At 66.6% G+C, this 57,344-nt stretch carries 51 protein-coding genes; 22 read left to right on the top strand and 29 right to left on the bottom strand.

The window, feature by feature from the left end:
• Positions 1 to 362 precede the first annotated feature (362 nt).
• Both BST12_RS16835 and lpqS read right to left on the bottom strand, forming a co-directional pair.
• Positions 363 to 1,391, bottom strand: a complete 1,029-nt coding sequence (locus BST12_RS16835) for a PPE family protein (protein ID WP_083114273.1) — start codon at positions 1,389 to 1,391, stop codon at positions 363 to 365.
• Positions 1,392 to 1,482: 91 nt separating this feature from the next.
• A complete protein-coding gene (lpqS, locus tag BST12_RS16840) occupies positions 1,483 to 1,857 on the bottom strand; it encodes a putative copper homeostasis (lipo)protein LpqS (protein ID WP_139801726.1) in 375 nt (124 codons plus the stop codon).
• Between the two features lie 113 nt (positions 1,858 to 1,970).
• Between lpqS and BST12_RS16845 the strand changes: the two genes are divergently transcribed.
• Positions 1,971 to 3,374, top strand: a complete 1,404-nt coding sequence (locus BST12_RS16845) for an NAD(P)/FAD-dependent oxidoreductase (protein WP_083114275.1) — start codon at positions 1,971 to 1,973, stop codon at positions 3,372 to 3,374.
• Here BST12_RS16845 and BST12_RS16850 read toward each other — a convergent pair.
• From BST12_RS16850 to purT, 3 genes are read right to left on the bottom strand one after another with little or no spacing between them, the layout of a single operon-like run.
• Entirely contained in the window at positions 3,371 to 4,591 is a 1,221-nt protein-coding gene (locus tag BST12_RS16850; protein ID WP_083114276.1) for an O-succinylhomoserine sulfhydrylase, read from the bottom strand. The genes BST12_RS16845 and BST12_RS16850 overlap by 4 nt on opposite strands.
• Positions 4,588 to 5,004 (bottom strand): rhodanese-like domain-containing protein, encoded by a 417-nt coding sequence (locus tag BST12_RS16855; protein WP_083114277.1) that lies wholly within the window; start codon positions 5,002 to 5,004, stop codon positions 4,588 to 4,590. The genes BST12_RS16850 and BST12_RS16855 overlap by 4 nt, the downstream gene beginning before the upstream one ends.
• Positions 5,001 to 6,212, bottom strand: coding sequence for a formate-dependent phosphoribosylglycinamide formyltransferase (gene purT, locus BST12_RS16860; RefSeq protein ID WP_276029846.1), 1,212 nt, complete (start codon positions 6,210 to 6,212; stop codon positions 5,001 to 5,003). The genes BST12_RS16855 and purT overlap by 4 nt, the downstream gene beginning before the upstream one ends.
• A gap of 123 nt (positions 6,213 to 6,335) precedes the next feature.
• Between purT and BST12_RS16865 the strand changes: the two genes are divergently transcribed.
• Complete coding sequence (locus BST12_RS16865) at positions 6,336 to 7,637, top strand: PPE family protein (protein ID WP_083114278.1); 1,302 nt, start codon at positions 6,336 to 6,338, stop codon at positions 7,635 to 7,637.
• Between the two features lie 4 nt (positions 7,638 to 7,641).
• Here the strand turns inward: BST12_RS16865 and BST12_RS16870 are convergent, their stop codons facing one another.
• Together BST12_RS16870 and BST12_RS16875 are read right to left on the bottom strand one after the other, a co-directional pair.
• Entirely contained in the window at positions 7,642 to 8,289 is a 648-nt protein-coding gene (locus BST12_RS16870) for a PaaI family thioesterase (protein WP_083114279.1), read from the bottom strand.
• Entirely contained in the window at positions 8,286 to 9,584 is a 1,299-nt protein-coding gene (locus BST12_RS16875; protein WP_083114280.1) for an adenylosuccinate synthase, read from the bottom strand. Before BST12_RS16875 ends, BST12_RS16870 begins: the two co-directional genes overlap by 4 nt.
• A 147-nt stretch (positions 9,585 to 9,731) precedes the next feature.
• Here BST12_RS16875 and BST12_RS16880 point away from each other — a divergent pair, with 147 nt between their 5' ends.
• Genes BST12_RS16880 through BST12_RS16890 form a run of 3 tightly spaced genes read left to right on the top strand, consistent with a single transcriptional unit; the run spans position 9,732 to position 12,071 of the window.
• On the top strand, positions 9,732 to 10,370 hold the full coding sequence (locus BST12_RS16880; protein ID WP_083114281.1) for a peptidase M50: 639 nt from the start codon (positions 9,732 to 9,734) through the stop codon (positions 10,368 to 10,370).
• A complete protein-coding gene (locus tag BST12_RS16885) occupies positions 10,352 to 11,122 on the top strand; it encodes a site-2 protease family protein (RefSeq protein WP_083114282.1) in 771 nt (256 codons plus the stop codon). Before BST12_RS16880 ends, BST12_RS16885 begins: the two co-directional genes overlap by 19 nt.
• Before the next feature lie 43 nt (positions 11,123 to 11,165).
• Positions 11,166 to 12,071, top strand: coding sequence for a cation diffusion facilitator family transporter (locus BST12_RS16890; protein WP_083114283.1), 906 nt, complete (start codon positions 11,166 to 11,168; stop codon positions 12,069 to 12,071).
• An 8-nt stretch (positions 12,072 to 12,079) separates the two neighbouring features.
• Here the strand turns inward: BST12_RS16890 and BST12_RS16895 are convergent, their stop codons facing one another.
• On the bottom strand, positions 12,080 to 12,493 hold the full coding sequence (locus BST12_RS16895; protein ID WP_083114284.1) for a DUF3151 domain-containing protein: 414 nt from the start codon (positions 12,491 to 12,493) through the stop codon (positions 12,080 to 12,082).
• Positions 12,494 to 12,560: 67 nt separating this feature from the next.
• Between BST12_RS16895 and BST12_RS16900 the strand changes: the two genes are divergently transcribed.
• Positions 12,561 to 13,352 carry an Rv0361 family membrane protein gene (locus BST12_RS16900; protein WP_083114285.1) on the top strand — a complete coding sequence of 264 codons (792 nt, stop codon included), beginning with the start codon at positions 12,561 to 12,563 and terminating at the stop codon, positions 13,350 to 13,352.
• 84 nt (positions 13,353 to 13,436) lie between these two features.
• Here BST12_RS16900 and fbaA read toward each other — a convergent pair whose 3' ends face one another.
• Positions 13,437 to 14,474 carry a class II fructose-bisphosphate aldolase gene (fbaA, locus tag BST12_RS16905; protein WP_083114286.1) on the bottom strand — a complete coding sequence of 346 codons (1,038 nt, stop codon included), beginning with the start codon at positions 14,472 to 14,474 and terminating at the stop codon, positions 13,437 to 13,439.
• A gap of 61 nt (positions 14,475 to 14,535) precedes the next feature.
• Here fbaA and BST12_RS16910 point away from each other — a divergent pair, with 61 nt between their 5' ends.
• Positions 14,536 to 15,216 carry a VTT domain-containing protein gene (locus tag BST12_RS16910; RefSeq protein ID WP_083114287.1) on the top strand — a complete coding sequence of 227 codons (681 nt, stop codon included), beginning with the start codon at positions 14,536 to 14,538 and terminating at the stop codon, positions 15,214 to 15,216.
• On the opposite strand, the gene BST12_RS16915 is transcribed toward BST12_RS16910, so the two are convergent.
• Positions 15,205 to 16,317, bottom strand: coding sequence for a glycoside hydrolase family 76 protein (locus BST12_RS16915; RefSeq protein ID WP_083114288.1), 1,113 nt, complete (start codon positions 16,315 to 16,317; stop codon positions 15,205 to 15,207). The genes BST12_RS16910 and BST12_RS16915 overlap by 12 nt on opposite strands.
• Positions 16,318 to 16,463: 146 nt before the next feature.
• On the opposite strand from BST12_RS16915, the gene BST12_RS33470 reads away from it, so the two are divergent.
• A complete protein-coding gene (locus tag BST12_RS33470; RefSeq protein ID WP_245850368.1) occupies positions 16,464 to 20,609 on the top strand; it encodes a PE family protein in 4,146 nt (1,381 codons plus the stop codon).
• Here the strand turns inward: BST12_RS33470 and BST12_RS16935 are convergent.
• From BST12_RS16935 to BST12_RS16945, 3 genes are read right to left on the bottom strand one after another with little or no spacing between them, the layout of a single operon-like run.
• Positions 20,606 to 21,445 (bottom strand): transglutaminase family protein, encoded by an 840-nt coding sequence (locus BST12_RS16935; protein ID WP_083114321.1) that lies wholly within the window; start codon positions 21,443 to 21,445, stop codon positions 20,606 to 20,608. The genes BST12_RS33470 and BST12_RS16935 overlap by 4 nt on opposite strands.
• On the bottom strand, positions 21,445 to 22,422 hold the full coding sequence (locus BST12_RS16940) for an alpha-E domain-containing protein (RefSeq protein ID WP_083114289.1): 978 nt from the start codon (positions 22,420 to 22,422) through the stop codon (positions 21,445 to 21,447). The genes BST12_RS16935 and BST12_RS16940 overlap by 1 nt, the downstream gene beginning before the upstream one ends.
• A complete protein-coding gene (locus BST12_RS16945; RefSeq protein WP_083114290.1) occupies positions 22,422 to 24,083 on the bottom strand; it encodes a circularly permuted type 2 ATP-grasp protein in 1,662 nt (553 codons plus the stop codon). The genes BST12_RS16940 and BST12_RS16945 overlap by 1 nt, the downstream gene beginning before the upstream one ends.
• Positions 24,084 to 24,208: 125 nt before the next feature.
• Between BST12_RS16945 and rpsT the strand changes: the two genes are divergently transcribed.
• The gene (gene rpsT, locus BST12_RS16950; protein WP_083114291.1) at positions 24,209 to 24,472 is read left to right on the top strand and encodes a 30S ribosomal protein S20; all 264 of its coding nucleotides are present in this window, start codon (positions 24,209 to 24,211) and stop codon (positions 24,470 to 24,472) included.
• Positions 24,473 to 24,479: 7 nt separating this feature from the next.
• Here the strand turns inward: rpsT and holA are convergent, their stop codons facing one another.
• From holA to BST12_RS16965, 3 genes are read right to left on the bottom strand one after another with little or no spacing between them, the layout of a single operon-like run.
• Positions 24,480 to 25,421 (bottom strand): DNA polymerase III subunit delta, encoded by a 942-nt coding sequence (gene holA / locus BST12_RS16955; RefSeq protein WP_139801732.1) that lies wholly within the window; start codon positions 25,419 to 25,421, stop codon positions 24,480 to 24,482.
• A 31-nt stretch (positions 25,422 to 25,452) separates the two neighbouring features.
• Positions 25,453 to 26,973: a ComEC/Rec2 family competence protein gene (locus tag BST12_RS16960; RefSeq protein ID WP_372511089.1), complete on the bottom strand. Its 1,521-nt coding sequence runs from the start codon at positions 26,971 to 26,973 to the stop codon at positions 25,453 to 25,455.
• Positions 26,974 to 27,002: 29 nt separating this feature from the next.
• Positions 27,003 to 27,842 carry a ComEA family DNA-binding protein gene (locus BST12_RS16965; protein ID WP_083114292.1) on the bottom strand — a complete coding sequence of 280 codons (840 nt, stop codon included), beginning with the start codon at positions 27,840 to 27,842 and terminating at the stop codon, positions 27,003 to 27,005.
• A gap of 260 nt (positions 27,843 to 28,102) precedes the next feature.
• On the opposite strand from BST12_RS16965, the gene BST12_RS16970 reads away from it, so the two are divergent.
• From BST12_RS16970 to BST12_RS16990, 5 genes are all read left to right on the top strand, one after another.
• Positions 28,103 to 28,513, top strand: a complete 411-nt coding sequence (locus tag BST12_RS16970) for a phage holin family protein (RefSeq protein ID WP_083114293.1) — start codon at positions 28,103 to 28,105, stop codon at positions 28,511 to 28,513.
• Positions 28,500 to 28,769 (top strand): DUF3618 domain-containing protein, encoded by a 270-nt coding sequence (locus tag BST12_RS16975; protein WP_083114294.1) that lies wholly within the window; start codon positions 28,500 to 28,502, stop codon positions 28,767 to 28,769. Before BST12_RS16970 ends, BST12_RS16975 begins: the two co-directional genes overlap by 14 nt.
• Positions 28,770 to 28,831: 62 nt before the next feature.
• On the top strand, positions 28,832 to 29,989 hold the full coding sequence (locus BST12_RS16980; protein WP_083114295.1) for an acyl-CoA dehydrogenase family protein: 1,158 nt from the start codon (positions 28,832 to 28,834) through the stop codon (positions 29,987 to 29,989).
• A 7-nt stretch (positions 29,990 to 29,996) separates the two neighbouring features.
• Entirely contained in the window at positions 29,997 to 31,115 is a 1,119-nt protein-coding gene (locus tag BST12_RS16985) for an acyl-CoA dehydrogenase family protein (protein ID WP_083114296.1), read from the top strand.
• Between the two features lie 5 nt (positions 31,116 to 31,120).
• Entirely contained in the window at positions 31,121 to 31,543 is a 423-nt protein-coding gene (locus BST12_RS16990; protein ID WP_083114297.1) for a PPOX class F420-dependent oxidoreductase, read from the top strand.
• 2 nt (positions 31,544 to 31,545) lie between these two features.
• Here BST12_RS16990 and BST12_RS16995 read toward each other — a convergent pair whose 3' ends face one another.
• Complete coding sequence (locus BST12_RS16995) at positions 31,546 to 32,712, bottom strand: GNAT family N-acetyltransferase (protein WP_139801727.1); 1,167 nt, start codon at positions 32,710 to 32,712, stop codon at positions 31,546 to 31,548.
• 86 nt (positions 32,713 to 32,798) lie between these two features.
• Here BST12_RS16995 and BST12_RS17000 point away from each other — a divergent pair, with 86 nt between their 5' ends.
• From BST12_RS17000 to BST12_RS34285, 4 genes are all read left to right on the top strand, one after another.
• Positions 32,799 to 33,857 carry an NAD(P)H-dependent amine dehydrogenase family protein gene (locus BST12_RS17000; RefSeq protein WP_083114325.1) on the top strand — a complete coding sequence of 353 codons (1,059 nt, stop codon included), beginning with the start codon at positions 32,799 to 32,801 and terminating at the stop codon, positions 33,855 to 33,857.
• 268 nt (positions 33,858 to 34,125) lie between these two features.
• Positions 34,126 to 34,566 (top strand): MmpS family transport accessory protein, encoded by a 441-nt coding sequence (locus BST12_RS17005; RefSeq protein ID WP_083114326.1) that lies wholly within the window; start codon positions 34,126 to 34,128, stop codon positions 34,564 to 34,566.
• A complete protein-coding gene (locus BST12_RS17010) occupies positions 34,563 to 37,484 on the top strand; it encodes an MMPL/RND family transporter (RefSeq protein ID WP_083114299.1) in 2,922 nt (973 codons plus the stop codon). Before BST12_RS17005 ends, BST12_RS17010 begins: the two co-directional genes overlap by 4 nt.
• Positions 37,485 to 37,574: 90 nt before the next feature.
• Entirely contained in the window at positions 37,575 to 39,104 is a 1,530-nt protein-coding gene (locus BST12_RS34285; RefSeq protein WP_083114300.1) for a PecA family PE domain-processing aspartic protease, read from the top strand.
• On the opposite strand, the gene BST12_RS17020 is transcribed toward BST12_RS34285, so the two are convergent.
• From BST12_RS17020 to nadD, 5 genes are read right to left on the bottom strand one after another with little or no spacing between them, the layout of a single operon-like run.
• Positions 39,101 to 39,952 carry a DegV family protein gene (locus BST12_RS17020; protein WP_083114301.1) on the bottom strand — a complete coding sequence of 284 codons (852 nt, stop codon included), beginning with the start codon at positions 39,950 to 39,952 and terminating at the stop codon, positions 39,101 to 39,103. The genes BST12_RS34285 and BST12_RS17020 overlap by 4 nt on opposite strands.
• Positions 39,949 to 40,698, bottom strand: a complete 750-nt coding sequence (gene octT, locus BST12_RS17025) for a diglucosylglycerate octanoyltransferase (protein WP_083114302.1) — start codon at positions 40,696 to 40,698, stop codon at positions 39,949 to 39,951. Before octT ends, BST12_RS17020 begins: the two co-directional genes overlap by 4 nt.
• The gene (gene gpgP / locus BST12_RS17030) at positions 40,688 to 41,359 is read right to left on the bottom strand and encodes a glucosyl-3-phosphoglycerate phosphatase (protein ID WP_083114303.1); all 672 of its coding nucleotides are present in this window, start codon (positions 41,357 to 41,359) and stop codon (positions 40,688 to 40,690) included. Before gpgP ends, octT begins: the two co-directional genes overlap by 11 nt.
• Positions 41,356 to 41,727: a ribosome silencing factor gene (gene rsfS / locus BST12_RS17035; RefSeq protein WP_083114304.1), complete on the bottom strand. Its 372-nt coding sequence runs from the start codon at positions 41,725 to 41,727 to the stop codon at positions 41,356 to 41,358. The genes gpgP and rsfS overlap by 4 nt, the downstream gene beginning before the upstream one ends.
• Complete coding sequence (gene nadD / locus BST12_RS17040; protein ID WP_264062897.1) at positions 41,724 to 42,377, bottom strand: nicotinate-nucleotide adenylyltransferase; 654 nt, start codon at positions 42,375 to 42,377, stop codon at positions 41,724 to 41,726. Before nadD ends, rsfS begins: the two co-directional genes overlap by 4 nt.
• A gap of 121 nt (positions 42,378 to 42,498) precedes the next feature.
• Between nadD and BST12_RS17045 the strand changes: the two genes are divergently transcribed.
• Positions 42,499 to 43,545 (top strand): class I SAM-dependent methyltransferase, encoded by a 1,047-nt coding sequence (locus BST12_RS17045; protein ID WP_083114306.1) that lies wholly within the window; start codon positions 42,499 to 42,501, stop codon positions 43,543 to 43,545.
• Here BST12_RS17045 and BST12_RS17050 read toward each other — a convergent pair.
• Genes BST12_RS17050 through BST12_RS17060 form a run of 3 tightly spaced genes read right to left on the bottom strand, consistent with a single transcriptional unit; the run spans position 43,542 to position 47,135 of the window.
• A complete protein-coding gene (locus BST12_RS17050; RefSeq protein WP_083114307.1) occupies positions 43,542 to 44,984 on the bottom strand; it encodes a vWA domain-containing protein in 1,443 nt (480 codons plus the stop codon). The genes BST12_RS17045 and BST12_RS17050 overlap by 4 nt on opposite strands.
• A 1-nt stretch (position 44,985) precedes the next feature.
• A complete protein-coding gene (locus BST12_RS17055; RefSeq protein ID WP_083114308.1) occupies positions 44,986 to 45,861 on the bottom strand; it encodes an AAA family ATPase in 876 nt (291 codons plus the stop codon).
• 26 nt (positions 45,862 to 45,887) lie between these two features.
• Positions 45,888 to 47,135, bottom strand: coding sequence for a glutamate-5-semialdehyde dehydrogenase (locus BST12_RS17060; RefSeq protein WP_083114309.1), 1,248 nt, complete (start codon positions 47,133 to 47,135; stop codon positions 45,888 to 45,890).
• A gap of 515 nt (positions 47,136 to 47,650) precedes the next feature.
• On the opposite strand from BST12_RS17060, the gene BST12_RS30955 reads away from it, so the two are divergent.
• The 3 genes from BST12_RS30955 to BST12_RS33490 all read left to right on the top strand — a co-directional run bounded on the left by BST12_RS30955 (position 47,651) and on the right by BST12_RS33490 (position 49,871).
• A complete protein-coding gene (locus BST12_RS30955) occupies positions 47,651 to 48,670 on the top strand; it encodes a hypothetical protein (protein WP_139801729.1) in 1,020 nt (339 codons plus the stop codon).
• Between the two features lie 97 nt (positions 48,671 to 48,767).
• On the top strand, positions 48,768 to 49,187 hold the full coding sequence (locus tag BST12_RS33485; protein ID WP_245850372.1) for a hypothetical protein: 420 nt from the start codon (positions 48,768 to 48,770) through the stop codon (positions 49,185 to 49,187).
• 15 nt (positions 49,188 to 49,202) lie between these two features.
• Positions 49,203 to 49,871, top strand: coding sequence for a hypothetical protein (locus tag BST12_RS33490; RefSeq protein WP_245850374.1), 669 nt, complete (start codon positions 49,203 to 49,205; stop codon positions 49,869 to 49,871).
• A gap of 31 nt (positions 49,872 to 49,902) precedes the next feature.
• Here the strand turns inward: BST12_RS33490 and BST12_RS17075 are convergent, their stop codons facing one another.
• The 4 genes from BST12_RS17075 to BST12_RS17090 form a co-directional block, all read right to left on the bottom strand.
• Positions 49,903 to 51,297 (bottom strand): mechanosensitive ion channel family protein, encoded by a 1,395-nt coding sequence (locus tag BST12_RS17075; RefSeq protein WP_083114310.1) that lies wholly within the window; start codon positions 51,295 to 51,297, stop codon positions 49,903 to 49,905.
• Positions 51,298 to 51,304: 7 nt separating this feature from the next.
• The gene (locus tag BST12_RS17080; protein ID WP_372511083.1) at positions 51,305 to 53,488 is read right to left on the bottom strand and encodes an adenylate/guanylate cyclase domain-containing protein; all 2,184 of its coding nucleotides are present in this window, start codon (positions 53,486 to 53,488) and stop codon (positions 51,305 to 51,307) included.
• A gap of 132 nt (positions 53,489 to 53,620) precedes the next feature.
• A complete protein-coding gene (locus tag BST12_RS17085) occupies positions 53,621 to 55,024 on the bottom strand; it encodes a mechanosensitive ion channel family protein (RefSeq protein WP_083114312.1) in 1,404 nt (467 codons plus the stop codon).
• The gene (locus BST12_RS17090) at positions 55,024 to 57,093 is read right to left on the bottom strand and encodes an adenylate/guanylate cyclase domain-containing protein (protein WP_139801730.1); all 2,070 of its coding nucleotides are present in this window, start codon (positions 57,091 to 57,093) and stop codon (positions 55,024 to 55,026) included. The genes BST12_RS17085 and BST12_RS17090 overlap by 1 nt, the downstream gene beginning before the upstream one ends.
• Between the last annotated feature and the right edge of the window lie 251 nt (positions 57,094 to 57,344).

Genomic DNA, 57,344 nt, shown 5'->3' on the forward strand with positions numbered 1-57,344 from the left:
CGGGGCAATCGCGAATCGACCGCCAAGGCCACACACTCGAAGCGGGCGTGGGCGTTCCGCGGCGGGGGCCAGCGCGGCGCGATACGAGTCGCCGATTCGACTGTGCACGTGTGGCTTTGAGTGTGCACACGCGGCGGGGCAATCGCGAATCGACCGCCAAGGCCACACACTCGAAGCGGGCGTGGGCGTTCCGCGGCGGAGGCCAGCGCGGCGCGATACGAGTCGCCGATTCGACTGTGCACGTGTGGCTTTGAGTGTGCACACACGGCGGCCGAATCGCGAAAAGACCGCCAAGGCCACACACTCGAAGCGGGCGTCGCCCGCCGGCCAGGCCCGCCGGCCAGGCCCGTCGGCCGACTCGATTAAAGCGACCGCGGCAGCACCGTGGGACGAAACCCAGCCCGAAAAGTCGCCGCAGTACCCGAACCTTCGCCGCGGGCGGTCATGCTGATCGGCAGACCGCCGAGCATGCTGCCGGCCCCAGCGACCGGCTGAACCGCGGAAACGCTGCCGACGCCCGGTAACCGGGCGGCCGCAGAACTCGGCGCGCCAACCGCGCCAACCGCCCCGGTGAGCGTCGCCCAACTCCGCGGCACCGACAACGGCCCGAGCGACATCGCCCCGCCCACTTCTGCCGACACCTCCGCCGCAGGCAGCGCCAACCCGGTGAGCTGGTTGGTCACCGTCGTACCCAGCGCGGTCGCTTCCCGACCTAACGACTCCACCGCAGTGGCCGACGAGCCGAATGCCTTGGCCACCGAGCTCATCGAGGACATCGCCGACATCGACGAACTCATCGTCGATGCAACCGAACTCAACGGTGACACAAGGGAACTCAACATGCTGATGTCCTCCAAGAAGTGGGAACCATCCCCATTGACCGGTGACGTGAACGCCGTCAAGACCGACGCGGCCGCCGAGGCGCCGGCATACCCATACATGGCCGCGGCATCCTGGGCCCACATTTCGCCGTAGTGCGCCTCTACCGTCGCGATCGCGGGCGTGTTAATACCCAGCACGTTGGTCGCCGTCAAAGCCAGCAACAGCGTCCGGTTGGCGGCAATCACCGGCGGGGGCACCGTGGCCGCAAACGCCGCCTCGAATGCGCCCGCAGCAGCCCGCATTTGAGCCGCGGTGTGCTGCGCCTGTGCGGCGCTGGCAGTCAGCCACCCCAGGTACGGGGTGGCCGCAGTGACCATCGCCACTGACGCCTCGCCCAGCCACGGCTCGTCGGTCAGCGCCGTAATGACCGCCCCGGCAGAGCTCGCCGTCGAGTACAGCTCGTCGGCAACCGATTCCCAGGCCGACGCGGCAATCAGCATCGACCCGGCGCCGGGGCCGGCGTACATCTTCCCGGAGTTGATCTCCGGCGGTAACGCACCAAAGTCCATTTCCTTTGCTCCCAAGCCATTTCGTCGCACCAGAAAAAGTCAGCGAAACTCCGGTCGTGGGCAATGGAGCACACGACCTGGCGCTGACCGCTCAGCGACGGACTTGGCAGATCCGGGTCAATAGGCTGCGACCGGACACGGCGACGACGACGCCGGCCGGCGGGCTGCGGCCACCTGGGGCACCGACACACGCAACCAGAAAAGCCGCCACACCCGCAACGGCCACCAAACCGAGCGCAACCCACGCCGTTACCGGCGGCGGCAAGGGCAAGGTGGCGAACCGCGGCGGGCATGGCTTAGCAGGACCAAGCAGATGCCCCTGGTCGCCGGCGACCGCGGACAGCGACGAATCAGCGTGCTGAATGTGCCCGAGGTCCAGGCGCGGGATTCCGCAATGCACGCCGGCGATGCCGAACACCAGCCACGCCACCACTACAGCGGCAATGGCGCGTCGCGACCGGATCACCGAACCTAGGGTATACCCCCTACCCGTATCTGTAAACCCGCGGTTGCTGTCGAACGCGGGCCGGCTAGTCGTACGGTGTACATGCGCTGCAGTGACCAGACTGAAGGAGAACCATGACGCCCCCATCCAGCGACAGCGGCAGGCGCCACCGCGTCGTCATCATCGGAAGCGGCTTCGGCGGCCTGAACGCGGCCAAGTCGCTCAAGCGGGCCGATGTCGAGGTCACCTTGATTTCGAAGACCACCACCCACTTGTTCCAGCCACTGCTGTACCAAGTCGCGACCGGCATCCTGTCCGAAGGCGACATCGCCCCGACCACGCGGCTGATCCTGCGCAAACAGAAGAACGTCAGGGTGTTGCTGGGCGAAGTCGAAGCGATCGATCTGACGGCCAAGACCGTCAGGTCGAAACTGATGGGCATGGAGACGGTCACCCCGTACGACAGTCTCATCGTCGCCGCCGGCGCGCAGCAGTCCTACTTCGGCAACGACCACTTCGCCACCTACGCGCCGGGCATGAAAACGATCGACGACGCACTGGAATTGCGCGGCCGCATCCTCGGCGCGTTCGAAGCCGCCGAGGTCGCCACCGACCATGACGAACGCGAACGTCGGCTGACGTTCGTCGTCGTCGGCGCCGGACCCACCGGCGTCGAGTTGGCCGGCGAGATCGTCCAACTCGCCGAGCGCACCCTGGCCGGCGCCTTCCGCACCATTACACCCAGCGAATGCCGGGTGATCCTGCTCGATGCCGCACCCGCGGTGTTGCCGCCGATGGGCACCAAGTTGGGCCTCAAGGCCCAACACCGGCTGGAAAAGATGGACGTCGAGGTCCAACTCAACGCGATGGTGAGCGCCGTGGACTACAAGGGCATCACGATCAAGGAAAAGGACGGCACCGAGCGCCGCATCGAATGCGCGTGCAAAGTGTGGGCGGCCGGCGTCCAGGCCAGCCCGCTGGGCAAGATGGTGACCGAGCAGTCCGACGGAACCGAAACCGACCGCGCCGGACGGGTTGTCGTGGAACCCGACCTCACCGTGAAGGGACACCCGCACGTCTTCGTCGTCGGCGATTTGATGTCCGTGCCCGACGTGCCCGGGATGGCGCAGGGCGCAATCCAGGGCGCGCACTACGCCACGAAGATCATCAAGAACACCGTCAAAGGCAAGGACGACCCGGCCACTCGCGAGCCGTTCAAATACTTCAACAAGGGCAGCATGGCCCTGGTCTCGCGGTACACCGCCGTCGCCCAGGTCGGCAAGCTGGAGTTCGCCGGTTTCATCGCTTGGCTGGCGTGGCTGGTGCTGCACCTGTATTACCTGGTGGGCCACCGGAACCGGATCGCGGCGATGTTCTCCTGGGGGATCTCATTCCTGGGCCGCACCCGTGGGCAGATGGCCATCACCAGCCAGATGGTCTATGCCCGCGTGGTGACGCAGTGGATGGAGGCACAGACCCAGGGAGCGCTGGCGGCGGCCGAACGCGCCGAACAAGCAGAACAGCAGGCGACCGGCTAACTCAACGCCTGGTCGATATCGGCGATCAGGTCGTCGGTGCCTTCCAGCCCGACGGAGATGCGGACCACGCCGTCACCGAGCCCGATCGCGGCGCGGCCCTCCGGACCCATCGCCCGGTGCGTGGTCGTCGCGGGATGCGTGACAAGCGATTTGGCGTCGCCGAGGTTGTTGGAGATGTCGATCAGCCGCAACTTGTCCAGGACTTCGAAGACCCGTTGCTTGGCGGCACTTGCGGGGACGTCGAGTTCGAAGGTGACAACCGTTCCGCCGCCGGACATTTGACGCTTCGCCAGGTCGTACTGCGGGTGCGACGGCAGGTAGGGGTAACGCACCCATCGCACCGCGGGATGGCCTTCCAGGAACTCCGCGATACGCTGCGCCGAGGAATTGCTGTACTCGACCCGAACCGCAAGTGTCTCAAGGCCTTTCAACAGCACCCACGCGTTGAACGCGCTCAGCGCCGGGCCGGTGTGCCGCATCAGCTTCTGCACCGGACCGTCGATGTACTCCTGGTCGCCGAGGATGGCACCGCCGAGCACCCGGCCCTGGCCGTCGATGTGTTTGGTGCCCGAGTACACCACCACGTCCACTCCGAGCGGAAAACCCTGCTGCAGCAACGGCGTGGCAAACACGTTGTCCAGCACCACTTTTGCGCCCGCCGCGTGGGCCATCTCGGTCACCGCGGCGATATCCACCAGGGATTGCATCGGATTCGACGGCGTCTCGAAGAACACCGCCTGGGTGGGTACCGATAATGCCTGCTCCCATTGCGAAAGGTCGTCGCCGTCGACGAAAACGGTCTCCACACCCCAGCGCGGCAGGATCTCGTTGCACACCACGAAACACGAGCCGAATAGGCTGCGCGCGGCCACCAACCGATCGCCGGCGCCCAGCAGTGCACCCAGCGAGGTGAACACCGCGGCCATGCCACTGGCGGTGGCGAACGCCGCCGGGGCGCCTTCGATCAGGCGCAGCCGTTCCTGGAACATGCTGATCGTCGGGTTGCCGTAACGCGAGTACACAAAGTGGTCCGACTCGCCGGTGAACGACTGCTCGGCCACCTCGGCCGACGGGTAGACATAGCCGGACGTCATGAACATCGCCTCGGCGGTCTCTTCGAACCCGGAGCGCAACAGACCGCCGCGCACGCCGACGGTCGCCTGGCTCACGCCGTCGGGCAGCGCCTTGGGCGTGCGGACCGAGGGCTCCTCGGTCACCCCTGTCTCCAGGGCAACCCCAGCGCTCGCCAGCCGCTTTCGCCGCGATGTGCATGGGTATCGAGGTGTCCTTCGAAGCCGTCCAGCACGTTGTAGGACGGTCCGATGCCCGCCTCGGTCGCGACTTCGGCCGCACCGATGGAGCGGTTACCCGAGCGGCACAAGAAGATCACCGGCCGATCTTCCTGACCGGCGGGAACCTGTTCCTGCAGTTGGGTCAGGAAGCCGTCGTTGTGCTGGCCGTTGCTCTTGTTCCACTCGATGAAAACCACTTCACGGCCCAGGCTGGACAGATCGGGCACACCCACGAAACTCCATTCGGCATCGGTGCGCACGTCGACCAGTACTGCCTGGGGGTTGTCGCTGAGCATCTTCCATGCCTCAAGCGGCGTTATATCTCCTGCGTAGCTCACTCGCGTGAGTCTCGCACATCAAGGTGGGTAGCGACGTCGCGGGCGCGGTCGCGAGCGGCCGCCACCTCGGGCGCGGTGGCCAGCGCCAGCCCGATGCCGCCGGGAGCCCCGGCGGGCACCGGCCGTTCCGTTTGCCCGAACAGCCGAAGGTCGCTTTCCGGCACCCGCAGTGCCGCCGTCAGCGCGTCGGCGCCCGGCGGTGTGCCCGTCACCTCGCGGGCAGCGCCGGGCGACACCATGATGGTGTCCACCGCCACCCCCAGAATGGCCCGCGCCTGCAGCTCGAACACCGAAAGCCGCTGGCTGCGCAGGGTGACCCAGGTGCTGGCGGTGGGGTGTGCGGTCACATCGCCGAAGTACACCTCGTCGCCGTTGATCATCAATTCGACGCTGAAGACGCCGCGCCCGCCGAGCGCCTTGACGATGCGCGCGGCGATCGATCTGGCCGCATCCAGCGCCGGCGTGCTCATCTGCTGGGGTTGCCAGGACTCCAGCGCACCGCCCTCGGCGCGGTGGTGCCCAACGGGTGCGCAGAACTCGATTACCGGCCCGTCCGGGCCGTCGCTGCGCACAACGATCATCGTGACCAGAAATTCGACCTCGACCACCGACTCGGCCCAGACGGAGTAGGCCTCACCCGGCGTATCGCCACCGCCGGCCCGCTGCCAGGCGTCTTTGACCTGGTCAGGGCCCTTGACCAGCGACTGCCCCTGGCCGGGCGTCCCCGCGCTCGGTTTGACCAGCAACGGGAACCCGGCATGGGCGGCGACGGCCTCGAGTTCACCCAGCGATCCGACGAACCAGAACGGCGCGGTGGGCAGGCCCAGCTGATCAGCGGCCAGCTTGCGCAGGCCCTCCCGGTCACCGGTCACCCGGACGGCGCGCGCGCTGGGCACCAGTTCGGTGTGGCCGCCTTCGGAATCTGCCTGCTCGGCTTCGCTGAGACTGAGGTCGTTGAGCGCCTTTACCGAAACCGCGTCGGTGAGCGTCACGACGAAGTCCGGTTGCAAGCGCCCGAACAACTCGGCCAGTTGGGCCGGGTCGGTCAGCTCGGCGACGAGCGCCTGGTCGGCCACTCGGTGTGCGGGCGCATCGGGCGAACCGTCGACGGCGATCACTTCGGCGCCCAGCCGCTGCAGCGCGATCGTCAACTCCCGTCCGAGCTCATCCGAACCCAGCAGCAGCACCCGGGGGCCGTCAGTCACCAGCTCACCCTTCCATAAGAGAACGACGCGTCTGGGCTCATTTTTGGGAATCTTATGTAACTCTGCTGATAGGTGCCTGTGTACCTTGGCGATGAGGAGGTCTCAGTTGGTGGCAGGAGGGTAGCGATGGACTTCGCGGAGCTACCGCCCGAAATCAATTCGGCCCGTATCTATTCCGGTCCGGGCTCGGCACCGCTGATGCAGGCGGCCGCGGCCTGGGCGCGGCTGTCCAACGAACTGAACGCGACCGCGGCCACCTACGAAGCGGTGGTAGCCGGGCTCAGCGGTCACGAGTGGCAGGGCGCGTCGGCGCTGTCGATGGCCGCCGCTGCAGCACCCTACGTCGCATGGATGAAGGCCACCGCCGCTCAGGCCGAGCAGGCCGCGGCACAGGCCGTGGCCGCGGCAAACGCGTACGAGTCGGCATACGCGGCAACCGTTCCGCCGGTCGCGATCACGGCCAACCGCGCCTCGACCGTTGCCCTGGCCCAAACCAACATATTCGGCCAGAACACCCCGGCGATCGCCAACAACGAAGCCGACTACGGCGAAATGTGGGCACAGGACATCGTCGCCATGGACGGCTACGCGGGCACCTCCGCGGCGGCGTCGGAGCTGACGCCGTTCACCCCGCCGCCGGCGACCACCACCGAGAGCGCACCTCTTGCCGAACCGGCCGCAGCCGTGTCCGCGATTACCGCACCCGCGGCGGCAATCGGCCTACCAACACCGATCGGCGATCTGGACCTGCTGGTCGCGGCGGCCGTGGTGGTCGCGGCAGTCAGCACCGGCGTACAAGGGGCGCAGCTGGTCGAGGTCTATCGCCACGACGCCATCTCCGAGGACGACGCCAGTCGTGGCATCGGCATCGACGACAGCGGCGCAGCCGGCGGGGGAAACATCTCGGTCCCGGGCGGCGCGCGGGCCGACGATACGAACCCTGCGGCGTCTGGACGGCTGGTGCCGGGCGTCAAGCCGCCGGTCGCCGCGCTGTCGGGCTATTCGTCGAATGCCGGCGGGCTATCGGTGCCGCAGAGCTGGTACCAGCCACCGGCGGTGCGCCAGATCGCTGCGATGTTCCCCAACGCCACACCGATGTACATGACCGGCAGCTCCGACGGCTCGTACGCCGGCCTGGCGGCCGCGGGCCTGGCGGGCACCAGCGTGGCCGGGCTGGCGGCGCGCGGCGGTTCCTCCTCGGGCACGAGCACCCAGCCCGCCACCCCGGGCGGCGGCGCCGGCGGCGCCGCGGCCGCGGCGGCCAAGCCCGCGGCGAACCAACCCGCAATACCGGCCGCGGCGGCCGGCGCGCACTTTCCAGGGCTGCCGGCGGGCCTGCCCCCGGGCGTCGTCGCCAACCTTGCGGCAACGCTGGCCGCGATCCCCGGGGCCACCATCATCGTGGTGCCGCCGAACCCCAACCAGTAGGCCGTTACGGCTGGCCGGGCAATAGCCGCACCATCAGGCCGTTGCCCTCGGCCAGCACCGTGTCGTCGCTGTCGACCAGTTCTGCCGTCACGAACGCCTTGCGGCCCTCGGTGCTGCTGACCCGCCCGCGGATCAGCAGCGGCGTATCGATCGGGGTGACCTTGCGGTAATCCACGTGCAGGAACGCCGTGCGGCTGATCGGCCGTCCGGCCGCGTGCGAAATCATGCCGAACATGTGGTCAAACAGCAGCGGCAGCACACCGCCGTGCACCGCGGAGTTGCCCCCCACGTGAAATCTGGTGAAGGTCCCGGTCATCTCGACGCCGTCGGGCTCATAGCGGGTCAAGGTCCACGGCGGCAGCAACAGGCTGCCCATGCCGGGCAGGTCCGGCGTCCGGCCGGCCGGTGCCTTGCCCTCCTCGGCCTGGAACGGGCCGAGCAACTCGACCAGCCCCGCGGCGCGCGAAGCCGCCTCATCCCACACGTCGTCGCCGGGGTCGGCGGACACCGCCAGGTCCTGCAACCGGCGCATGGTCGCCACGAAGTCGCGGAACCCGGCGCCCGGATTGGCCGGCCCGTATTCGGGGAAGCCGCCGTGATGGTCGTATTCGGGATCTTCGTCTTCTGGCCGCACCGACGAATAATGCGTCACCGGCGCGCCGCCAGGATATCGCGGCGCACGATGGTCTGATCCCGTCCCGGACCGACGCCAATGCACGAAACATAAGCTCCGGCAAGCTCTTCCAGCCGCAACACGTAGTCGCGCGCCTTGGCCGGCAGGTCGTCGAATTCGCGCGCGGCCGAGATGTCTTCCCACCAGCCGGGCAGCTCTTCGTAGATCGGCGTGGCGCCACAGAGGTCGCTCTGGGTCATCGGCATCTCGTGGGTGCGCTTGCCGTCGACCTCGTAGCCGACGCACACCGGAACGGTTTCCAGGCTGGAGAGCACGTCGAGCTTGGTCAGGAAGAAGTCGGTGATGCCGTTCACCCGGGTCGCATACCGCGCGATGACGGCATCGAACCAGCCGCAGCGCCGGCGCCGCCCGGTCGTCACACCGAATTCGCCGCCGGTCTTGGACAGGTACTCGCCCTTCTCGTCGAACAGCTCGGTGGGGAACGGGCCGGAGCCCACCCGGGTGGTGTAGGCCTTGAGGATCCCGAGCACGGTGGTGATCCGGGTCGGACCGATGCCGGATCCGACGGCCGCCCCACCCGCCGTCGGATTCGACGACGTCACGTACGGGTAGGTGCCGTGGTCGACGTCGAGCAGGGTGCCCTGCGAGCCTTCCAGCAACACCGTTTCGCCCGCCTCCAGCGCGGCGTTGAGCAGCAGCCGGGTGTCGGCGATGCGATGCCGGAAACCCTCGGCCTGTTCCAGCAGCGCCTCGACGACCTGGTCTGGCTCCAGCGCCTTGCGGTTGTAGATCTTGACCAACACCTGGTTCTTGAACTCAAGTGCGGCCTCGACCTTGTGGGTGAGCTGTTCGGGGTTCAGCACATCGGCGACCCGGATCCCCATCCGGGCGATCTTGTCTTGGTAGCAGGGCCCGATGCCGCGGCCGGTGGTGCCGATCTTCTTGCTGCCCATGTAGCGCTCGGTGACCTTGTCAATGGCGACGTGGTAGGGCATCAGCAGGTGGGCGTCGGCGGAGATCAGCAGCTTGGAGGTGTCGACGCCGCGATCTTCCAGGCCTTTGAGTTCGTCGAGCAGCACGCCGGGGTCCACCACCACGCCGTTGCCGATGACATTGGTGACGCCGGGCGTCAGCACACCCGAGGGAATGAGGTGCAACGCGAAGTTCTCCCCCGTGGGCAAGACGACGGTGTGCCCGGCGTTGTTGCCGCCCTGATAGCGCACCACCCACTGCACCCGGCCACCGAGCAGATCAGTGGCCTTACCTTTGCCCTCGTCGCCCCACTGGGCGCCGATGAGGACGACTGCCGGCATGACGTGCTCCCACCTGGGTCTAATGGTGACGACCCGCTGCGCGCGGCGGGCGCCGCGCTTGCGATCGCCACCTGCTCTCGCGGGTTATCCCCGCTTATTGTGGTCCAGCCGGTGACCTACCCTACCTAGCGGTTAACGAGGAGTGTCATGAATGCGGCCGTGTTGCTGTTCGGCGATTCCGGCGTGCCGCGGTCGCTGGCCGGTTTGCCGGTGTTCGTTGGCGAGCCGGGGGACGGCTTGGATGCGATCGACGGGCCCTATCGGCGATTGATCGTGGTGGGCACCGACGCCGACCTGGCCGCCGTACTCACCCGGTTATTGCGCGCCGAGCGACTCGACGTCGAGGTCGGCTATGTGCCGCGCCGGCGCACGCCGGCGACCCGGGTCTATCGGTTGCCTGCCGGACGCCGCGCGGCCCGGCGGGCCCGGCGTGGGACCGCCGCCCGGGTCCCGCTGATCCGCGACGAGACCGGCACCGTGATCGTGGGCCGGGCCAGCTGGCGGCCGGCCGGCGACGAGTCGGTGATCCATGGCGAGGCCGTCGTCGACGACACGGTGCTGTTCGACGGCGACGTCACCGGCGTGTCCATCGAGCCGACGGCGGCGCTACCCGGCCTGCGCGCCGCGCTGCCCGGCCGGCGGCCGTGGCGCCGCTGGGTCAGTGGGCGCGCCGTCCAGCTGGGCACGACCGGCGCCGCGGTGCTGCGCGACGGCGTTACGGCACCCCGCAAGGTGCGGCGCTCAACCTTCTACCGCAACATCGAGGGATGGTTGTTGGTTCGGTAGTACGACCCAGCCCGATCTTCCTGGGCCTCATCGCGGCCACCGCCGTCGGCGGCGCACTGGCCTGGGCGGCCGGGGCGAGCGTGCGTCCGCTGTCCTATGCCGGGGTGTTCATCTTCGTGATCGCCGGCTGGTTGGTGTCGCTGTGCCTGCACGAGTTCAGCCACGCGTTCACCGCCTGGCGCTTCGGCGACCAGGACGTGGCCCTGCGCGGCTACCTGAGCCTGGACCCGCGCCGCTACAGCCATCCCATGCTGTCGCTGGGTTTGCCGATGTTGTTCATCGCGCTCGGTGGCATCGGCCTGCCCGGCGGCGCGGTGTACCTACACACCTGGTTCATGAGCGCGCGGCGGCGCACCCTGGTCAGCCTGGCCGGACCCGCAGCCAACCTGCTGCTGGCTGTGTTGCTGCTGGTGACAACGCAGCTGCTGTACAACCCGGCGCACGCGGTGTTGTGGGCGGGCGTGGCGTTTCTGGGGTTCCTGCAGATCACCGCGGTAGTGCTGAACCTGCTGCCCATCCCGGGCCTGGACGGTTACGACGCGCTGGAGCCGCACCTGAGTCCCGAGACGCAGCGCGCGGTGGCACCGGCCAAGCAATTCGCACCCTTTTTTCTGCTGTTCTTCTTCCTGGCACCCGTGCTTAACCGGTGGCTCTTCGGGCTTGTGTACTGGTTGTTCGATCTCTCCGGTGTGCCGCATTGGCTGGCGGCCGCGGGTGGCACGCTGACCCGGTTCTGGAGCATCTGGTTCTGATAACTATTGCAATATATGCGTTATTACGCATATATTACTGCGCATGGGCGCAGGCCACAGTCACAGTCATACCCCCACCGAGGCGGACGCTTCGCGGATGATTCCGCGGATGGTGATCGCGGCGGGCATCCTCGCTGCGTTCTTCGTGGTGGAGCTGACCACCTCGCTGCTGATCAACTCGATCGCGCTGCTGGCCGATGCCGGACACATGCTGACCGACGTGGTGGCCGTGTTCATGGGTCTGGCCGCGGTCGTGCTGGCCCGCCGCGGCAGCTCCTCCCCCAACCGCACCTTCGGCTGGCACCGCGCCGAGGTGTTCACCGCGGTGGCCAACGCCGTGCTGCTGATCGGCGTCGCGCTGTTCATCCTCTTCGAAGCGATCGAACGCCTCCGTGAGGCACCGTCGATCCCGGGCGTGCCGATGGTCGTGGTGGCGCTGGCCGGCCTGCTCGCCAACTTCGTGGTCGCGCTGTTGCTGCGCTCGCACGCCGACGGCAGTCTCGCGGTCAAAGGCGCCTACATGGAGGTGGTCGCCGACACCGTCGGCAGCCTGGGCGTGTTGATCGCCGGCATCGTCACCATCACGACGAGCTGGCCGTATGCCGACGTGGTGGTTGCCGTCCTGGTCGCGCTGTGGGTGCTGCCGCGGGCGATCGCGCTGGCCCGGGCCGCGCTGCGGATTCTGTCCGAGTCCTCACCGGCGCACATCGACGTCGACGCCTTGCGCCACGCGCTGGGCGACGTCGACGGGGTGAGGGATGTGCACGACCTGCACGTGTGGACGCTGTCGCCCGGCAAAGACATGGTTACCGCGCACCTGACCAGCGACGGCGACTCCGCCCGGGTGCTGCACGACGCGCGCGAGGTGTTGCATGAGCACGGGCTGGACCACGCCACCGTCCAGATCGAGTCCGCGGACGGCGACGCGCACTGCAGCGAGACCTACTAAGGGCCCGACTAAAGACCGAGGGCCTGGCGCGCGGCGGGGTCGCAGTCGTCGAGCAGATCCAGGCAGCGGTACAGCTCGTCGGTCTCGCCGATGGCGTCGGCGGCACGGGCCAGCGCGGCCACGCACCGCAAAAAGCCCTGGTTCGGTTCGTGTGCATAGGGCACCGGACCGAAGCCTTTCCAGCCGTTGCGGCGCAATTGGTCGAGGCCACGGTGATAACCGGTGCGGGCATATGCGTAGGCGGTGACGGCTTTGTCGTCGGCCAGTGCCTGCTCAGCCAACGTCGCCCAGGCCACCGAGGCCGACGGATGCGCGGCCGCGACAATGCTCGGGTTTTCGCCGGCCAGCAGCTCCTCTTCGGCTTCGCCGCCAGGGGGCAGCAGGATCGGATCAGGTCCCAGGAGATCACCCATCTGCGTCATGGGCTCTATTGTGCCGTTCCAATTGTGCCGTTCCGCGTGGCGGCCGGCGGGTCGCTAAGCTCCTTTCATGCCCAACGCACCCGAGCCCGACCGCGACGGCACTGAAGACACCGGCACCGAACCCCCCCTGATTCCGAACGACTCGGAAACCGAAACCGTGGTGATCAGCAAATCCGATCCGCCGGAAGCTCCGGAGCCGCTCAACCCGGATGCGCCGCGCGAACGCCGCTTCACCGCTCCGGGCTTCGACGCCAAAGAGACCCAGGTCATCGCCACCGCCCCCGAGGCCGCCACCGAGGTCTTCCAGACCCATCCCGGTCCGGGCGGCTCGCCGACACCGCCCGGCATGCATCCGAAAACGGCTGTGCCGCAATCCATCCCACCGCGTGACAGCGGCAAGCCGGGGTCGTCCAAGCAACACAAATGGGGCTGGGTGCTGGCGATCGTGGTGATCGTGCTCGCGTTAGCGGCAATCGCCATCCTGGGCACCGTGCTGCTGACCCGGACCAAGCATTCGAAGGTGTCGCAGGAAGAACAAGTGCGACACACCATCCAGAGCTTTGACATCGCGATCCAGACCGGCGATCTGACGGCGCTGCGCAGCATCACCTGCGGCACCACCCGCGATGGTTACGTCGAGTACGACGAAAAGGCTTGGGCGGAAAGCTATCGCCGGGTTTCGGCGGCCAAGCAGTATCCGGTGATCGCCAGCATCGACCAGGTCGTGGTCAACGGCCAGCACGCCGAGGCCAACATCACCACGTTCATGGCCTACGACCCGCAGCTGCGCTCGACCCGCAGCCTCGACCTACAGTTCCGCGACGATCAGTGGAAGATCTGCCAAGCGCCCTCGAACTAGCCGTCTAACGCTCGCGCCGAGCGTGCACTGATTGCGAGATTCGGGCCAGATTTTCGCAGTGAGTGCACGCTGGGCGGCAGAGGGTCAACTCGAGCTGAGCGCCTTGCCGGCGCAGTGCAGATCGTTGCAGGCCTCGATGACCCGCTCGGTCATCGCGGCCTCGGCCTTCTTCAGATAGCTGCGCGGGTCGTAGACCTTCTTGGCGCCCACCTCGCCGTCGACCTTGAGCACGCCGTCGTAGTTGGTGAACATGTGGCCGGCGATCGGGCGGGTGAACGCGTACTGGGTGTCGGTGTCGACGTTCATCTTCACCACCCCGTAGCGCAACGCCTCCTCGATCTCTGACTTCTCCGAGCCCGAGCCGCCGTGGAAGACGAAGTCGAACGGCTTCGCGTCGTCCGCGAGACCGAGTTTGGCCGCCGCCACCTTCTGCCCTTGGGCCAGGATGTCGGGGCGCAGCTTGACGTTGCCGGGCTTGTAGACCCCGTGCACGTTGCCGAACGTCGCGGCCAGCAGGTACTTGCCGTGTTCGCCGTGGCCCAGAGCGTCGATGGTCTTCTCGAAGTCCTTTGGGGTGGTGTAGAGCTTGTCGTTGATCTCGTTGGCGACGCCGTCCTCTTCGCCGCCCACCACGCCGATCTCGATCTCCAGGATGATCTTGGCGGCCGCGGCCTGCTTCAGCAGCTCTCGGGCGATCTCCAGGTTCTCGTCGATCGGCACCGCGGAACCGTCCCACATGTGCGACTGGAACAGCGGGTCCCGGCCCTTGCCCACTCTTTCTGCGGAGATGGCCAGCAGTGGGCGCACGTAGGTGTCGAGCTTGTCCTTAGGGCAGTGGTCGGTGTGCAGCGCGACGTTGATCGGGTATTTGGCGGCGATGACGTGGGTGAACTCGGCCAGGGCCACGGCCCCGGTCACCATGTCCTTGACGCCCAGGCCGGAGCCGAACTCCGCACCACCGGTGGAGAACTGGATGATGCCGTCGCTGCCGGCATCGGCGAAGCCTTTGATTGCCGCGTTGACGGTTTCCGAGGAGGTGCAGTTGATAGCCGGAAATGCGTACGAGTTCTGTTTCGCACGGCCCAGCATCTCGGCGTAGACCTCGGGCGTTGCGATGGGCATGAAACTTCCTCCTACAAGGCTGGGTCCACTCAGTATTACAACGCCGGTATGTTGAAGCGTCATGAGCACCGCCGTGACGGCCCTGCCGGACATCCTCGACCCGATGTACTGGCTGGGCGCCGGCGGGGTGTTCGGCTCCGCGGTGCTGCCCGGGATCCTGATCATCGTCTTCATCGAGACCGGATTGCTGTTTCCGCTGCTGCCGGGTGAGTCGCTGCTGTTCACCGGCGGATTATTGGCCGCGCACCCTAACCCGCCGGCCAACATCTGGGTGCTGGCCCCCGCGGTCGCGGTGGTTGCGGTGGCCGGTGATCAGTGTGGCTATTTCATCGGGCGCCGTATCGGGCCGGCGTTGTTCAAGAAGGAAGATTCGCGCTTCTTCAAGAAGCACTACGTGACCGATTCGCACGCCTTCTTCGAGAAATACGGTCCGTGGGCGATCATCCTGGCCCGGTTCGCCCCGTTCCTGCGGACGTTCACACCTGTGATCGCCGGGGTGTCCTACATGCGCTACCCGGTGTTCCTCGGTTTCGACATCGTCGGCGGTGTCGCCTGGGGCGGGGGCGTCACGCTGGCCGGCTACTTCCTGGGCAACGTGCCGTTCGTGCACCAGAACCTGGAAAAGATCATCCTGGCCATTCTGTTCGTCTCGCTGCTGCCGGCGCTGATCGGCGGCTGGCGCGCCTACCGCTCCAGGCGCCGCGCCGCCAAGAGCGAGTCCGAGCCCGCATTACCCGACTGAGGCCGCGTGCGCGGCCTCCATCAACATCCAGCCCGACAGCTGCACCGACAGGTCGCGCTCGGGGATTTCTGAGCTCATCACCGCGCCCTCGACGAACTCCGCCTCCTTGCCGGTCGCGGTGGGCAGCTCGGCGTCGCGGTCCCAGAACGCCCCGAATACCGGTAACCCGTCGACCGTTTGCCGGTAGTCCCACGCGGATTTGGCGCTGGACAGCACTATTGCCCGAGCGGCATCGCGGGTGGTGACGTCGGCGGCGGAATCCCCCGGCAAGGTGGTGGCCACCAGCGCGAGGTAGCGAGCGGTGATGCCCGCGAACAGGCCGCCGTCCCCGCCGCCCGCACCGCGCAGCACGCCGGAGGGCGCCATGTGCTCGCCCACGGCCGCGACCAGACGATGCACCCGCGCCTGATGCCGCTGCCTGGCTTCGGCGCCGGTGCGCGCGGCCAGCTCGGTTTCCAGTCCCAGCACCACACCCTGGCAGTAGGTGTACTGCGCGCGCACCAGTGAGCCGGCCTTGATGCCGTCGAACACCAGGTGTGTCTCCGGGTCGATCAAGGTGCGGTCGATCCAGTCACCCATCTGCTCGGCCCGTTTGAGCCAGTCGCCGTAGCGGGCCAAAAAGATTCCGGCCGGGCCGTTGGCGGGAGCGTTGAAGAACTGGTCCTGCTTGCGCCACGGGATGCCGCCGCCGTCTTCTGGCACCCACGCCTTGACGAACTGCTCGGCCAGCTTGGGCAGCGCGCGCTTGCGTTCGACACCGGCTATCCGGGCCGCACGCTCTAAGGCCAGCGCCAGCCACGCCATGTCGTCGTAGTAACTGTTGACCCAGGAGAGGTTGTTGCGCAGACGATGCGAGCGGACCTGCCGGTTGATTCGGGTGTGCCGCTGCGGCTGCGGATCGCGCAACTGCGCGTCGACCAGGCAATCCAGCAGATGCGCCTGCCACCAGTAATGCCAGGTTCCGAACAACCTGTCTTTTCGGTCCGAGGGCCAGGCCACCACTCCCAGTTGGGTTCCCGGAAGCGCCCAGAGCCGTTTCAGGTGCCGTTGGGTGACGGCCGCTTCGGAGCTGGCTGCGCGGTTTGCCCAAACCTGGTCCATACCTGGATCCTGCCTTACCGAGCCCGGGCGGCAAGACTCGGAAGAGTCTCGGACGAGTATTGACTAAAGCGCTCCGCAGTCAGGGCCAGCAGCGATAAATTCAGCGCGTTCCCGCTTGTTGCCCTGGGCTTGCAGGAGGACAGCGCATGTCGTTCGTGGTCGCGGGTGCCGAAGTGATGTCGGCGGCGGCCGGCGACCTGGCGGGACTCGCCTCCACGTTGCGCTCGGCCAGCGCGGCGGCGGCGTTACCGACCACCGGGTTGGTTGCCGCCGGTGCGGACGAGGTGTCGGCAGCGGTGGCCTCGCTGTTCACCGGCAACGCGCAGGCCTATCAGTCGTTGAGCGCGCAGGCTGCGGCTTTTCACGAGCAGTTCGTGCAGTCGCTGCTAGGCAGTGCGCGCTGGTATGCCGCCGCCGAAGCGGCCAACGCCTCGCCGCTGCAAGTGGTGCTCGATGCGATCAATGCCCCCACCCAGCTGCTGCTGGGCCGCCCGTTGATCGGCAACGGCGCCGATGGCGCGCCGGGTCAAAACGGCGGGGCCGGCGGGCTGTTGTTCGGCAACGGCGGTGCCGGCGGGGCCGGTACCGCGGGACACCCCGACGGCGGCAGCGGTGGATCCGCCGGGCTGTGGGGCAACGGCGGGGCCGGCGGAGCGGGACTGGCCGGTGCGGGCGCGGGTGCTGCGGGCGGCCGCGGCGGTAACGGCGGAGCCGGCGGCTGGCTGTATGGGTCCGGCGGCTCCGGTGGGGCCGGGGGTGTCGGGGGCGCCGGAGCGGCCAATCAGGCCGGCGGCGCCGGCGGTGACGGCGGCGCCGGCGGCAGCGCCGGCCTGTGGGGCACCGGCGGTGCCGGCGGGCAAGCCGGCACCGGCGGCGATGGCGGGGCCGGCGTCAACGCGACAAGCAGCCAGGCCGCGACGGGTCAAGCGGGCCTCAATAGCCCGCAGGGCAACGGCGGGCTCGGCGGCACCGGCAAGGACGGTTTGGCCGGGCAGACCGGTGGCGTCGGCGGCGCCGGCGGCGCGGTCGTCAACGGCGCGTCTCTGGGCCTGACCGGTGGCAACGGCGGTACCGGCGGTGCCGGTGGACTCGGCGCGAACGGCGGCGACGGCGGGGGCGGGGGCTCCGCCACCGCGACCGCCGGAGTGGGTGCCACTACCACCGGCGGCGACGGCGGTATAGGTGGGGTCGGCGGCGACGGTGTGGCCGGCGCCGTCGGCGGCGCCGGCGGCAACGGCGGTGCCGGCGGCCATGGCGGATGGCTGTTCGGCCCCGGCGGCCAGGGCGGGGCCGGCGCCAACGGCGGTGTCGGCGGCGCGGCCGCTGCCGGTGCGACCGGCGGGACCGGCGGCCAGGGCGGTGACGCCAGCGTCGCGTTCGCCACCGCAACCGCCTACGGCGGCTCCGGCGGTCCCGGCGGCGCGGGAGGTAACGGCGGTGTCGGTGGGGCCGGCGGCGCCGGCGGCAACGGCGGCGCCGGCGGGGGCGCGGGATTCTTCAGCCCTACCGGCGGCGGGGGCGCCCATGGCGCAGGTGGTGCCGGCGGCGGCGCCGGCGCCAGCGGCGCCGGCGGGGCCGGAGGCCAGGGCGGAACCAGCGGAACCGCGGCACTCGACGGCCAAGCCGGCGCGACCGGCCCCCTTGGTCAACCGGGCGCAACGGGCGTGGCCGGCGCCAGCGGTGTGGACGGAGTTTCCGGCGCGTCTGGGCTGCAGCAGGTGATAGCCGCGGCCAACGAGCCCGCGCAGAGTCTGTTCGGCCGGCCGCTGGTGGGCAACGGCGCCAATGGCGGACCCGGACAAGACGGCGGACCCGGCGGACTGTTGTACGGCAATGGCGGCAACGGCGGGGCCGGTACCGCGTCGCACCCCGACGGCGGCAACGGCGGATCGGCCGGGCTGTGGGGCAATGGCGGGGCCGGCGGCGCCGGTCTGGCCGGCACCAGCGGCAGCGCGGGTGGTTCAGGCGGCAACGGCGGCAACGGCGGGTGGCTGTTCGGCGCCGGCGGTGCCGGCGGCAACGGCGCCATCGGTGCGGCCGGGCTCACCAATCAAGCCGGCGGCAACGGCGGCAATGGCGGTCACGGCGGCAGCGCCGGCATGTGGGGCACCGGCGGTGCCGGCGGGCAAGCCGGTGCCGGCGGCAACGGCGGCGCCACGGAAAACGTGGTAAGCGGACAGGCGCTGGCCGGTAACCCCGGCTCCGGCAGCGCAGCCGGCAACGGCGGAATCGGCGGCACCGGCCAGGACGGCGCCTCCGGCCAGAGCGGCGGTGTCGGCGGCGACGGCGGCACCGTCAGCAACGGCGCAACTACCTTCCTTGCCGGCGGCGACGCGGGCAACGGCGGCGCGGGTGGCTTGGGGGCGCCCGGGGGCAACGGCGGTATCGGCGGGGCCGTCACCAACTCCGGTGACGTCACCGCTACCGGTGGCGCCGGAGGTGCCGGCGGCCACGGCGGCGTCGGCACCAATGGCGCCGCCGGCGGCAACGGCGGCAACGGCGGCAACGGCGGACGTGGCGGATGGCTATTCGGCAACGGCGGGACCGGCGGAGCCGCCGCCAACGGCGGTAACGGAAGTTCCGGTGCGGCCGGTGCTGCCGGCGGCATCGGCGGAGCGGGCGGCTCCGCCACGGTCGCCGCGAACGCCGGCCCGGCCTACGGCGGCTCCGGTGGGCCGGGCGGCAGCGGCGGTGACGGCGGCACCGGCGGCGCAGGTGGCGCCGGCGGCACCGGCGGCGCCGGCGGCGCCAGCGGCCTCTTCGGCGACCCTGGGGCCGGTGGCACTCACGGCGCGGGCGGCCACGGTGGCGGCGGCGGTGACGCCGGCGGCGGCGGAGCCGGTGGTGCCGGCGGCAGCGCAGCCTGGCGCAACGGCGAGGGCGGGCAAGCCGGCCCGTCCGGCCACGCCGGCGCTAGCGGTTCAGGCGGCGCTAGCGGCCTGGACGGCGTCGCCGGAGCTTCCGGGCTGCAGCAGACGCTCGCCGCGGTCAACGCACCCGCCCAAGAGTTGTTCGGCCGCCCCCTGATCGGCAACGGCGCCGACGGCGGTCCCGGACAAGACGGCGGCGACGGCGGCCTGTTGTTCGGCAACGGCGGCAACGGCGGAGCCGGCGACGCGACTCACCCCAACGGCGGTCAGGGCGGAGCCGCCGGGCTCTGGGGCAACGGCGGAGCCGGCGGAGCCGGGGTCGCGGGCACCGCCGGCAACCCCAGCGGCAATGGCGGCAACGGCGGTAGCGGCGGATGGCTCTACGGCTCAGGCGGGGCGGGCGGAGCCGGTGGCAACGGCGCCACAGGCGCGGCCAATCAGCCCGGCATCGCCGGCGGTAGCGGAGGCAACGGCGGACACGCCGGAATGTGGGGCAGCGGCGGCGCCGGCGGTCAAGGCGGTGCCGGTGGTCTCGGCGGCGCCGGCCAGAACAACCCGAGCGGAACAGCCAGCGCCGGTCACCCGGGGGACAACACCGACACCGGAATCGGCGGCATCGGCGGCATCGGCCAGGCCTGCAGCTTCGGGCAGACCGGGGGCGTCGGCGGCGGCGGCGGAACCGGCGGATGGCTGTTCGGCAACGGCGGACTGGGCGGCATCGGCGGCGCCAATGGCGGCACCGGCGGCATTGGCGGCAGCACCGGGCTATTGGGCACCGGCGGGACCGGCGGTGCCGGTGGTGTCAACGCCACTCCCGGCGGCGTGGGAGGTTTCGGCGGCCTCGGCGGTGACGGCGGATTCCTCTTCGGCAACGGCGGCACCGGCGGCGCCGGCGCCACCGGGGACACCGTTGGCGGCAGCGGCGGCGACGGCGGGGGTTCGTGGTTGTTCGGCAACGGCGGCACCGGCGGTGCCGGCACCGCGGCCACCAACGGTCTGGGCGGCGCCGGCGGGAATGGCGGCCGTCCCGGGTTCCTGTTCGGCTTCGGTGGCAACGGCGGAACCGGCGGCGACGGAACTTCCGGCGGCTTCGGTTCCGGCGGCCACGGTGGAGACGGCTACGGCGCCGGACTATTCGGGGTGGGCGGCGCCGGTGGCGCCGGCGGGTCCGGCGGCGGCTTCGGCGGCAACGGCGGCGCCGGCGCGTTCATCGTGGGCAACGGCGGCGTCGGCGGCGCGGGCGGCGCGGGCAACACCGTCAGCCCCACCGGTGGAACCGGCGGCGCCGGCGGTGATGCCCGGTTCATCGGCGACGGGGGCAACGGTGGTCCCGGCGGAGCGCCCGTCGGCGCCGGCGCGCATGGTCTCGGTGGCCCGGGTGGAGCCGCCGGGTTGCTCGGCCAGCCGGGTCATGCCGGCTAAGCCAGCCTGGTGATCTCCACATCCACGTCCAGGTCGGTCGCCCCGCGCCCGGAGTAAATGCCTTTCAGCGGTGATACGTCGGTGTAGTCGCGGCCCACACCGACGCTGATGTATTGCTCGTTGATCTCGGTTTCGTTGGTGGGGTCGTAGTTCCACCAGCCGCCGGTCCAGGCCTGTATCCAGGCGTGGCTGCGCCCGTCGACGGTCTTTCCGATCACCGCCTCGCGCTTGGGGTGCAGATATCCCGACACGTAGCGTCCCGGAATTCCCATGCTGCGCAACACCATTAGCGACAAGTGCGCGAAATCCTGGCACACACCCTTGCCTTTCTCCAAGGCATCCAGGCCCGAGGAATGCACACCCGTGGTGCCGGGGAGGTAATCCATTTCGGTGCGGGCCCAGCGCGCCGCTGCGACGACGGCTTCGGCGGGCTGGTGCGTTTTCATGAGCCGTTTGCCAACGGCCGCAACGCGTTTGCTCGCCGGGGTGTGCGCGGTTGGTTGCAGCACTTCGTCGAAACGGTCGATCACCGCCACCGACTCGAGGTCAGCCCAGCCCGCGGTGGCCGTCGGCGGCTCCGGGCGCTCGGTCTCCACGACCGACGAGGACGTCACCGTCAGTTCGGTGTGCGGCGCATGCAGGTCGAACGCTGTGACCGCGGTACCCCAGTAGTCGATGTAGCGGTAGGACCGGGTGGCCGGAATGGTCTCGACCCGATTGAGGATGACGTTCTGCCGGGTGTTGGACCGCGGGGTCAGCCGCGCTTCGTTGTAGGAGGCAGTGACCGGCGACTCGTATGCGTAGCCGGTGGTGTGCACCACCCGCACCCGCCACATCAGATGTCCCCCGGCCTGGCCGCCAGCGGGCCGCGCTGGCCGGCGTCCGACCACGCGACCCACGGTGCTGCGTGAAAGTACTGCAGTGCCAACGCATCTCCCACATCACGGCAGGTTGTCTGCAGGCTCGCCAATCGGTGCTCCAGTGATTCGAGGAGAACGCCGGGCTGCACGAATTCCAGTTCGCTGCGGGCCTGACCAAGCAGTCGCTGCGCCTCGGTGGTGGACCCGATGCGGCTCTGCGGATTGTGCAGCAACTCGTCGAGGTTGTGTTCGGCCAGCCGCAGCGAATAGTAGACCGAACGCGGGAAAAGCCGGTCGAGCATCATGAATTCGACCACCCGGCCCGCGTCGAGCACACCGCGGTAGGTGCGCAGGTAGGTGTCGTGCGCACCCGCCGAACGCAGCAGCGTCACCCACGCCGGCGACGAAGCACTGTCGCCCACCCGCGACAGCAGCAGCCGTACCGTCATGTCGACCCGCTCGATCGCGCGGCCCAGCACCATGAAGCGGTAGCCGTCGTCGCGCGAGAGCGTCGAGTCGGCCAGGCCGGCGAACATCGCCGCGCGGCCTTCGATGAATGACAGAAACTCGTGCGGCCCAAGGCGTTTGGCGGCACGTTCGCGTTCAGCAAGAGCATGGTAGGTGGTGTTGATGCACTCCCAGGTCTCGCTGGAGGTGACTTCGCGTGCAGACCTTGCGTTTTCGCGCGCCGCGGAGATCGCGTCGACTATCGAGCAGCCGCCCTGGGTATTGGGATTGAAGGCCACCAGATCCGTCAACGACCAGACGTCCAGCTCGTGGTCGGGCGGTTCGATGCCCAGCACCCGCAGCAGCAGCCGGGAGGCCTGGTCGGGGTCGACGCTGGAATCCTCGAGCAGTTGGTGCACGGCGATGTCCAGGATGCGCGCGGTGTCGTCGGCGCGCTCGACGTAGCGCCCGATCCAGTACAGGGCCTCGGCATTGCGGGCCAACATCAGCGGATCGCTCTCTGTTGCTGTTGCTGCTGGGGTTGTTCGCCCTGAGTGAGCAATTGGGATTGGGCCGTCTGGCCGTCCGGCTGTTTTTCGGACAGCGGCTGCGGCAGCGACCGCACCACTTCGGCGGCTCCCAGCTCACGCGCGCCCGTCGAGGTGCGCGGCGCCAGCACCCAGGTGTCCTTGGAGCCCCCGCCCTGGCTGGAGTTGACCACCCGGGACCCCTCTACCAGCGCAACCCGCGTCAAACCCCCCGGCAGCACCCACACGTCGTGGCCGTCGTTGACCGCGAAGGGTCTCAGGTCGACGTAGCGGGGCGACAGGGTGCCTTCGATCCGGGTCGGCACCGTCGACAGTTCCATCATCGGCTGCGCGATCCAGCTGCGGGGATCGTCGCGGATCTTCTTGCTGACGGCATCCAGTTCCTTCTCGGAGGCATCCGGGCCGAACACGATGCCGTAACCGCCGGACCCCTCGACCGGCTTGAGCACCAGCTCCCGGATCCGGTCGAGCACCTCTTCGCGTTCGTCGTCCAGCCAGCAGCGCAGCGTCTCCACGTTGGCCAGTAGCGGCTTCTCGCGCAGGTAGTACTCGATCATCGTCGGCACATAGGTGTAGACGAGTTTGTCGTCGCCGACTCCGTTGCCGATCGAGCTGGAGATCACGACATTGCCGGCGCGGGCGGCATTGACCAGGCCCGCCACCCCGAGCATCGAGTCGGCGCGGAATTGCAGCGGGTCCAGGAACACGTCGTCGATGCGTCGGTAGATGACGTCGACCTGGCGCTCGCCCGCGGTGGTGCGCATGTAGACCTGGTTGTCGCGGCAGAACAGGTCGCGGCCTTCGACCAGTTCGACGCCCATCTGCCTGGCCAGCAGCGAGTGTTCGAAGTACGCCGAGTTGTAGACGCCCGGGGTGAGCACCACGACGGTCGGGTCAGCCTCGTTGGTGGCCGCGGAATTGCGCAGCGCACGCAACAGATGCGATGAGTAGTCGTCCACCGCCCGCACCCGGTGGGTGGCGAACAGGTTTGGGAACACCCGCGCCATGGTGCGGCGGTTCTCCATGACGTATGAGACGCCAGAGGGCGAGCGCAGATTGTCCTCGAGCACCCGGAAGTCGCCGCGATCATCGCGAATCAGGTCGATGCCGGCCACGTGGATGCGCACGCCGTTGGGCGGCACGATGCCGACGGCTTGGCGGTGAAAGTGCTCACAGGACGTGATCAGCCGGCGCGGAATGACGCCGTCGCGCAGAATCTCCTGGTCACCGTAGATGTCGTCGAGGTACATCTCGAGAGCCTTGACACGCTGGGTGATGCCTCGCTCCAGCCGGGTCCATTCGGCGGCCGAGATCACCCGGGGCACCAGGTCCAGCGGGAACGGCCGTTCCTGGCCGGAGAGGGAGAACGTGATGCCCTGGTCGATGAACGCGCGGCCCAGCGCGTCGGCGCGGGCCTTGAGCTCCGGCGGTTGCGAAGGTGCCAGTTCGGCGTAAATGCCCTTGTAGGGACCCCGGACGTTGCCCTGAGCGTCGAACATCTCGTCGAAGGCCATCGAGTAGCCGTCCGACGTGTTGTAGCCGTCGAAGATGCGTTCAGAACGGGCAGGTGGTCCCGGTCTGGTCGCCTCTAGCGGGTTGGAAAGACTCACCTGTGACATGCTGCCTCAATCCGACATTCCGGCAGGCCAGAGGTTCGTATTTTGGGCGAAAACGTAACCGACTGCTAACCTGGGCAGTCGCTGTCAGCAGAATCGACGTCAATAACAAATGAGGGAACTAACGCGTGGCCAACATCAAGTCGCAGCAGAAGCGCAACCGCACCAACGAGCGCGCCCGACTGCGCAACAAGTCGGTGAAGTCCTCACTTCGTACCGCGGTCCGCGCGTTCCGTGAAGCTGCCCACTCCGGCGACAAGGAGAAGGCCGCCGAATTGCTGGTCTCGACCAACCGCAAGCTGGACAAGGCAGCCAGCAAGGGCGTGATCCACAAGAACCAGGCGGCCAACAAGAAGTCTGCGCTGGCGCGCTCCTTGAACAAGCTCGGCTGACTCGGGTTTAGTCAGCTACCAGCTCGGCGACCTTGCGCACGGCCGATTCCAGCGCGTAGTCCGCATCGGCTACCGCTCCTTTTACATTGGCGTTGAGTTCGGCCACCAGCTTCATCGCAATCGCCACCGAATCACGCGACCAGCGCCGCGCCTGCTTTTGCGCCTTTTGCACTCGCCAGGGCGGCATGCCCAACTGCCCCGCCAGACGATAGGGATCGCCGGACAGGGGACCCACCCGACCGATGGTGTGCACGGCTTCGGCCAGCGCGTCAGCCAGCACTACCAGCGGCTCGCCGCGCATCATCGCCCACCGCAGCGCCTCGGCGGCGCCCGCCACATCGCCCGCTACCGCCTTGTCGGCGATGTCGAAGCCCTTCACCTCGGCTTTGCCGCTGTGATAGCGGCGGACCGCGACGGCATCGACTGCACCACCGGTGTCGGCCACCAATTGCGAACAGGCCGAAGCGAGTTCGCGAAGGTCGGAGCCGACGGCGTCCAGCAGGGCGGTCACCGTCTCCTCGTCGACTTTGACGCGCGACGAGCGGAACTCCTTGCGAATGAAGTCGACGCGTTCGCTGGCCTTGGTGATGCGGGCACACGGGTACACCTGGGCGCCCAGCGACTGCAGCTGTCCGGCCAGGGCTTTGGCCCGGCCTCCGCCGGAGTGCACCACCACCAGCAGCGTGCCCGCCGGCAGATCGGCGGCGGCCGAAGCGATCAGCGCAGCCGCTTCTTTTCCAGCCTCACCAGCGGCTTCCAGTACGACGATCCGCTCCTCGGCGAACAGCGACGGGCTGAGCAGTTCAGCGAGCTCGTACGTGCTGACGTCGCCTGCGCGCATCCGGTTGACCGGTATGTCGTCGGTGCCGCCGCGCTTGCGGGCCAACCGCAGTACCTCGGCCACGGCCCGCTCGACCAGCAGTTCTTCATCGCCCAGGACCAGGTGCAACGGCGAATCTTCGCTCACGCCCACGATGGTGTCACGACGGTCCGACGGCTCCGGACAGGGTCCAGGCCAGCAGGCACACGACGAAAACGACCGTCGCTCCGGACAGCGCCGCGCGAAACCACCGCCATCGCCACGTCGCAACGACGAACACGGTGACGCCGCCCACCACCAGCAACCCCGGCACACCCGCCGGAACCGGCACCGTCGCCGCGGGCAGGCCGGCGGCCCAGTGCGCCACATGCACCACCCACCACACTTCGGGCCCGGTGAACCGGATCAACAGCTGCGCGGCGGCCGGACACGGGATGACCAGTACGGCAGCGGCGCTGCCCAGCACCGTGATCGGTGCGATGACGGCGGCCACGGCGAGATTGGCGACGACGGCCACCACGCTGAAGCGCCCCGATATCGCGGCGACCAGTGGAGCGGTGACCACCTGCGCTGCCCCGGCCACGGCGATCGCGTCCGCCAACGGCTTGGGGCAGCCTCGCCCGACCATGCGGTGTGACCACCGGGGCGCGATGAGCACCAGTGCCGCCGTCGCGATGACCGACAGCGCGAAGCCCACGTCGACGGCCAGCTGCGGCGCCACGGCCAGCAGCAGCAACACCGTCGCCGACAGCGCCGGAATCGCTTGCCGCCGACGTGAACTCACCAGCCCGGCCAGCGCGATGGCGCCCATTACCGCCGCCCGCAACACGCTTGCCGTCGGCTCTACGACGATGACAAACGCCACCAGTGCGATGGCCGCCAGTGCTGCCGCCGCGCGCGGGCCGATCAAGCGCGCCGAGAACAGCACCGCGGCGCACACGATCGTGACGTTGGCCCCCGAGACCGCGGTCAGATGCGTCATGCCGGCCGCGCGGAACTCACCGCTGGTCTCGACCGCAACCGCCGAGGTGTCACCGAGCACCAGGGCGGGCAGCATTGCGGCCTGATCGGCAGGCAACACCTGGTGAACAGCCGCACTGAAGCGGCCCCGGACGGTATGTGCGATCCGCTGGATCAGGCCGGCCTGACCGGCAATCGGGCGGCCCGTCGCATTGAGCACCGCAACCGTCAGGTCGTGACGAGTCGGGCGGCTGATGGTGGCGGTGAACCGCATCGGCCGGCCCACCATGAGTTCGCTGAATTCGGTGGCCCGCGCGAAAACCACTACGCGACCGGATATCTCGTCGTCGCGCAGCCGCTGCAGGGTGGCGCGAAACATCAGCCGGCCTCGGCCCAGCGGCAGCGCGCTTTCGCTGGGCGTGACTGTCACCGGGGCCGAGGTGCCGAACGCCGCGATGATCGGGTGGTGAGCGACCGCGTCGGCGCGCAGGGCGATCGCCAGCCCGTAGCCCGCACCGACCACTCCGATTGCCACCAGAGCCGAGCTGATCGCCGCCAGCCCCGGCCGGCGCGCCGCACACCACCACAGCGCGCCCGACGCGGCGGCCAGCCCGACACAGCACACCGCCGTCGCGGCCCCGATCGGCCACAGAATTCCGGTGGCGGTGACGAGCCAGCTCGTCGCTGCGGCCGGCACCAGACGCACATCGAGGTGGGCCACCTGGCCGCCAACCGGTTGGCGCACCGACGTCAGACACGGACCAGCGCACGAAGCTTGTCCAGCCGCGCCGGGCCGATGCCGTCGACGTCGCCGAGCTGGTCGACACTGGTGAACCTGCCGTTGGCCTGCCGCCACGCCACGATCGCTGCGGCGGTGACCGGTCCGACCCCGGGCAGGGCGTCCAGTTGCTCCACTGTGGCGGCATTGAGGTCGAGTGCTTCACCTGGTTTCGCCCTGCCCGAGGTTTTGGGCGGCCCCGACGCCGCCGTGGTGGGCGTCCCGGAGCCGACCGAACTTCCCAGTGCACTCGGCTGCCCTGAGACCGGCGCGAGACCGACCACGATCTGCTCCCCGTCAGCGAGCTGGCGGGCCATGTTCAGGCCGATGGTGTCCGCACCGTCGACTGCACCACCGGCGGCGCCTAGCGCGTCGGCAATCCGTGCGCCCGGTGCCAGGGTGACCAGTCCGGGTTTGTGCACCAATCCGACCACGCTGACCACCACCGGCCGGTCCGGACTCACGGGAGTTGCCGAAGATCTGGCGCCGGTGGTCGAAACACGTTCCACTGCAGGCAACTTCGCCGACATGACCGGCGAAGGACGATCACGCACCAAGGTGAATACGGTGACCAGCACGGCGAGGGCGGCTATCACCGCCAGCCCGATGGCACCGGCCCGGCCGGGATCGGCCCGCACTTTGGCCAGCCAGCCCTGGCCGCCAGAGGCATCGGGAAGCCAGCGCGGCAGCAGAGAGTTCGGGTCGTCCTCGGGTTCTTCTCCGCAATCCCCGGATCCGGTCGCGTCAGCGTCGGCAGGCGGATCGGCCCCGAGACGTCGGTGCAGTCGCTCGGCGGGAAGTTCTGTTCGCATGCGCCGACCGTAGGCCGACGGGCCGCCACCACGGTCCCGCCGCAGACCGCCGCAACGGCTGGCTGTGGATGGAGCCATAACTGTGTATCAACTCGGGTACCAACCCGGCGCCGGGCAGGTTTGGCAACCGATAGCGCGGGTAGCCCGACGCCATGAGCCTGGCTTTGATTACTGGCGCATCCAGCGGAAGCTGTCAAAGCCGCAGCCAACCGGATGATGCCGATCCCGGTGGGCAACAAGTCAGGACGGAGGTAAGCCTCATGAGTTTGGACGCGACACCGAACTCCGACGCCTCGATCGGAGAGCTGATGGCCCAGCTGTCGTCGCAGACATCGCGGCTTGTCCGTGACGAAATGCGGTTGGCGCAGAAGGAACTTCAGCAATCGGCAAAGCACGCTGGTGCCGGGGCGGGCCTGTTCGGAACGGCCGGACTGCTCGCGTTCTTCGGGCTGGCCAGCCTCATCGCGGCCGCCATCGCCGCTCTGACGTTGGCGCTGCCGACCTGGGCGGCCGCCCTCATCGTGGCGGGCGGGCTGTTCGTGGCCGCCGGGGCGGCGGCGCTGTTCAGCAAGCGCCAGGCCCAAGAGGTAACTCCGCCGGCACCGCACACCGTCGCCAGTGTCAAGAAGGACATCCAGGAAGTGAAAGACGCGCGCCATGACCGGAGCTGAACGCACACCACCACCGGCCGAGCCCGGACCCGACGCCAGCATCGACGACATCCAAGCCGATATCCGGCATACCCGCGACCAGCTCGGAGCCACCGTCGAAGCGCTTTCGGAGAAGGTCTCCGACAAGGTCGATGTGGTCGAAAAAGCGCGGGTGAAAGCGCGGGCTGCCGCACCATCGTTGGCGATAGCCGCGTCGTTGGCCGCCGTCTCGGTGATCGCCCTGGTCTGGTGGCGGCGCCGCGGCCGACCCGGTTGACGTTTGGTGACGTTCGGCGCCTAACGTGCAAAGGCAGGACCGCCTGACGAAGGAGGCTGCCAATGAAGCTGGCGCTGACATCCGACGAAGCCGACTTCCGCGACGAGCTTCGCACCTTTTTCACCACGCAGATCCCCGCCGAAATCCGCGAGCGGGTTCGTCAGGGCGAGTCGTTGACCCGCGACCAGATCATCGCCAACCACAAGATCCTGCACGAAAACGGGCTCGCCGTGCCGAACTGGCCGGTCGAATGGGGCGGCAAAGACTGGACTCCCACCCAGCACCAGATCTGGAACGACGAGATGCAATTGGCCAGCGTCCCCGAGCCGCTGAACTTCAACACCAAAATGGTGGGCCCCGTCATCGCCGAATTCGGATCCCAGGAAATCAAACAGCGTTTCCTGCCGCCGACGGCCAGCATGGACATCTGGTGGTGCCAAGGCTTCTCCGAGCCCGAAGCCGGCTCCGACCTCGCCTCGCTGCGCACTGCGGCGGTGCGCGACGGCGACAGTTACGTCGTCAACGGTCAGAAGACCTGGACCACACTGGGCCAGTACGCGGACTGGATCTTCTGTTTGGTGCGCACCGACCCGCAGGCACCCAAGCGGCAGGCGGGCATCTCGTTTCTGCTGATGGACATGAAGACGCCGGGCATCACGCTGCGGCCGATCAAGACGATCGACGGCGGCGTCGAAGTCAACGAGGTGTTCTTCTCCGATGTCCGGGTGCCCGCGGATCAGCTTGTCGGAGAAGAGAATCAGGGCTGGACGTACGCGAAGTTCCTGCTGGGCAACGAACGCACCGGCATCGCCCAGGTGGGCCGAACCAAAGTCCGTCTCGCCGAAGTGAAACGGCACGCCGCAGCCAACGGGTTGCTCGACGATCCGCTGTTCGCGGCGCGGCTGGCCGAAGCCGAAAACGAAGTGCTGGCACTGGAACTCACCCAGGCACGGGTTGTTTCCGGCTCGTCGGGCGGTAAGCCCAACCCGGCGTCCTCGGTCCTCAAGTTGCGTGGCAGCCAACTGCAGCAGATCGCCACCGAGTTGCTTGTCGAGGTGGCCGGACCCGATGCGCTGCCCGTCGATGCGAGCCAGATCGCATCACAGGAATGGGCGCAAACCAGTGCGCCGCACTACCTCAACTACCGCAAGACCTCGATCTACGGCGGCAGCAACGAGGTGCAGCGCAACATCATCGCGTCCACCATTCTCGGATTGTGAGGCAGACATGGACTTTCAGTTGAGCCAAGAACAGGCCCTGCTTCGCGACACCACCCGCGACGTGCTCGCCCGCAGCTACGACGCGGAGAGCCGCAACAAGGTGATCGACACCGAACTCGGCTGGAGCCGCGAGGTCTGGAGTCAGCTCGCCGACATCGGCATCCTGGGCCTCGGGTTCGACCCCGACGAGTCCGGCCAGATCGAGGTCATGGTGGTGCTCACCGAAGTCGGTCGACGGTTGGCGCCCGAACCCGTCGTGCACGCCGCGCTGGCACCCGGGGGGCTCGTCGCCGAACTGGGTACCGACGCGCAGCACGAGCTGCTCGACGAAGTGGCCGCCGGCCAACGTCTCCTGGCGTTCGCGCACCTGGAACCGGGCCGGCGCAAGCCGTCCGCGCAGGCAGCGACCAAGGCTGTGCGGCAAGGTGATTCGTGGACCGTCAGCGGGCACAAGAACCCGGTGCTCGCCGGTGACAGCGCCGACACCCTGGTTGTCAGCGCGGCGTTGCCCGACGGCGGCACCGGCTTGTTCCTGGTCGACGGCTCCGAGGCCGGCCATGCCGTAAGCCGAACTGCCTACCGCACCTTCGACAACCAGCGCGGCGCGCAGATCGAGCTGAACGAAGCGCCCGCCGAACCGCTGGGCGATGCGGTCGACGCATCCGCCGCCATCGGCAATGCCCTCATCCGGATTCAGTCGGCGTTGTGCTCCGAGGCGCTGGGCGCCATGGAAGAAGCCTTGAGGCTCACTACCGATTACCTCAAGACACGCAAGCAGTTCGGCGTCACGCTCAACAAGTTTCAGGCGCTTACGCAGCGCGCCGCCGACATGTACGTGTCGCTGGAGCTGGCCCGCAGCATGAGCCTGTACGCCGCGATGTCGATCGCCGACGGCAACTTCGATCCGGTGATCGCCTCGCGCGCCAAATTGCAAATCGGCCGCTCGGGACGGCACATCGGGCAGGAGGCGGTTCAGCTGCACGGTGGCATCGGCATGACGGCCGAATACCCGGTGGGCCACTACCTGGCCCGGCTGACCGCGATCGAGCACACGCTGGGGTCCACGCACGACCACCTGCAGGTCCTCATCGACCACATCGCCGACTACGAGCTGGCCAGGCTCTAACCACAATGGCCGAACTGTCCACCAAGGAAGTCGCATTCCTCTCCGAGGGGACCCGCACCGGGATGTTCGGTTTCGTGGCCTCGGATGGTCGGCCACTGGCCACTCCGGTGTGGTTCGTGGTCGAGAACGGCGAACTGGTCTTCACGACTCACCGCGATACACCTAAAGGCCGTGCGGTGCAACGTGATTCGCGAGTGGTGATCTGTGTCGACGACCCGCACCCGCCCTATTCCTTCGTTCAGGTGCAGGGCGTGGCAACGGTGATCGAAGACCCGCAGAGCGTGCTGGACGTCGCAACCCGAACGGGCGCCCGCTACATGGGAGCCGAGCGTGCCGATGAGTTCGGCCGTCGCAACGCCGTTCCCGGCGAAGTCGTGGTCCGGGTGCGTCCCACCAAGGTCATCTCCGGATTCGATATCAGCGACTGACCTCAGAACTCGAACGCGGTCTGCGCGGGAACCTCGGCGGCAAAGGCGTAATCCAACCTCCGCACCTGTCCGGAATCCTTGGCGCGCAAGCGGTTTGCCGCGGCCAGCGTCGACGCCGGATGCACGCCCAGGTAGAGACTGCCCAGGACATCCAGACCCAGCTCGACGTCCGCCGCGGCTTGGGTCGGGGCACACCGCGCCCGCCCGTCCCGGATCTCCAGCGTGTATCGGCCGGCGCCGGACACTTCCAGCACGACCGCCAATTCCCCGGCATAACCGCGCGCCTCGAGCGCGGCCGGTATGTCCATGAGGCGCAACCACAGCCCGTCCTGGCGCCACGTAGTGCGGGCCAACCGGGTGTCGGTGAGCAGAAACGGCACCGGGTCCTGCGGGTGGCTGAGGACGCTGACGCGCTCCATCGAGTCCAGCCCGAGCAGCGCCCGCCACAGCGCGCCATGTGCGCCGGCGGTGAGCGCCCTGAGTTCGCCGACGCGGGCCAGCTTGGCATCGGTACGGTCCACCCGGTACAGCGCGTAGCCGTCGGGATGCAGTAGCGCAAAAGTCTCGCGCTCGCCGGGCTGCCGCTCGGTCAGCAGACCGTCCCAGAGCACCTTCGGACGCAGCAGCCCACCGGGGACCTGCGTGCGCCAGCGCTCGTAGATCTCCTCCAGCTCTGCGCGGCAGTCATCCGGGCGGACCAGCCGGACCCGTCCGCCCTGCGATGCATCGGGGTGGAATACGGCGAAACGCCGGTCGATCGTCAGCTCCTGCACCACCGTGGCCGGCCCATAGCCGAAGCGCCCGTATATGCCACCCTCGCTGGCATGCAACGCGGCCAGCGGGTAACCAGAACTGGCCATCCGGCAATGCAATTCGGCACACATCGCGCGCAGCACACCGCGGCGGCGGTGCGTCGGCGCCACCGCGACGAAGCTCAGCCCGGCCGTCGGCAGCACAGCACCGCCCGGCACCGTTAGCCGCAGGTCCATATAGAGCGCCATCCCGACCACATCTGGACCGTCACGGACCACTACCGCGCCGTCGGCGGGCACCAGTGTGCGCATCGCCTCGGCCGACTCGGGGCCGATGAAGTCGGTGAAGCTGGCCCCGGCCAGAAAATACATTGCCGGCCAGTCGCCCTCGGCCGGACTACCCACAGTCACCGTCACGGGAACCGACTGTGGCACACACCCGCACCTATGTGCATCCGAATATTGCGGCGATAATGGCTCCCGTCCCCGGCAAAGGAGTCTTGATGAGCACAACCAGCCCAGACCGCCCACTGAAGGTGATCCAGTGGACCACCGGAAATATCGGGCGACGATCGCTGCACGCCATCATCGGCCGGCCCGACTTCGAACTCGTCGGCGTGTACGCGCACGGGGCGGACAAGGTCGGTGTGGACGCGGCCGATCTGGCGGGCTGGCCGGAACCAACCGGGATAAGCGCCACCGACGACATCGACGCCCTATTGGCATTGAGAGCCGATGCATGTTGCTATAACCCGTTGTGGCCCAACATCGATGAGCTGGTGCGCTTGCTGGAGTCGGGTGTCAATGTGTGCACCAGCGCGGCCTGGATCACCGGCGGCAAGCAGACGCCGCAAGATCGCCAGCGCATCGCCGAAGCGTGCGAACGCGGCCAATCGACCATCTTCGGCAGCGGCGCGCACCCCGGGATGACCAACATGGTCGGCATGGTGCTCAGCGCCTCTTGTGAGCGGGTCGACGAGATCCGCATCACCGAGTCGGTCGACTGCTCGACGTACGAATCGGCGGAAACCCAAAAGGCGATGGGCTTCTCGCAGGACCCCGATACCCCGGGATTGTCCGAAAGCGTGCGGCGCGAAAGTGAGGTCTTTGCCGAGTCGGCGGCGATGATGGCCGACGCCATCGGCGCAAAGCTGGATCGGATGACGTTCGACGTCAGCTTCACCGCCGCCACCGCCGACACCGACCTTGGGTTCATGACGATCCCGGCCGGAACCGTGGGCAGCGTCTACGGCTATCACCGCGGCTGGGCAGGCGACCGCAACGTCGTCAGCGTCGGATTCAACTGGGTCATGGGCGATCACGTGGTCCCGCCGAAACCGCTGGAACATGGTCACGTCATACAGATCTTCGGTCTGCCCAACATGCGCACCGTGTTGCATTGTCTGCCGCCCAAGGATTGGACCGAGCCCGGGTTCATGGGCCTGGGCATGATCTACACCGCGATGCCCGTCACCAATGCGGTCCCGGCGGTGGTGGCCGCCAAGCCGGGGATCGCCACACTCGCCGATCTGCCGCCGGTCACCGGCCGGATAGCGGGTTAGGTTGGCTCAGGAGTACGCCGAGCCTGCAATTTCGCAGACCCCTACTCGCACATTGTCTGCAAATCCGCAGGGTCGACGTGCCGACGACCACCACTGACTAGGTGCGCGCCCCCCGGAGAACGCTTACGTGCACTAAGAGTTAGGATACTTAGCCGAGCAAATATTCTGTCGTTTTCCTCGCGACGGCGCTGGAAGCAAGCTCCCCGATGGGGCGTTACAACCGAACATCGGTGCCCGGGAACTCGGAGAGGCGGTGGCTGTGACATCGATGAGATCGGCTATTACCCGCGGGATGAAGCGGGCCTGGATACCACTGGTGCTGGTGGTCGTGCTCGCGGTCTCCGGCCTGGTGGTGTCGCGGCTGCACAAGATCTTCGGCTCCCAGGACCTCAACGCAAACGCCGGCGCCGGAATCGAGATCGTGCAATTCAATCCGAAGGTCGTCCGCTACGACGTTTCCGGGCCGCCCGGGACCACCGCGAACATCAACTATTGGGACGAGAACGCCAACACCCACCAGGTCAACGCGGCCCCACTGCCGTGGTCGTTCACGATTTCGACCACGCTGCCCTCGGTGAGCGCCAACATCATGGCCCAAGGCGACGGTAGCCAGATCAGCTGCCGTATCACCGTGGACGGGGTGGTACGCGAACAAAAAAACGCCGACGGCGTCAACGCCCAGACCTTCTGCCTGGTGAAGTCAGCATGAGCGACCTGAACAGCAAGAGCCACGTCAGCGCCGAAGACACGGCCGACAGCGGGCCGATCACCCCGGGCAGCGCCGAAGCCCAACCCGAGCACGGACACCGCCCGGTCATCCCGCACATGATCCGGTTGTTCGCGGTACCGATCATCCTGGGCTGGGTGCTGCTCACCGTCGTCGTGAACGCCATCGTGCCGCGGCTGGAAGTGGTCAGCGAGGAGCATGCGGCGCCGATGACGCCGCTGGATGCGCCGTCGATGAAGGCGATGATGCTGCTGGGCCACAACTTCCGAGAATTCGATTCCAACAGCACGGTGATGATCGTGCTGGAAGGTCAGCAGTCCCTGGGCGACGATGCACATCGCTACTACGACAACCTGATTCGCCAACTACGTCAGGACCCCAAGCACATCCAGCACATCCAGGACTTCTGGGGGGACCGGCTCACCGCTGCCGGCGCGCAGAGCGCAGACGCCAAGGGTGCTTATGTGATGTTGAACCTGGCCGGCAATCAGGGCACGACGCTGGCCAACGAATCCGTTGAAGCCGTTCGCAAGGTGATCGAACGCAACCAGGCACCCCCCGGGGTGAAGGCCTATGTCACCGGTCCGGCAGCACTTTCCGACGACATGCACATCATCGGAAACGCCAGCCTGGCCAAGATCACCATGTTCACTTTGGGCGCCATCGCGGTCATGTTGCTGCTGGTGTACCGCTCCAGCGTCACCACGCTGGTGCAGCTGTTCATGACGGGCATCGCGCTGGCCTCGTCGCGCGGAATCGTGGCAGTTCTGGGCTACCACAACGTATTCGGGCTCACCACGTTCGCCGCGAACATCCTCACGATGCTCGCGATCGCCGCCGGAACCGACTACGGCATCTTCCTGGTGGGCCGCTATCAAGAGGCACTGCAAGCCGGCGAGGATCGAGAAACGGCGTACTACACCACGTTTCGTGGGGTGGCGCCGGTGGTGCTGGGGTCCGGCCTGACGATCGCCGGGGCGACGTACTGCCTGAGCTTCTCGCGGCTGCCCTGGTTCAACACCATGGGCGCGCCGGTGGCGATCGGCATGCTGGTGGTCGTGCTGGCCGGGCTCACGCTGGGCCCGGCCGTCATCTTCGCCGGCAGCAAGTTCGGGCTTTTCGAACGCAAGCGGTCGGCCAAGGGGCAACTGTGGCGGCGAGTCGGTACCGCCGTAGTGCGTTGGCCCGCACCGATTCTGGCGCTCAGCTCCGCTATCGTGCTCATCGGCATGATCGCTCTGCCTGGCTATGTGACCAGTTACAACGACCGCTACTACCTGCCCACCTCAGCCCCATCCAACGTCGGGCAGGCGGCCGCCGACCGGCACTTCTCCCAGGCCCGGATGAATCCGGACATGCTGATGGTCGACGCCGACCACGATATGCGCAACCCGGCCGACATGCTGGTGCTGGACAAAGTCGCCAAGAACGTGCTTCGCGTCGTCGGCATCGCGATGATTCAGGACATCACCCGGCCGCTGGGAATTCCCATCCAGCACAGCTCGATACCGTTCCAGAACAGCATGCAAAGCCAGACGACGATGCAGAACATGGCCTTCCTGAAGCATCGCATGAACGACATCCTCAAGATGGCCGACCAGATGCAGTTCATGATCGAGACCATGCAGCGCATGTATCAAGTGACGCAAGACCTTTCGCGTGCCGCCGACGACAGCGCACGAACCACCGCGGAAACCTCGGCCATTACCGACGAATTGCGTAACCACATCGCGGATTTCGACGATTTCTGGCGGCCGATCCGCAGCATGTTCTACTGGGAGAAGCATTGCTTCGATATTCCGATGTGCTGGTCGTTCCGGTCGCTGTTCGACTCGCTCGACGGGTTTGACCAGCTCGCCGAGAAGTTCCACGAGCTCTCCACCGACATCGGGCGCACCGCCTCGGCCACCCACGAGATGCTGACCCTGATCCCGCCGATGATCGCGACGATGCAGACGACCAAGAACCTCACGCTGACGATGCACGCCACCTTCCTGGCGATGCTCAACCAGATGGAGTCGATGAGCGACACGGCCATCGTCATGGGGCAGAGTTTCGACGCATCCAAGAACGACGACTTCTTCTACCTGCCGCCCGAGGCGTTCGACAACCCCGACTTCCAGACCGGCCTGCGAATGTTCCTCTCGCCCGACGGCAAATCTGCTCGCTTCTTCATCACCCACCAGGGCGATCCCATGACGCCGGAAGGGATTTCGCGGGTCGACGCCGAGCGAACCGCCGCACAGGAGGGGCTGAAGCAGTCCTCGCTGTCCGACGCCAAGATCTATCTCGGGGGTACCGCCGCCACCTTCAAAGACATGCACGACGGCGCCAAATATGACCTGATGATCGCGGTGGTATCGGCACTGACCCTGATCTTCATGATCATGCTGCTGCTGACTCGAAGCGTGGTCGCGGCGCTGGTGATCGTCGGCACCGCGGCCAGTTCGATCGCCGCGTCGTTCGGTCTGTCGGTGCTGATCTGGCAGGACCTGTTCGGCATCAAGATCCACTGGATCGTGATGGCGCTGTCGGTCATCATCCTGTTGGCCGTCGGTTCGGACTACAACCTGCTGCTGGTGTCCCGGTTCAAAGAGGAGATCCACGCCGGACTCAAGACGGGAATCATCCGGTCGATGGCCGGCACCGGTGGGGTGGTGACGGCCGCGGGCCTGGTGTTCGCCTTCACCATGGCCTCCATGCTGGGCAGCGAGCTGCGGGTGCTGGGCCAGTTCGGGTCCACCGTCTGCATCGGTCTGCTGCTCGACACCTTGATCGTGCGCACGCTGCTGATGCCGTCGATCGCCACATTGCTGGGCCGCTGGTTCTGGTGGCCGCAGGTGGTGCATCCGCGTGGCGAAGACAACGTACGAAGGGTCGGGGCGCCAGCAGCAGTCTGATCGGAGCGCTTGCTCCGCACAGTTTCTTTACTACACTGTCAACATCCGCGGCTGGTTGGGGTGACCGCTGATTGACGGGAGGGGGCTGACATGTCGGTTCTGCTGGTGAATCCAGACTATTTCACCTCGGCCACAACGGATTTGGAGAACGTCGGCGCATCGATGAGGTCGGTGAATACCGCCGCCGCCATCCCTACCACGGCGCTGGAGGCCGCCAGTCTCGACGAGATTTCGGTGGCGATCGCCAAGCTGTTCACCGAGCACGGCCAGCAATATCAAGCTGTGGCCGGTCAAGTCGCGGCCTCCTATGAGGAGTTCACCAGCAATCTCGCGTTCGCCGTGAAGTCCTATCTGGGCGCCGAGCTAGCCAACATCGGGCAGTTGATCCCATTCGGAGTCGACGCGGTCAACAACCCCTTCCGGGAACTGACCGGCCGTCCGCTGTTCGGTGACGGGGCCGACGGCTACACCAACGCGCAAGGCATCGGGACGCCCGGCGGCGCCGGCGGGTGGCTGTTCGGCAACGGCGGCACCGGCGGCACCAGCACTCGCGCCGGAGTCGCCGGGGGTGCCGGCGGGGCCGGCGGATTGTTGTGGGGCAACGGCGGCACCGGCGGCAAGAGCGTCTATGGCGGAGCACCCGGGGGGGTCGGCGGGTCCGCGATCCTGATCGGCGACGGCGGCACCGGGGGGGCCAGCGGACCCGGCGGTATCGGCGGCGCCGGCGGCCATGCGGGGTTGCTGTGGGGACAAACCGGGGCACCGGGCCTCAGTACTCTGCTTTCGCCGAACCAAACGCTCATCTACATAGATCAATTCGGCAACCCGATCCTCAACATCTCGATCGGTGGCGGGCCGAGTTCGCCCGTCATCGTCGACTCCGGCGCCACGGGTCTGGTGGTTCCGCCGCAATACGTGAATCTGGCATCCCTTGGTACGCCCACCGGGACCGGGAGCGTCAGCTACGGCCTGGGCAGCTCGGGCCGGCTGTTCGTCAATTACCAAACATTCCAGACGACAGTGAATTTCGGGAACGGAATCGTCACCGGCCCGACCACCGTCGGCGTGGCGAACGCGGCATATTTGGGAGACCCGTCCCATCCTGTGGCGCTTTCGTCGCTACCCGCCTATCTGGGTGTGGGCCCCAACAACGGGTTTCCGTTCTCCACCCCCACGAACGCGGCATTGCCCACCAACATGAATCAGGGCGTGCTGCTGAACATGCCTCGCGGCCTGGTCGAGTTCGGTCCCAATTCGCTGCCGACGCATGTCCCGCTCAATGGCGCGCCAGGCACAGTCGTGCAGGTACAGATCAACAATCAGCCGGTGCAAACCGTGCAGGCATACATCGATTCCGGTGGTGCCTCCGGAAGCATCCCACAGTCGCTGGTGCCGGGCATTGCCGTCGGCAATCACCTGCCCGAGGGAACGACCATCACGGTCTACACGATCAACGGTGTGAAGCTGTATTCGCAGACGGTTACCGCGGCGCACTCGCCGGTGGTCGTGGCTTCGGGCAACGTGTTCAACACCGGGAACTATCCGTTCTCGGTCGGACCCATCTACATCTGGAACGACACCCCGGTCGGTACCACGGTCTTCGACACGTTGACCACCTAATCGGCGCCCTGCTCGGCTAATTGCAGGCAGACCGCGACAGCGCCGGCACCCACGTGCAGTGCCAGTACCGGCCCCAACGGGTTGACGATTGCCTTGCCGAACGCCGCCTCGCACGCCGGTAGCCGCTCTGCCAGCGCGGCGGCCACATCATGGGCACCCTCCGGGTTGGCAACGTGATGCACCGCCAGCGCGGCGGGACAATCACCCACCACCTCGCAGACCTGGTCGAGCATCGCCGCCGTCGCATGCTTGACGGTACGAACCCGTTGCGCCAGAACGAGTTTGCCGTCGTCGACACGCAGCAGCGGCTTGAGCGAGAGCGCGGTGCCCAACCATGCTTTCGGCCCGCCGATGCGGCCGCTGCGGCGCAGGTTGTCCAATCGGTGGACGACGATAAACGCATGCGTGCGGCTCACCGCGGCACCCGCGGCGTTCGCGGCGGTGTCCAGATCGGCGCCGTCGGCCGCGGCACGCGCGGCAGCCAGCGCGATGAAGCCGGTGCCCATCGCCGACGACTTCGAATCGACCACCCGGATGGCCGGGTCAAGGTCGGCGGCAGTGCGTTCGGCGTTGCCGAAGGTGCCCGATAGCGCCGACGAAAGGTGCACCGCCACCACACCGTCACCGTCGCTGTCGGCCAGCGCACGCTGGTAGGCGTCGGCCAATTCGGCGGGTGTGGCAGCCGCCGTCGTTGCATGACACTTGTAGATGTCGTCGGGGATCTCATCCACGCCGTCGCGCAGGTCAGCGCCGTCGAGCAGGATGTGCAGCGGAACTTCGCGGATCCCCCACCTGTCGCGCAACTCGACCGGCAACCGGGCCGACGAGTCGGTCACGACAACGATCACGAGCGCGGTTTCTCGGTCGGCACGCCGGCTTCGGCCAGTGCCTTGAGCATCAGTTCCGCGACGGCCTGATGAGCCTCGAAATTCCAGTGGATACCGTCCGGGTTGCCTTGGCCGCTCATAACCTGTTCGGCCACAGCCGCTTTGAGGTCGACCAGCGGAATATCATGGCGCTCAGCCCATTCCGTGATAGCCGTGACGGTGCCCTCTCTGCCGTGGTGGGCCTTGCCATACGTCTCAGCGATATGCACCGACGGCAGGGACGCCACGATGGGGATGCCCGGACGATTGAAATCGATTGCACCGCGGGTCTGTTCGAGGTATTCGGCGGTCAAACGCGGCGGCAACGCGGGCCGGGCGATCGGCGACAGCCGCGGCTGAACCCACCCGTAGCCGTCGCGGACCCAGCGCCGCAGCCACGGTGGCCGCACGTAACGGATGAGCTCGCGCAGTGCCGTCGGCAACACCGACGGCAGCGAATCCATGCCGCTGGTAGCGAAGACCACCGCGCCGGCTTTCGGTAGCGCCGCCCAGGACCGCGGGTCCTGAGTGGCCGCCCACCAGACATCCCGGCAGGTCCAACCGATGCGACCCACCAGCTCCAAGTCCCAATCCAATTGCGAGGCAACGATATTGGGCCAGATACGCGGGTCGTCGGCGGGCAGTCCGCCGGTGGGCCCATAGTAGGCCAGCGAGTCGGCGAAGACGAGCAGTGTCGGCTTCGAAATGGCAGCAGGCTCAGAGGACATCGTTGGAGACCTGCGCCGAAGCGTTCCACACATCCAGGCGCCACCGGATCGAATCGAAGTCGGCGTTCGGTTCCGAGTGACCGCTCAACTGCACCCAGCTGCAGTTGCCCATACCGCCCAAAATCGGCCAATTGGCCACCGGCAGCTTCAGCAGCGCGACCGATAGCGCGGCGATCAGGCCGCCATGGGCCACCAGCACCACCGGCCGCTCCGGCTGAGCGGCGTCACCCCATTCCGGTTCACCGGACACCAACTCGGTCACCACCGGCAGGCTGCGGGCGGCCACGTCCACTCTGCTTTCCCCGCCGTGCGGCGCCCAGGTCGCATCCTCGCGCCACGCCAGCCGGGCGCCCGGGGACTCGGCGTCGATGTCGGCGTGCGTCAGGTCCTGCCAGTCGCCGAGGTGGGTCTCGCGCAACCGCTTGTCCACCCGGACTCCCAGCCCGGTCCGCTCCCCCAGCTTGATCGCCGTGTCATAGGCACGCCGCAGATCCGACGACACGATCAGCAGTGGCTGAAGTTTGCCCAACACCTCGGCTGCGGCGACTGCCTGGGCTCGGCCCAAGTCGCTCAGCTGGGTGTCCAACTGGCCCTGCATCCGGCTGCCGAGGTTGTAGTCGGTTTGCCCGTGTCGCAACATCACCAGCCGGCGCATCGTCATGACGCGCTTCCCGACAGGTCTACCGGCACCACCGGGCAGTCGCTCCACAGCCGGTCAAGGGCGTAGAAGTTGCGGTCGTCCTGGTGCTGGATGTGCACCACGATGTCGCGGTAGTCCAACAGCGTCCAGCGGCCTTCGCGGGCGCCCTCGCGGCGAGCCGGCTTGTAGCCGGCCCGGCGCATCTTTTCCTCCACCTCGTCGACGATCGCGTTGACCTGCCGCTCGTTGGACGCCGAGGCGATGACGAAGCAGTCGGTGATGACCAGTTGCCCGGAGACGTCGATGACCACCACGTCGTTGGCGAGCTTGGCGGCCGCGGCTTCGGCGGCAACCGTGGCCATGTCGATGGCTTCCTGGTTGGCGGTCATACGTTGTTCCCCGCGGGCAGAATCGTTGTGGAACGGGCACTTTCGGCTGGCGGTGTGCGGTAGAGCCGGCGTTTGGAGACGTATTGCACCACACCGTCGGGCATCAGGTACCACAGCGGGCGGCGCTGTTCGGCGCGCAGCCGGCAGTCGGTCGACGAGATCGCCAGTGCCGGGATCTCGACCAGGGTCAGCGCGCTTTCGGCAAGTTCGCCCAGGGCGCCGGTGATGTGGTCGCGGCGTAGCTCGTAACCGGGCCGGCTGACGCCGATGAACCGCGCCAGGTCGAACATCTCCTCCCAGCCCTGCCAGGTCAGAATCGACTCCAGCGCGTCGGCGCCGGTGATGAAGTACAGCTGCGCGTCCGGGTTGCGGGCATGTAGGTCGCGCAGCGTGTCCTTGGTATAGGTAGGCCCGGCGCGGTCGATGTCGACCCGGCTCACCGAGAAGCGGGGATTGGAGGCGGTGGCGATCACCGTCATCAGATACCGGTCTTCGGCCGCGGAAACATTGCGGTCCTTCTGCCATGGCTGGCCGCTGGGTACGAACACGACTTCATCGAGGTCGAACTGGTCGGCCACCTCGCTGGCGGCAACCAGGTGGCCGTAATGGATGGGGTCGAACGTCCCACCCATCACTCCGAGCCTGCGCAGGTGCTTTTGCACGGTTTGCCAGCTTACTTGAGCACCCGATGCAGCTCAGCTCGCGTAAAGACATACCAACGTCTTGCTTGAATGCAGCGCCGACAGCCCGCCCTTCGTGTAGAAGAAGTCTGTGGACAATTCGCCGCTCGCATCCGAGGAATCGACGCAGCCGATTCAGGAGGCCATGACCCGGCAGTTCTACCACCGATCGGTGGTCAACGGTGAGATCTCGTTGCCGGCCGTACCGGGCATGATCGACGAATACGTGAAGATGTGCGGCGACCTCTTTGCCATTCTGGGCAGGAAGTTCTCCGACGAGGAACTCGCTCATGTGCGAGGGGTGCTCGAGGGTCAGCTGGCCGAAGCCTTCGCGAAATCGCCTCGGTCCAGCGTCGTCATCTCGTATAACGCGCCCGTCGGCGGCGTCTTGCATTACCAGGTCAACGCCCGGTGGTGGAGTTTGGCGGAGGCCTACGAAAACTGGATCGCCACCCGCGAACCGCCGTTATTCGGTACCGAACCCGACGCCCGCATCTGGGCGCTGGCCAACGAAGCATTCGAACCGAGGGCGCATCGGGTGCTGGAAATCGGGGCCGGCACCGGACGCAACGCGCTGCCCCTGGCCCGGCGCGGGCACCCGGTCGACGTGGTGGAGATGACGCCGAAGTTCGCCGAGATGATCCGCACCGAGGCCCAGCGCGAGGGCCTCGCCGTGCGTGTCATCGTGCGTGATGTCTTCGCGACCATGGACGACCTGCGCCAGGACTACCAGCTGATCACGCTGTCGGAGGTGGTATCCGACTTCCGCACGACGCAGCAGTTGCGCGGTGTCTTCGAGATCGCCGCCAATTGCCTGGCGCCCGGGGGGCGCCTGGTGTTCAGCGCCTTTATCGCGAGCGGCGACTACGTACCTGATCAGGCCGCGCGGGAATTCGGCCAGCAGGTGTACACCAGCTTTTTCACCCGCCCGGAGATGGCCGCCGCGGCGGCGGGGCTGCACCTCGAACTCGTTGCCGACGACTCGGTATACGACTACGAGAAAGCGAACCTGCCCGAGGGCGCGTGGCCGCCTACCAGCTGGTACGAGGGCTGGGTCAGCGGCACGGATCTTTTCCCCGTCGAGCGTGAGCTCAGTCCCGTCGAGCTGCGCTGGCTGGTGTTCCAGAAGACGCGTTAAACCGGCAGCAGCTGATCGATCACCGTCGCCAGTTGTTTGGCGGACCGGCATTCGTGCATCGCGATCACGTCTTGGTAGCGCGGCACCGCCGAGTCGCCGCTTCCCCACAAATGCTTGGGCTCCGGGTTGAGCCAGTGCGCGTGCCGGCTGGCGTTGACCATGTCGTCCAGCACGTCCACCTCGGGGTTGCGATAGTTGGTCCGGCCGTCGCCGAGCACCAGCAGCGAGCTGCGCGGTGAGAGCACGTTCGGGAAGGACTGCGTGAACGAGACGAATGCGTTGCCGTAGTCGGAGTGGCCATCGCGGTTGTAGACGCCGGCCTCGCGGGTGATCCGCTGGATCGCCACGGCCAGATCGGCCTCGGGCCCGAACATGTGCGTCACCTCATCGGTGGTGTCGATGAAGGCGAACACCCGGACACGCGAAAACTGTTGGCGCAGCGCATGCACCAGCAGCAAAGTGAAGTGGCTGAAGCCGGCAACCGAACCGGACACGTCGCACAGCACCACCAGTTCCGGACGGGCGGGGCGCGGTTTGCGCAATACCACGTCGATGGGTACGCCGCCGGTGGACATCGACTTGCGCAACGTCTTGCGCAAGTCGATCGACCCGGCGCGGGCGCGACGACGACGGGCCGCCAGCCGGGTGGCCAGCGTTCGCGCCAGCGGGGCGACCACTCGCCGCATCTGGCGCAGCTGTTCCCCGGAGGCGCGCAAGAACTCCACGTTCTCGGAAAGCTGTGGGATGCCATACATCTGGACGTGTTCACGACCGAGTTGCTCGGCGGTGCGCCGTTTGGTCTCGGCATCGACCATCTTGCGTAGTTGCGTAATTCGTTGTGCGGCAAGCGCTTTGGCGATTTGCTCTTGGGTGGGAGTGGGCTCGTCGCCGTAGGGAGCGAGCAGGCCGGCCAGCAGCTTGCCTTCCAGTTCGTCCAGCGCCATCGCCTTGAGCGCCTGATACGACGAGAACGACGGGCCCCGGCTGGAATTGTATTTGCCGTAGGCCTCTACGATCCGGGCGATCATGGCCACCAGCCGCTCGTCCATGTCCGCGAGATCCGGGTTGTCGGTAAGCAGATCGAGCAGCATCTGCCGCATTGCCTCGACATCGTCGGGCGGCAATGCGCCGGAATCGGTGTCGGCCTCTCCTTCTGTGACCACCGCCCTGGCGCCCAACGCCGCGGGAAACCACAGGTCGAACATGGCGTCGTAGGTTTCGCGGTGTTCGGGCCGGCGCAGCACCGCACATGCGATGCCCTCACGCAGGATCTCCCGGTCGTCCAGGCCCAGCGTGGCCATCACCCGTCCGGCGTCCACCGTCTCCGACGGGCCCACCGAAATCCCGCTGCCGCGAAGGGCTTCCACGAATCCCACCAAATGGCCGGGCAGCCCGTGCGGGGCGAGCGGCCGGGTGGGTCGGATGCGGCGGGTGGCCATATTAATTCAGTCTCAGTTCGCCGGTCGCGCGCTGCTGATCGGATTGGTGTTTGAGGACCACGCCGAGGGTGGCGGCAACCACCGCGTCGTCAATGGTGTCCAGGCCCAGCGCGAGCAGCGTGCGTCCCCAGTCGATGGTTTCGGCGATCGACGGCACCTTCTTGAGCTGCATCCCGCGCAGCACGCCGATGATGCGGACCAGCTCCTCGGCAAGGTGCTCGGGCAGTTCGGGCACTCGCGACAACAGGATTCGACGCTCCAGCTCGGGGGTGGGGAAGTCGATATGCAGGAAAAGGCAGCGTCGCTTGAGCGCCTCGGACAGCTCGCGAGTGGCATTGGAGGTGAGCACGACGAACGGAGCCCGGGTCGCGGTCAGGGTGCCCAGTTCGGGGACGGTCACCGCGAAGTCGGAGAGCACCTCGAGCAACAGGCCCTCGATCTCGATGTCGGCCTTGTCGGTCTCGTCGATGAGCAGCACCGTCGGCTCGTCGCGCCGGATCGCGGTAAGTAAGGGTCGTTCCAGCAGGAACTCCTCGCTGAACACGTCGTCTTTAGTGGCATCCCAGTCTCCGGAGCCGGCCTGGATGCGCAGGATCTGTTTGGCGTGGTTCCACTCGTAGAGGGCACGCGCCTCGTCGACGCCCTCGTAGCATTGCAGCCGGACCAGGCCGGAGCCGGTGGCCTGCGCGACGGCACGGGCCAGCTCGGTCTTGCCGACGCCGGCGGGGCCTTCGACCAGCAGCGGCTTACCCAGCCGGTCGGCCAGAAATACTGCCGTCGCGGTGGCGGTGTCGGGCAGGTAACCGGTTTCGGACAGCTTTCGCGAGACATCCGGGATATCGGCGAACAGCGGCACTGGCCGTGCGGGCACGCTCATCAGGAGCACTCCTTAGAAAGGGAAAGTCAGGCCGGGCGGGTGTGGCCGTCCCCCCACACGATCCACTTGGTCGAGGTCAATTCGGGCAGGCCCATCGGCCCGCGGGCATGCAGCTTCTGGGTGGAGATGCCGATCTCGGCGCCGAAACCGAACTGCTCGCCGTCGGTGAACGCCGTGGAGGCATTGACCATCACCGCGGCCGCATCGACCTGTTGGGTAAACCGTTGGGCCGCAGCCAGATCGGTGGTCACGATGGCCTCGGTGTGGCCGGTGCCGTACTCGTTGATGTGCGCGATGGCGCCGTCGACGCCGTCGACCACCGCCACCGCGATATCCAACGCCAGGTATTCCCGGCGCAGCTCGTCATCATCCGGCTCCAGGTGCAAGGTGACGCCGGCGTCCTGCAGGGCGTTCAGTAGCCGCGGCATCGCGTGTTCGGCGATCTTGGCATCGACCAGCAGGGTCTCGGCGGCATTGCAGACGCTGGGCCGCCGCGTCTTGGAGTTCAGCAGAATGCGTTCGGCCACGTCCAGATCGGCGGCTTCGTGAACGAATACGTGGCAGTTGCCCACGCCGGTCTCGATGGTGGGCACTTGTGCGTCGCGCACTACGGCATTGATCAGGCCGGCGCCGCCGCGCGGAATCACCACGTCGACCAGCCCGCGGGCCTGGATCAGGTGGGTGACGGTGGACCGGTCGGCCGCAGAGAGTAGCTGCACCGCGTCGGCCGGCAGGTCTTGGCTGGTCAGCGCATCGCGCAAGACGGTGACGAGCGCTTGGTTGGAGTGTGCGGCCGACGAGCTGCCACGTAACAGTGCGGCGTTTCCGGACTTCAGGGTGAGGCCGAAAGCGTCGACGGTGACGTTGGGACGGCCCTCATAGATCATGCCGACCACGCCGAGCGGGACTCGCTGCTGGCGAAGCTGAAGGCCGTTGGGCAGGGTGTAGCCGCGCAGCACCTCCCCGACCGGATCGGGTAGCCCCGCGACTTGGCGCAGGCCGGCGGCGATGCCGTCGATGCGCTGGGGGTTGAGCGCGAGTCGATCGAGCATTGCCGACGGTGTGTCGGCCGCTTTGGCCGCGTTGAGGTCTTCGGTGTTGGCGGACAGGATTTGGTCGGCGTGGGCCAGTAGTTGATCGGCGGCGGCGTGCAGCGCGCGGTCTTTGACGGTGGTAGGCAACGTGGCCAGGTGGCGGGCGGCGATCCGCGCGCGGCGCGCGGCGTCGTGCACCTGTTGACGCAGGTCGGGAAGCGTCGGTGCTTGCACAGTCATTCCCCCAGCGTATCGGGCTTGCGCTGGTCTAGTAAGACGGCCTGGTCCGGGTGAGTTGCGTGCTACGGTTGCGCGGCTAGGCTGCCCCCGCATGTCGCTGCGGGTCGGTGCCGATGCTTTGCGTGCGATGGCCAGTCGTTGGGACGCCTTGGCCGGGGAACTGACCGTTTCGGCGGCTGGTGACGTCGGACTGCCCTGTCAGGCGAGCGCCGCCGCGGTGAGCGCGGGCAATGCCGACATTGCGGCCGCCGCTGGGGCACTCAGGCACGCCTGCGCACCGGCGCTATGCGAGTCGCGGCGGCCAATACGGGCTTTATCGCCAATGAACGTGGCTCGGCGAGCATGCTCGCTCGCGTGAAGCGGGCATAACCATTTTTCCGACACGCACGGACCTGCTCGACTGGCCCACCGAGCATCTCATCGACGCGGCCGGCTCTTGGGTAGCCGCAGGCAAGCGATGGTACGAGACTTTCGATGGGGTCTGGCAAGACTCGGTCTCGGTCGACTCGGAGGGAGTGGCCGCCGAGCAATTACAAGCCCGGACGCGCGCCGACAGGCTAAAGGTCAGCGGTCTAGACGATCAGTTGCAGCATGCGGCAAAAGTTGCACGCATCGGCGCATCCGACCTGCAGGCTGCTCGATCACGTCTTCGATACGCCGTTGAAGGCGCGCATGCTGCGGGATTCTTTGTGGCAGAAGACCTTTCGGTCATCGGTCGCTCTACCGGCGGTACCACCTTTCAACGAGCGGCACGGCAGGTTCAGGCGGAAACGTACTCAAGTGACATCCGCCAGCGCGCTGCACAACTGGTCGGACTTGATCAGGAAGTCGCCGGCAGAATCAGCACTGCGCTCGCTGCGATTGCCAGTATCAGCTTCGACGACTTGCCAGCTCTAGAAGGACCAGCGCCGACTCGGCACTGGGGCGTCCAGCTCGTCGATTGGAAGCAATCTCCTGAGCCGACACCCGGGCCGACGGCCCAGGACATCCGGGATGCGATCAAAGACCTGCCGCAAGGCACGCGACCGGACTTCCTAGAGGTTCGGAATGAAGAGCAACTCCGTCAATTTTGGGAGTGGATTAGCCGCAACGCGTCGGACTACACGCCCTCAAATCCCTATCGAGGGGGAAAGGGCATTCTCCGTCAACTTCCGGACGGAACCACCGTCGGCCTAGGTGAGAGCAACAAGTGGAGCACGACTTTGGACGTTAGTCTTCCAGATGGTGCGAAATTTCGGCTTCACGTCAATGCAGCCAGGGGTGGTGAACTGAACATTCCCAAACCACTGGGAGAGCCGGTCCCTGCGAGAGGAGCAACACCTGACGCGCCGCCTCAAGCACCCGTCGAACGTCCGCCGGTCAAAGCGCCCATGCGCCCCCCTCCACCGGCAATAGTGAAGCCACCTCCAGCTGTCTTGGCGCCGGTTCCTCCGGAATCGATTCCGCATCCGGTTCATCTTCCCCATACCCACCATGGGCCGCCCGTGCTGGGCAAGGACGAATTGCCGGACCTATCCGAATTCGAAGGAGATTGAGACGACGTGACTAACGGATCAAACGGTTGGCCACCCATCAGACTTCCGGGCGGATGCATTACGAAAACAGCTGCTCGAACAGCAAGGCCGTGACCAGATGAGCCACGCTCGCGAGAGGGTACGTGAAGAACTTCTAGCCGACGGCTTAGTTGATTTGATAGACCTCAGTCTCATCAACTGGCGTGTCCTACAACAGAATCGGTCGGCGTCCGTGTCGGAAGTTCAACACGAAACCTTGGAAGTAATCCGCTCCATGGTCAGTGACGGGCTATTTCAGCTCGGATACCGCGGGGAGGGAGGCAAGTTTGTAGCCTGGGATGAAACCCTCGATCAATCGATGAATGCGATCTACGACGCCTATGTAACGCACCATGACGACAGACCGGGCTGGGTGTGGTTCGCCTGGCTCAACCTCACGGACAAGGGCGAAGAACTCGCGCTCAGTACCGAATACGGCAGGCAGGTAGCGAAGGATGTGGAGCAACGACTCAGGGAAAGGGATTACCTGTGTGACTGATCACCGTGGCCCACAATGTCGATTGGAATGTGCGACAACGCAGCTGAGGACGTACTCCTCGACGGCTTCGTAGACTTTGTGAGCCTTAACCAGGTTCACCGTCAAGTCGCGCAACACAATCCATCCGCAGCGATGCTGGAAATAAAGACGAAAACCCTCGAAATGATTGGAACGCACCATGGCAGCGATGGAACTGTCACGGAGGCGATCGATCAAATGAACCCAGCGGCGCGCGAGAATGTGCGCAAAGAACTACTCTTGGACGGTCTCGTTGATTACATTGACCTTAATGCCGTCGATTGGAATGTGAGGCAACACAATCCGTCCGCATCACGCCAGGAAGTACAAAACGAATCGCTAGCGGTAATCCGCTCATTGCTAAGCGAAGGTTTGGTCGTGTTGGGCGCGATGTCCGGAGAAGGCGGCCGTTGGCGGGCTTGGCAAGAGCCCCTCGATGCATCGCTGCAGAAGATATCCGATGTATATGTCAGCCGGTACGACGACCCACCAGCCTGGGTTTGGTCTTCTTGGATGGCACTCACCGACAAGGGCAGGAGCGTCGCCGAAAGCACTTCTAAATCCCATAGGTTCGGTCAGCGCTGCGGCCCCATAGACCACTTTCAACGCGATATCGCCGGCGATATCGCATCCCAGAACCGGGTGTCCCCCAGCTCACGGTACTGAAGTGACATACGTGGCTCCTGCGACGAGCTACTCAGTCACCCCCGCGCGCCTGGCGCACCTTGCTTCGCCGCTCATCGAGGAGGTGGCCAAAGTCCTGCAATAACAACGGTTCTCGCATCACCAGATGTTCAATGTGCTCTCGGCCGATCTCCAGCGCGGTCACCTCTTCAAGCGCGTATGCACTCGCCAGGTTCGGCTGCCGAGTCAGTGCGGTCAGCCCCAGAAACGAGCCTTCATCCAGCGTGGTGATCGGCACATCCGATCCGCCGTCGGTAGTGGCAACCAGCCGCACCCGCCCACGCACCAAAAACGTCATCCCCGCGGGCACCGAACCGGCATACTCCACGATCTCACCGGCGCCATAGCGAACCATCCTCGCCCGCGAAACCAGCGACTGCCGATCGTCGTCGCTGAGCCGCAGAACGGGCGTCACCACCGTTCGCAACGCGTCATCGACGCGTTCGGCGTCGGAGAAGTCGTCGTCGGCGCCGTCGAGATGCAACCCCTCTCGTCGTGCGGCATACCAGATCCACCGCGCGAACGTTGCTTGCGCGGCGCGTTCGTCGGCGGGTGACGCCAGGCCGACGGTAGTGCAGTATTCGGCGCCACCGAGGGCTTCCGAAGTCGGTATATCGCCCGCGCATAGCTGCGGCAGCAGGCTGGCAATCCGCGTCAACAACGCGCAAACCCGGTCGGGGGCATCGGCGTCGGAAAAGGTGGTCTTCATCGCGAATTCGTGTACGCCGGTCGCCCGGCTGAGGTTGGTGAAGGCTGTGCTGGCCAGCACCGAGTTCGGGATTATCCGCATCCCACTGAGGGTCTCGATATGCACAGCGCGCCAGTTCACTTCGACGATTCGCCCGCGCGCCGTGGAGGTATCCAGCCAGTCGTCGATCTGGAACGGCTGCTCGAACAGCATGAACAGCCCCGAGACGATCTGACCTACGGAGTTCTGCAACATCAGGCCGATGACGACCGAGGTCACCCCCAGCGCGGTGAACAGGCTCCCTACCCGCACACCCCAGACGTACGAAAAGATCACCGCCAGACCGGCGCCGATCAGCACGAACCGCGCGACGTCGAGGAAGATGACAGGTAACCGCTTGCGCCATGACCCTTGCGGCGCACTGATGAACACGGTGGTATTGAGACCCGACAGCAACAGCACCAGCACCAGGAAGCCGAATGCCGTCGTAAGTATCCGTACCACGGTGTCGTGGACCGGCACACCCGTCGCGTTGACGATCAGCAGCAGCAGCGCACCAAGTGGCAGCACGTAATTGCGCAGCAGGCCAACCTGTTTGGCCAGGCTGCTGCGCCTGCGCACCAGCGCACGCTGCACCTCGGTCAGAATGACGATCCCGACCGGCAGGCCGATGACCACCCCGACGGCCCAATAGAACCAGGCCGATCCGAAGACGTTCACCGCAAGCTCACTTCCGGTCCACCAGTCGCCAGATCCGCTGCTCGGATCCGCCGACCGAAATCTGGCCGGCCGGTGTGAAGTTCCACAGGTCTTGCATCGCTTCGAACACCTGCGCGGTGACGTAGACGCCGGGTTGCCTTGAGCCGCTGTGCATTTGGTAGGCCAGGCTCACCGCGCCGCCCCACATGTCGTAGACAAGGCCCGCTCGCCCGATCAGGCCACTGACGACTTTCCCGGTGTTGATCCCGACCCGCAAATCGAGCTGGCGGCCCGACTGGGCGTTGAAACGATCGATGATCCGCTGCATCTCGAACGCGAAGTCGACGCTGCGGTGAATGTTGTCCAGCCTCGGAGTGGTGGCACCGCAGCTGGCAAGGTAGCCATTGTGCAGAGTGCGAATCCGTTCCACACCATGGGTTTCGGCCGCGGAGTCGAACTCACGCAACAGCTCGTCGACCGTCCCGACCAATTCGTCGCCGGACAAATCGTTGGACAGGTCGTCGAGCCCCGCGATGTCGGCGAAAATGACGGTGACGTCCTGGTGCTCCTGCGCGATGGTCTCCTTACCCTCCCGGTATCGCCGCACCACCGGTTCGGGCATCAACGACAGCAGCAGGCGATCGATTTCCCTGCGCTGCTCGTTGAGCAGTTCCTCTTTGACCTTGAGGTTATGGCTCATCTCGTTGAAAGCCCCAGTGAGATCACCGAGTTCGTCGCGCGTTTTGACCGGCACGGTCACCTCGTAGTCACCTGCGCTGATCCTCGCCGTACCGGCCTCCAACCGGCGGATCGGCCGCACCAGCAGCCGCGACAGCAGCATCGACAACACACAGATGACGAAGCTCATCCCCGCGACGGCCAAGACCAGGGTCTTGCCGAACGAGGCCAATCGCTGATAGGCGTCGCCGTCGTCGCGCGTCGCCAGAATCGACCAATGCAGTTCTGAATTCGGCACATTCAGCGGCGCATAGGCTTGCAATTCGCGGTTGCCCAGATAGTCGGTGTCCGAGGTGACACCGGTCTGCCCGCGCTGGGCGGCGCGCAGACCCGCGCTGTGAACCGGCTGCACCAGCACCGTGCTGCCCAACCGCATCGCCTTCTTCACGACGTCTGGCGCTGTACCGCCGGCGACTGCCTCACGCTGATATGCCTTCGGATTCTGCAGGAAAACCCTTGAATCGGAACGCATCAAGCCGTCCGGGCCGGCCAGATATGTCTCGGTCGATTTGCCCATGCCGACCGCTTCCCAATGCTTACTGGCGTTCATGATGTCGTTGATCTTCGAGATGGGTAACGGCAGCGCCATCACGCCCTCGGTTCTGCCGTTCATTCCGACCGGCGACACCAGCCACGCGGTGGGCGCGTCGAGCGCCGGCTGATACGTCTGGAAGTCGGTCATCCACACGAAGTCAACGTCGTTGGCCCGCAGCGCCCTCTGGTAGGCGTCGCGCAGATTGGTTTCCCGGTACGGCCCGGTGAAGACGTTGGTCCCGAGGTCGGGGCCTTTGTTCACGGTGTAGACGACGTTGCCGTCAAGATCCAGCAGCAGCGCATCCCGATATTCGAAGCGCGTGACGATGCTGCGGAAGAAGTCGTTATAGCGGGCATTGGCCGCCGACCAGGCACTGCCGTCATTGGCGTCATTGAAGCGCATCGCGTCGCCGGTTGAGGTAAACGGGGCGGTGTAATAGGCCTGAAGGTAGCGCTGCGCATTGGAACTCGGCAGCAGCGCGTTGATGTCCAGATCGTCTCCGGTCAACCGATTGATCGGATCGATCATCTGCTTGTTGTAGTAGTTCGCGAGCGACTGTTCCTGTGCGGAACTGATCTTCGCGTTGGCCAATTCGGCGAAGCCGGCGGTGAAAGCCCGCTCCGCTTCGACCGCACTGAAACCACTGCTGTAAACCATCACCGATTTCATCAGCTCCGAGAACAGCGCCTCGACCTGCTGCTTGTGCGACTCACGCAGCTCGAGCAGCCGCTCGATCGCGACCTGCCGCAACGCATTGCGGCCCGTCACATACCCGACCAGACCGACCACAGCGACCGACAGGATGCTGCACACCAGCAGCGTCACCAAAAGTTTGGACTGGATTCCCATTCGGAAAAGCCGCAGAAACCGGCGTCCACGATTGACCGACGGGGCAGACTCTGCTGCCACTTCGGGTACCGTTTGCTGCCCTGATTCCAATCGTCTTCCTCTCGCTGCCGGCGAAAAGACGGGCAGATCACGCAGCAGACTAGCGCGAAAAGGTAACGAAACCAGCCTTGTTTGCGCAAAGAGGCGAGCACGGTCAGCTGCTGCCGGCCGAGTGATTGTCCGCTAACCGACTCGTTCGCGACGAGTTGCGCGGTCCGCCTTGGTTTGCCGCTCGTCGATGAGTCGGCCCAACTCCTGCAGCAGCAACGGCTTACCCATCACCACCTGCTCGAGGTGTTCGCGGTCGACCTGCAGGACGATCAGCTCCTCGAGCGCCACCGCACCGGTCGGATTGGGTTGCCGCGTCAACGCGGTGACCCCCAGAAATGCACCCTTGGCCAGCGTAGCGAGCGGAATGACCGAGCCGTCCTCCGTCGTCGCTGTGAGCCGAACACTGCCGGAGACGACGAAAGTCATCCCAGCGGGCACCACACCGGCATGCTGCACGATTTCGTCGGTGCCGTAGCGCAACACGCGCCCGTAGGGAGCCAACGACTGCTGTTCGCTCAGACTCAGCCGCAGTTCCGGCCCAACCACCGTGCGCAGAGCGGCCTGCACCCGTTCGGTTGTCGAGAAGTCATCGTCGGCCTCGTCCAGATGAAGGTCTTCGCGCCGCGCCGAATACCAGACCCAGCGCAGGAAAGTGGCCTGAGCGTCACTGTCATCGGCTGCCGACTTCACCCGCACCGTCGTTCGGTACTCACCGCCACCGACGGAAACGGTGGTCGGCATGGTTCCGGACTTGAGTTGGGGTAACTCGCCGCCAACTCTGGTCAGCATCGCGCACACCTGGTCCGGGGCATCGGAGACCGCGAATTTGGTTGTGATGGCGCACTTATGCGACCCGCCCGGCCGGCTCAGATTGGTAAACGAGGTAGTGGCCAGCGCCGAGTTCGGCGTGATCCGCAACCCAGCACCAGTCTGAATGTGCACCGCGCGCCAGTTCACCTCGACGACCCGACCGCGCCCGTTAGGGGTGTCCAGCCAGTCATCGATCCGGAACGGCTGCTCGAACAGCATGAACAAACCCGACACGATCTGGCCGACGGAGTTCTGCAACATCAGGCCGATCACCACCGAGGTGACCCCCAGCGCGGTGAACAGACCCCCAACCCGGACACCCCAGATATAGGACAGAATCACCGCCAGGCCGGCACCGATCAGCGCGAAGCGCGCGACGTCGAGGAAGATGGTGGGCAACCGCTTGCGCCAGCTCTCCACCGGCGCCGCCTGGAATACCGTGGCGTTGAGCCCGGACAGCAGCAACACCAGCACCATGAACCCGAACGCCGTCGTGAGGATGCGCACCGTGGCATCGCCGGCCGGGATCTGCGAGGCCTTGACCAGCAGCAGCAACAGCGCGCCGAGCGGCAGTAGGTAGTTGCGTAACAGGCTGACCTGCCGGGCCAAATGGCTTTCCCGACGGACCAGGTGGCGATGCAACTCGGTGAGAATGATCAGCCCGACGGGCAGCCCGATCGCGATGCCCGAAGCCCAGTAGAACCACGACGAATGAAATACATTCATCAGCGCTCGACCAATCGGAATATCGGCACCTCTGCCCCCTCGACCGAAATCGTGCCGGCCGGGGCGAACTGCCGCACGTCGCGCATCGCCTCGTAAACCTGCGTCGTGACGTAAATGCCGGGTTGTGGTGCGCCGCTGTGCATTTGGTAGGCCAAACTCACCGCGGCGCCCCACATGTCGTAGACCACACTTGATCGGCCGACCAGCCCGCTGGTCACATCCCCGGTGTTGATGCCGACCCGCAGATGCAACTCATCGCCGGTCTGGCTGTTGAACCGATCGATGATGCGCCGCATTTCCAGCGCGAAATCGACGATTCGGGGAATGTTGTCCAGGCGCGGTGTCGTAACCCCGCAGCTGGCGAGGTAGCCGTTGTGCAGGGTGCGAACCCGTTCCACGCCAAGGTGTTCGGCGGCCGAATCGAACTGGCGCACCAATTCGTCTACTATCCCGACCAATTCGTTGCCCGACAGGCTGCTGGATACTTCGTCGAGCCCGACGATGTCGGCGAATAGGACGGCGACGTCGTGGTGTTCCTGCGCGATCGCCTTTTCGCCGTCGCGATAACGCTGCACCACCGGCTCGGGCATCATCGACAGCAGCAGCCGGTCGTTCTCCCGGCGCTGCTCGTTGAGCAGCTCCTCCTTGATCTCCAGATTTCGGCTCATCTCATTGAAGGCCGCTGTCAGATCACCGATTTCATCGCGCGATGTGACGGGGATCGTCACGTCGTAGTCGCCGGAGCTGATCCGCTGGGTGCCGGCTTCAAGCCGCCGTATCGGCCGCACCATCGCCTGGGCGATGAGCATAGATGCCACACAAATAACGAAAATCATTGCCACCGTGACCAATATCAGCGCCCTGCTGAACGACGCGACGGCCGCGAAGGCCTCCGAGGTATCTCGGGTGGCCAGGATCGACCAGTGCAGATCGGAGTTCGGCACGGTCAACGGCGCGTAGGCCTCGAGTTCCTGATTGCCGGTGTAGTCGGTAGCCGAAACCGTCCCGGTCTGTCCGCGCTGAGCGGCGCGCAAACCCTCGGTACCCACGGGCTGTAGCAGCGTGGTGCCGCCGATTTGGACGGCGCGGTTCGCCACGTCGGCCGGTGTGCCCGCCGACGTCGACTGCCGCTGGTACTCCTTGGGATCTTCCAGGAACAGCCTGGAATCCGAGCGCATCAGGCGGTCCGGGCCGGCGAGATAGGTTTCGGTTCCTTCACCCATGCCCGCCGATTGCCAATGCTTGTCCGCGGTCATGATCCGGTTGATCTTGGCGATCGGCAGCGGCAGAGCCAGCACACCCTCGGTCTTGCCGCCGGCCTCGACCGGCGCCACCAACCACGCGGTCGGCACGTCGAGTTGCGGCTGATAGGGCTGGAAGTCGGTGATCCAGGTGAAGTCAACGGCGTTGGCGCCCAACGCCTTGAGGTAGGCATCGCGCAGGTTGGATTCCCGATAGGGTCCGGTCAAGATGTTGGTGCCGAGGTCGGGATCCTTGCTCAGGCTGTAGACGATATTGCCCCTGGTGTCCAACAACACCGCATCGTCGTAGTCGAACCGGCTGACGATTTCGCGAAAGTAGCTGTTGAACCGCGCATTGGCCGCAGACCAGGCGCTGCCGTCGCCGGCATCGTCGAACCGCGAGGATGCTTCGTCCGACGTGAACGGCGCGGTGTAGTACGCCTGCAGGTACCTTTGCGCCGGAGTCGTCGGCAGCAGCGCGGTGATGTCGAGTCGTTCACCGGTCATGGCCTCGGTCGGTTTGATGAGTTCGTTGTTGTAATAGTTGACGATCGCCTGCTGTTGGGTGGGGCTGATCTTGGCGTCGGACAGTTGATCGAATCCGGCGGTGAATTCCGCAAGCGCATCGACCACCGTCAGACCGCGGGCATAAATCACCAGCGAATTCGTCAGATCGGAAAACAGCGTCTCGACGGCCCGCTTCTGCGACTCCCGCAGTTCGGTCAGCCGTTCATATGCCGCCGTGGTGAGCGAAGTGCGGCCCGATTGATAGACGACTACGACTATCGCGGCAACCGAGACGATGCTCGACAGCAGCAACAGCACCATGAGCTTGGATTGGATGCTTGCCCGGAACTGTGGGCGGCGCCGCCGCTCTTTGGGACGACTCTTGGTGACCGACGCTGTGTCGGCCTCCGGGACCGAGTCTGCTGCATGGCTCGACGCTGTTGCCTCACCCGACGTCAATCGGCTTCCCTCTCGCTATGGGTCAGCGTTGGACGGCGACGACCCGCTACTGACTTCTCTACGATGCACCGATCACGCAGCATAAGGGCTCCGACACGCACGTCCTCCGTTGT

The organism is Mycobacterium angelicum, from assembly GCF_002086155.1.
Classification (GTDB): Bacteria; Actinomycetota; Actinomycetes; order Mycobacteriales; family Mycobacteriaceae; genus Mycobacterium; species Mycobacterium angelicum.

Bases quoted from the DNA above. Each gene is read 5' to 3' on its own strand.
- BST12_RS16835 (WP_083114273.1), bottom strand. From the start codon at position 1,391: ATGGACTTTGGTGCGTTACCGCCGGAGATCAACTCCGGGAAGATGTAC.
- BST12_RS16845 (WP_083114275.1), top strand. From the start codon at position 1,971: ATGACGCCCCCATCCAGCGACAGCGGCAGGCGCCACCGCGTCGTCATC.
- BST12_RS16865 (WP_083114278.1), top strand. From the start codon at position 6,336: ATGGACTTCGCGGAGCTACCGCCCGAAATCAATTCGGCCCGTATCTAT.
- BST12_RS16875 (WP_083114280.1), bottom strand. From the start codon at position 9,584: ATGCCGGCAGTCGTCCTCATCGGCGCCCAGTGGGGCGACGAGGGCAAA.
- BST12_RS16880 (WP_083114281.1), top strand. From the start codon at position 9,732: ATGAATGCGGCCGTGTTGCTGTTCGGCGATTCCGGCGTGCCGCGGTCG.
- BST12_RS16885 (WP_083114282.1), top strand. From the start codon at position 10,352: ATGGTTGTTGGTTCGGTAGTACGACCCAGCCCGATCTTCCTGGGCCTC.
- BST12_RS16890 (WP_083114283.1), top strand. From the start codon at position 11,166: ATGGGCGCAGGCCACAGTCACAGTCATACCCCCACCGAGGCGGACGCT.
- BST12_RS16895 (WP_083114284.1), bottom strand. From the start codon at position 12,493: ATGACGCAGATGGGTGATCTCCTGGGACCTGATCCGATCCTGCTGCCC.
- BST12_RS16900 (WP_083114285.1), top strand. From the start codon at position 12,561: ATGCCCAACGCACCCGAGCCCGACCGCGACGGCACTGAAGACACCGGC.
- fbaA (WP_083114286.1), bottom strand. From the start codon at position 14,474: ATGCCCATCGCAACGCCCGAGGTCTACGCCGAGATGCTGGGCCGTGCG.
- BST12_RS16910 (WP_083114287.1), top strand. From the start codon at position 14,536: ATGAGCACCGCCGTGACGGCCCTGCCGGACATCCTCGACCCGATGTAC.
- BST12_RS16915 (WP_083114288.1), bottom strand. From the start codon at position 16,317: ATGGACCAGGTTTGGGCAAACCGCGCAGCCAGCTCCGAAGCGGCCGTC.
- BST12_RS33470 (WP_245850368.1), top strand. From the start codon at position 16,464: ATGTCGTTCGTGGTCGCGGGTGCCGAAGTGATGTCGGCGGCGGCCGGC.
- BST12_RS16935 (WP_083114321.1), bottom strand. From the start codon at position 21,445: ATGTGGCGGGTGCGGGTGGTGCACACCACCGGCTACGCATACGAGTCG.
- BST12_RS16940 (WP_083114289.1), bottom strand. From the start codon at position 22,422: ATGTTGGCCCGCAATGCCGAGGCCCTGTACTGGATCGGGCGCTACGTC.
- BST12_RS16945 (WP_083114290.1), bottom strand. From the start codon at position 24,083: ATGTCACAGGTGAGTCTTTCCAACCCGCTAGAGGCGACCAGACCGGGA.
- BST12_RS16965 (WP_083114292.1), bottom strand. From the start codon at position 27,842: ATGCGAACAGAACTTCCCGCCGAGCGACTGCACCGACGTCTCGGGGCC.
- BST12_RS16970 (WP_083114293.1), top strand. From the start codon at position 28,103: ATGAGTTTGGACGCGACACCGAACTCCGACGCCTCGATCGGAGAGCTG.
- BST12_RS16975 (WP_083114294.1), top strand. From the start codon at position 28,500: ATGACCGGAGCTGAACGCACACCACCACCGGCCGAGCCCGGACCCGAC.
- BST12_RS16980 (WP_083114295.1), top strand. From the start codon at position 28,832: ATGAAGCTGGCGCTGACATCCGACGAAGCCGACTTCCGCGACGAGCTT.
- BST12_RS16985 (WP_083114296.1), top strand. From the start codon at position 29,997: ATGGACTTTCAGTTGAGCCAAGAACAGGCCCTGCTTCGCGACACCACC.
- BST12_RS16990 (WP_083114297.1), top strand. From the start codon at position 31,121: ATGGCCGAACTGTCCACCAAGGAAGTCGCATTCCTCTCCGAGGGGACC.
- BST12_RS17000 (WP_083114325.1), top strand. From the start codon at position 32,799: ATGAGCACAACCAGCCCAGACCGCCCACTGAAGGTGATCCAGTGGACC.
- BST12_RS17005 (WP_083114326.1), top strand. From the start codon at position 34,126: ATGAGATCGGCTATTACCCGCGGGATGAAGCGGGCCTGGATACCACTG.
- BST12_RS17010 (WP_083114299.1), top strand. From the start codon at position 34,563: ATGAGCGACCTGAACAGCAAGAGCCACGTCAGCGCCGAAGACACGGCC.
- BST12_RS34285 (WP_083114300.1), top strand. From the start codon at position 37,575: ATGTCGGTTCTGCTGGTGAATCCAGACTATTTCACCTCGGCCACAACG.
- octT (WP_083114302.1), bottom strand. From the start codon at position 40,698: ATGTCCTCTGAGCCTGCTGCCATTTCGAAGCCGACACTGCTCGTCTTC.
- gpgP (WP_083114303.1), bottom strand. From the start codon at position 41,359: ATGACGATGCGCCGGCTGGTGATGTTGCGACACGGGCAAACCGACTAC.
- rsfS (WP_083114304.1), bottom strand. From the start codon at position 41,727: ATGACCGCCAACCAGGAAGCCATCGACATGGCCACGGTTGCCGCCGAA.
- BST12_RS17050 (WP_083114307.1), bottom strand. From the start codon at position 44,984: ATGGCCACCCGCCGCATCCGACCCACCCGGCCGCTCGCCCCGCACGGG.
- BST12_RS17055 (WP_083114308.1), bottom strand. From the start codon at position 45,861: ATGAGCGTGCCCGCACGGCCAGTGCCGCTGTTCGCCGATATCCCGGAT.
- BST12_RS17060 (WP_083114309.1), bottom strand. From the start codon at position 47,135: ATGACTGTGCAAGCACCGACGCTTCCCGACCTGCGTCAACAGGTGCAC.
- BST12_RS33485 (WP_245850372.1), top strand. From the start codon at position 48,768: ATGAGCCACGCTCGCGAGAGGGTACGTGAAGAACTTCTAGCCGACGGC.
- BST12_RS33490 (WP_245850374.1), top strand. From the start codon at position 49,203: ATGTCGATTGGAATGTGCGACAACGCAGCTGAGGACGTACTCCTCGAC.
- BST12_RS17085 (WP_083114312.1), bottom strand. From the start codon at position 55,024: ATGAATGTATTTCATTCGTCGTGGTTCTACTGGGCTTCGGGCATCGCG.
- BST12_RS17090 (WP_139801730.1), bottom strand. From the start codon at position 57,093: ATGGTGCTGTTGCTGCTGTCGAGCATCGTCTCGGTTGCCGCGATAGTC.